Origin of the sequence: Paraprevotella xylaniphila YIT 11841 (assembly GCF_000205165.1) — a bacterium.
Taxonomy (GTDB): Bacteria; Bacteroidota; Bacteroidia; order Bacteroidales; family Bacteroidaceae; genus Paraprevotella; species Paraprevotella xylaniphila.
The window spans coordinates 1-57,671 of the sequence record NZ_GL883853.1 but is presented as its reverse complement, the minus strand read 5'-3'; the positions used below and the strand labels follow the sequence as shown (position 1 = coordinate 57,671).

The 57,671-nt window shown below is 50.6% G+C and carries 53 protein-coding genes (1 of these 53 running past the window's edge); 27 read left to right on the top strand and 26 right to left on the bottom strand.

The features are described from left to right. The 8 genes from hisA to HMPREF9442_RS08345 all read left to right on the top strand — a co-directional run. Positions 1-61, top strand: the end of a protein-coding gene (hisA, locus tag HMPREF9442_RS08380; protein ID WP_008627458.1) for a 1-(5-phosphoribosyl)-5-[(5-phosphoribosylamino)methylideneamino]imidazole-4-carboxamide isomerase. 671 nt of this gene lie to the left of the window's left edge; 61 of the gene's 732 nt are visible here — the last part of the coding sequence; the start codon falls outside the window, past its left edge; its stop codon occupies positions 59-61. A 2-nt stretch (positions 62-63) separates the two neighbouring features. Further along, positions 64-822, top strand: coding sequence for an imidazole glycerol phosphate synthase subunit HisF (gene hisF / locus HMPREF9442_RS08375; RefSeq protein ID WP_008627452.1), 759 nt, complete (start codon positions 64-66; stop codon positions 820-822). 23 nt (positions 823-845) lie between these two features. Beyond that, positions 846-1,466 carry a bifunctional phosphoribosyl-AMP cyclohydrolase/phosphoribosyl-ATP diphosphatase HisIE gene (gene hisIE / locus HMPREF9442_RS08370; RefSeq protein ID WP_261795444.1) on the top strand — a complete coding sequence of 207 codons (621 nt, stop codon included), beginning with the start codon at positions 846-848 and terminating at the stop codon, positions 1,464-1,466. Between the two features lie 19 nt (positions 1,467-1,485). After that, positions 1,486-2,223 carry a cell division ATP-binding protein FtsE gene (locus tag HMPREF9442_RS08365; protein ID WP_008627445.1) on the top strand — a complete coding sequence of 246 codons (738 nt, stop codon included), beginning with the start codon at positions 1,486-1,488 and terminating at the stop codon, positions 2,221-2,223. 15 nt (positions 2,224-2,238) lie between these two features. Continuing rightward, positions 2,239-3,558: an aspartate kinase gene (locus HMPREF9442_RS08360; protein WP_008627444.1), complete on the top strand. Its 1,320-nt coding sequence runs from the start codon at positions 2,239-2,241 to the stop codon at positions 3,556-3,558. A 9-nt stretch (positions 3,559-3,567) separates the two neighbouring features. Further along, positions 3,568-4,728, top strand: a complete 1,161-nt coding sequence (lysA, locus tag HMPREF9442_RS08355) for a diaminopimelate decarboxylase (RefSeq protein WP_008627443.1) — start codon at positions 3,568-3,570, stop codon at positions 4,726-4,728. Then, on the top strand, positions 4,728-5,909 hold the full coding sequence (locus HMPREF9442_RS08350; protein ID WP_008627442.1) for a glycosyltransferase: 1,182 nt from the start codon (positions 4,728-4,730) through the stop codon (positions 5,907-5,909). The genes lysA and HMPREF9442_RS08350 overlap by 1 nt, the downstream gene beginning before the upstream one ends. A 69-nt stretch (positions 5,910-5,978) precedes the next feature. After that, positions 5,979-7,334 (top strand): MATE family efflux transporter, encoded by a 1,356-nt coding sequence (locus HMPREF9442_RS08345; protein WP_008627440.1) that lies wholly within the window; start codon positions 5,979-5,981, stop codon positions 7,332-7,334. Positions 7,335-7,938: 604 nt separating this feature from the next. Here HMPREF9442_RS08345 and HMPREF9442_RS08340 read toward each other — a convergent pair. Genes HMPREF9442_RS08340 through HMPREF9442_RS08330 form a run of 3 tightly spaced genes read right to left on the bottom strand, consistent with a single transcriptional unit; the run spans position 7,939 to position 10,597 of the window. Next, positions 7,939-8,706: an MBL fold metallo-hydrolase gene (locus HMPREF9442_RS08340; RefSeq protein ID WP_008627434.1), complete on the bottom strand. Its 768-nt coding sequence runs from the start codon at positions 8,704-8,706 to the stop codon at positions 7,939-7,941. Beyond that, on the bottom strand, positions 8,703-9,743 hold the full coding sequence (murB, locus tag HMPREF9442_RS08335; protein ID WP_008627431.1) for a UDP-N-acetylmuramate dehydrogenase: 1,041 nt from the start codon (positions 9,741-9,743) through the stop codon (positions 8,703-8,705). The genes HMPREF9442_RS08340 and murB overlap by 4 nt, the downstream gene beginning before the upstream one ends. An 8-nt stretch (positions 9,744-9,751) precedes the next feature. Next, positions 9,752-10,597, bottom strand: a complete 846-nt coding sequence (locus tag HMPREF9442_RS08330) for a DUF4348 domain-containing protein (RefSeq protein WP_008627429.1) — start codon at positions 10,595-10,597, stop codon at positions 9,752-9,754. A 130-nt stretch (positions 10,598-10,727) separates the two neighbouring features. On the opposite strand from HMPREF9442_RS08330, the gene pheS reads away from it, so the two are divergent. The 4 genes from pheS (at position 10,728) to HMPREF9442_RS08310 (ending at position 13,995) form a co-directional block, all read left to right on the top strand. Then, the gene (pheS, locus tag HMPREF9442_RS08325) at positions 10,728-11,747 is read left to right on the top strand and encodes a phenylalanine--tRNA ligase subunit alpha (RefSeq protein ID WP_008627427.1); all 1,020 of its coding nucleotides are present in this window, start codon (positions 10,728-10,730) and stop codon (positions 11,745-11,747) included. 6 nt (positions 11,748-11,753) lie between these two features. After that, the gene (locus HMPREF9442_RS08320) at positions 11,754-12,950 is read left to right on the top strand and encodes an MFS transporter (RefSeq protein ID WP_008627425.1); all 1,197 of its coding nucleotides are present in this window, start codon (positions 11,754-11,756) and stop codon (positions 12,948-12,950) included. A gap of 284 nt (positions 12,951-13,234) precedes the next feature. Continuing rightward, a complete protein-coding gene (locus HMPREF9442_RS08315; RefSeq protein ID WP_008622266.1) occupies positions 13,235-13,417 on the top strand; it encodes a hypothetical protein in 183 nt (60 codons plus the stop codon). 203 nt (positions 13,418-13,620) lie between these two features. Continuing rightward, the gene (locus HMPREF9442_RS08310; RefSeq protein WP_008627423.1) at positions 13,621-13,995 is read left to right on the top strand and encodes a thioesterase family protein; all 375 of its coding nucleotides are present in this window, start codon (positions 13,621-13,623) and stop codon (positions 13,993-13,995) included. A gap of 114 nt (positions 13,996-14,109) precedes the next feature. On the opposite strand, the gene HMPREF9442_RS08305 is transcribed toward HMPREF9442_RS08310, so the two are convergent. The 6 genes from HMPREF9442_RS08305 to HMPREF9442_RS08275 form a co-directional block, all read right to left on the bottom strand. Beyond that, positions 14,110-14,682, bottom strand: coding sequence for a hypothetical protein (locus HMPREF9442_RS08305; RefSeq protein ID WP_008627421.1), 573 nt, complete (start codon positions 14,680-14,682; stop codon positions 14,110-14,112). A gap of 95 nt (positions 14,683-14,777) precedes the next feature. Then, positions 14,778-15,689 carry a dihydroorotate dehydrogenase gene (locus HMPREF9442_RS08300; RefSeq protein WP_008627419.1) on the bottom strand — a complete coding sequence of 304 codons (912 nt, stop codon included), beginning with the start codon at positions 15,687-15,689 and terminating at the stop codon, positions 14,778-14,780. After that, the gene (locus tag HMPREF9442_RS08295; RefSeq protein ID WP_040602840.1) at positions 15,677-16,453 is read right to left on the bottom strand and encodes a dihydroorotate dehydrogenase electron transfer subunit; all 777 of its coding nucleotides are present in this window, start codon (positions 16,451-16,453) and stop codon (positions 15,677-15,679) included. The genes HMPREF9442_RS08300 and HMPREF9442_RS08295 overlap by 13 nt, the downstream gene beginning before the upstream one ends. Before the next feature lie 254 nt (positions 16,454-16,707). Then, positions 16,708-17,205 (bottom strand): helix-turn-helix domain-containing protein, encoded by a 498-nt coding sequence (locus HMPREF9442_RS08290; RefSeq protein ID WP_008627414.1) that lies wholly within the window; start codon positions 17,203-17,205, stop codon positions 16,708-16,710. A 763-nt stretch (positions 17,206-17,968) separates the two neighbouring features. Continuing rightward, on the bottom strand, positions 17,969-18,988 hold the full coding sequence (holA, locus tag HMPREF9442_RS08280) for a DNA polymerase III subunit delta (protein WP_040602845.1): 1,020 nt from the start codon (positions 18,986-18,988) through the stop codon (positions 17,969-17,971). A gap of 24 nt (positions 18,989-19,012) precedes the next feature. Next, complete coding sequence (locus tag HMPREF9442_RS08275) at positions 19,013-19,789, bottom strand: AMP nucleosidase (RefSeq protein ID WP_008627401.1); 777 nt, start codon at positions 19,787-19,789, stop codon at positions 19,013-19,015. 70 nt (positions 19,790-19,859) lie between these two features. On the opposite strand from HMPREF9442_RS08275, the gene HMPREF9442_RS08270 reads away from it, so the two are divergent. Beyond that, positions 19,860-20,312 (top strand): type I restriction enzyme HsdR N-terminal domain-containing protein, encoded by a 453-nt coding sequence (locus HMPREF9442_RS08270; RefSeq protein WP_008627400.1) that lies wholly within the window; start codon positions 19,860-19,862, stop codon positions 20,310-20,312. 119 nt (positions 20,313-20,431) lie between these two features. Here HMPREF9442_RS08270 and HMPREF9442_RS08265 read toward each other — a convergent pair whose 3' ends face one another. The 6 genes from HMPREF9442_RS08265 to HMPREF9442_RS08240 all read right to left on the bottom strand — a co-directional run bounded on the left by HMPREF9442_RS08265 (position 20,432) and on the right by HMPREF9442_RS08240 (position 25,393). Next, on the bottom strand, positions 20,432-20,620 hold the full coding sequence (locus HMPREF9442_RS08265) for a hypothetical protein (protein ID WP_008627399.1): 189 nt from the start codon (positions 20,618-20,620) through the stop codon (positions 20,432-20,434). 91 nt (positions 20,621-20,711) lie between these two features. Continuing rightward, entirely contained in the window at positions 20,712-21,395 is a 684-nt protein-coding gene (locus HMPREF9442_RS08260) for a hypothetical protein (RefSeq protein ID WP_008627398.1), read from the bottom strand. Positions 21,396-22,235: 840 nt separating this feature from the next. Then, complete coding sequence (locus HMPREF9442_RS08255) at positions 22,236-23,063, bottom strand: zinc ribbon domain-containing protein (protein WP_008627390.1); 828 nt, start codon at positions 23,061-23,063, stop codon at positions 22,236-22,238. A gap of 8 nt (positions 23,064-23,071) precedes the next feature. Then, on the bottom strand, positions 23,072-23,881 hold the full coding sequence (locus tag HMPREF9442_RS08250) for a Nif3-like dinuclear metal center hexameric protein (RefSeq protein WP_040602844.1): 810 nt from the start codon (positions 23,879-23,881) through the stop codon (positions 23,072-23,074). Positions 23,882-23,952: 71 nt separating this feature from the next. Continuing rightward, entirely contained in the window at positions 23,953-24,753 is an 801-nt protein-coding gene (locus tag HMPREF9442_RS08245) for an ABC transporter permease (RefSeq protein WP_008627385.1), read from the bottom strand. A 10-nt stretch (positions 24,754-24,763) separates the two neighbouring features. Beyond that, positions 24,764-25,393 carry an ABC transporter ATP-binding protein gene (locus HMPREF9442_RS08240; RefSeq protein ID WP_008627383.1) on the bottom strand — a complete coding sequence of 210 codons (630 nt, stop codon included), beginning with the start codon at positions 25,391-25,393 and terminating at the stop codon, positions 24,764-24,766. A gap of 91 nt (positions 25,394-25,484) precedes the next feature. On the opposite strand from HMPREF9442_RS08240, the gene HMPREF9442_RS08235 reads away from it, so the two are divergent. The 5 genes from HMPREF9442_RS08235 (at position 25,485) to HMPREF9442_RS08215 (ending at position 32,475) form a co-directional block, all read left to right on the top strand. Next, the gene (locus tag HMPREF9442_RS08235) at positions 25,485-26,615 is read left to right on the top strand and encodes an agmatine deiminase family protein (RefSeq protein ID WP_008627381.1); all 1,131 of its coding nucleotides are present in this window, start codon (positions 25,485-25,487) and stop codon (positions 26,613-26,615) included. Between the two features lie 12 nt (positions 26,616-26,627). Further along, on the top strand, positions 26,628-27,512 hold the full coding sequence (locus HMPREF9442_RS08230; protein ID WP_008627379.1) for a carbon-nitrogen hydrolase: 885 nt from the start codon (positions 26,628-26,630) through the stop codon (positions 27,510-27,512). A gap of 32 nt (positions 27,513-27,544) precedes the next feature. Beyond that, positions 27,545-29,737 carry a glutamine synthetase III family protein gene (locus HMPREF9442_RS08225; RefSeq protein ID WP_008622232.1) on the top strand — a complete coding sequence of 731 codons (2,193 nt, stop codon included), beginning with the start codon at positions 27,545-27,547 and terminating at the stop codon, positions 29,735-29,737. Between the two features lie 87 nt (positions 29,738-29,824). Next, the gene (locus tag HMPREF9442_RS08220) at positions 29,825-31,546 is read left to right on the top strand and encodes a GIN domain-containing protein (RefSeq protein WP_008627378.1); all 1,722 of its coding nucleotides are present in this window, start codon (positions 29,825-29,827) and stop codon (positions 31,544-31,546) included. Between the two features lie 5 nt (positions 31,547-31,551). After that, positions 31,552-32,475, top strand: coding sequence for a head GIN domain-containing protein (locus HMPREF9442_RS08215; RefSeq protein ID WP_008627377.1), 924 nt, complete (start codon positions 31,552-31,554; stop codon positions 32,473-32,475). A gap of 87 nt (positions 32,476-32,562) precedes the next feature. On the opposite strand, the gene HMPREF9442_RS08210 is transcribed toward HMPREF9442_RS08215, so the two are convergent. The 7 genes from HMPREF9442_RS08210 to HMPREF9442_RS08175 all read right to left on the bottom strand — a co-directional run bounded on the left by HMPREF9442_RS08210 (position 32,563) and on the right by HMPREF9442_RS08175 (position 44,685). Continuing rightward, positions 32,563-33,480, bottom strand: a complete 918-nt coding sequence (locus HMPREF9442_RS08210) for a DMT family transporter (protein ID WP_008627376.1) — start codon at positions 33,478-33,480, stop codon at positions 32,563-32,565. A 10-nt stretch (positions 33,481-33,490) separates the two neighbouring features. After that, a complete protein-coding gene (locus tag HMPREF9442_RS08205; protein WP_008627375.1) occupies positions 33,491-34,021 on the bottom strand; it encodes a nitroreductase family protein in 531 nt (176 codons plus the stop codon). Between the two features lie 81 nt (positions 34,022-34,102). Then, a complete protein-coding gene (locus HMPREF9442_RS08200; protein ID WP_008627374.1) occupies positions 34,103-35,449 on the bottom strand; it encodes an MATE family efflux transporter in 1,347 nt (448 codons plus the stop codon). Between the two features lie 615 nt (positions 35,450-36,064). Next, positions 36,065-41,446, bottom strand: a complete 5,382-nt coding sequence (locus tag HMPREF9442_RS08195; RefSeq protein ID WP_008627368.1) for a T9SS type A sorting domain-containing protein — start codon at positions 41,444-41,446, stop codon at positions 36,065-36,067. Between the two features lie 606 nt (positions 41,447-42,052). Continuing rightward, a complete protein-coding gene (gene pncB / locus HMPREF9442_RS08185) occupies positions 42,053-43,258 on the bottom strand; it encodes a nicotinate phosphoribosyltransferase (RefSeq protein WP_008627364.1) in 1,206 nt (401 codons plus the stop codon). Between the two features lie 21 nt (positions 43,259-43,279). Then, positions 43,280-43,648, bottom strand: a complete 369-nt coding sequence (locus HMPREF9442_RS08180; RefSeq protein WP_008627362.1) for a hypothetical protein — start codon at positions 43,646-43,648, stop codon at positions 43,280-43,282. Positions 43,649-43,731: 83 nt separating this feature from the next. Then, the gene (locus tag HMPREF9442_RS08175; RefSeq protein WP_008627360.1) at positions 43,732-44,685 is read right to left on the bottom strand and encodes a LysR family transcriptional regulator; all 954 of its coding nucleotides are present in this window, start codon (positions 44,683-44,685) and stop codon (positions 43,732-43,734) included. A 288-nt stretch (positions 44,686-44,973) separates the two neighbouring features. Between HMPREF9442_RS08175 and atpD the strand changes: the two genes are divergently transcribed. From atpD to HMPREF9442_RS08135, 8 genes are all read left to right on the top strand, one after another. Continuing rightward, positions 44,974-46,497: a F0F1 ATP synthase subunit beta gene (gene atpD / locus HMPREF9442_RS08170; protein ID WP_008627359.1), complete on the top strand. Its 1,524-nt coding sequence runs from the start codon at positions 44,974-44,976 to the stop codon at positions 46,495-46,497. A 5-nt stretch (positions 46,498-46,502) separates the two neighbouring features. Next, complete coding sequence (gene atpC, locus HMPREF9442_RS08165) at positions 46,503-46,763, top strand: ATP synthase F1 subunit epsilon (RefSeq protein WP_008627358.1); 261 nt, start codon at positions 46,503-46,505, stop codon at positions 46,761-46,763. A gap of 86 nt (positions 46,764-46,849) precedes the next feature. Beyond that, the gene (gene atpB, locus HMPREF9442_RS08160) at positions 46,850-47,857 is read left to right on the top strand and encodes a F0F1 ATP synthase subunit A (RefSeq protein WP_008627357.1); all 1,008 of its coding nucleotides are present in this window, start codon (positions 46,850-46,852) and stop codon (positions 47,855-47,857) included. 47 nt (positions 47,858-47,904) lie between these two features. Next, the gene (atpE, locus tag HMPREF9442_RS08155) at positions 47,905-48,159 is read left to right on the top strand and encodes an ATP synthase F0 subunit C (protein WP_008622212.1); all 255 of its coding nucleotides are present in this window, start codon (positions 47,905-47,907) and stop codon (positions 48,157-48,159) included. A gap of 13 nt (positions 48,160-48,172) precedes the next feature. After that, positions 48,173-48,679, top strand: a complete 507-nt coding sequence (gene atpF, locus HMPREF9442_RS08150) for a F0F1 ATP synthase subunit B (protein ID WP_008627356.1) — start codon at positions 48,173-48,175, stop codon at positions 48,677-48,679. Then, the gene (locus tag HMPREF9442_RS08145; protein ID WP_008627355.1) at positions 48,679-49,239 is read left to right on the top strand and encodes a F0F1 ATP synthase subunit delta; all 561 of its coding nucleotides are present in this window, start codon (positions 48,679-48,681) and stop codon (positions 49,237-49,239) included. Before atpF ends, HMPREF9442_RS08145 begins: the two co-directional genes overlap by 1 nt. Positions 49,240-49,257: 18 nt before the next feature. Beyond that, the gene (gene atpA, locus HMPREF9442_RS08140; protein WP_008627354.1) at positions 49,258-50,844 is read left to right on the top strand and encodes a F0F1 ATP synthase subunit alpha; all 1,587 of its coding nucleotides are present in this window, start codon (positions 49,258-49,260) and stop codon (positions 50,842-50,844) included. Between the two features lie 6 nt (positions 50,845-50,850). Continuing rightward, a complete protein-coding gene (locus HMPREF9442_RS08135; RefSeq protein ID WP_008627353.1) occupies positions 50,851-51,720 on the top strand; it encodes a F0F1 ATP synthase subunit gamma in 870 nt (289 codons plus the stop codon). Between the two features lie 287 nt (positions 51,721-52,007). Here HMPREF9442_RS08135 and HMPREF9442_RS08130 read toward each other — a convergent pair whose 3' ends face one another. From HMPREF9442_RS08130 to HMPREF9442_RS08115, 4 genes are all read right to left on the bottom strand, one after another. Then, positions 52,008-52,448, bottom strand: coding sequence for a hypothetical protein (locus tag HMPREF9442_RS08130; RefSeq protein ID WP_253271065.1), 441 nt, complete (start codon positions 52,446-52,448; stop codon positions 52,008-52,010). A 207-nt stretch (positions 52,449-52,655) separates the two neighbouring features. Further along, complete coding sequence (locus HMPREF9442_RS08125; RefSeq protein WP_008627349.1) at positions 52,656-54,167, bottom strand: glycoside hydrolase family 30 protein; 1,512 nt, start codon at positions 54,165-54,167, stop codon at positions 52,656-52,658. A 128-nt stretch (positions 54,168-54,295) separates the two neighbouring features. Continuing rightward, positions 54,296-55,588 (bottom strand): L-cysteine desulfidase family protein, encoded by a 1,293-nt coding sequence (locus HMPREF9442_RS08120; RefSeq protein WP_008627347.1) that lies wholly within the window; start codon positions 55,586-55,588, stop codon positions 54,296-54,298. Positions 55,589-55,614: 26 nt separating this feature from the next. Beyond that, entirely contained in the window at positions 55,615-56,376 is a 762-nt protein-coding gene (locus tag HMPREF9442_RS08115) for a hypothetical protein (protein ID WP_008627345.1), read from the bottom strand. A gap of 140 nt (positions 56,377-56,516) precedes the next feature. Here HMPREF9442_RS08115 and HMPREF9442_RS08110 point away from each other — a divergent pair. Continuing rightward, positions 56,517-57,671 (top strand): C10 family peptidase (locus tag HMPREF9442_RS08110; protein WP_008627343.1); only part of this gene is annotated, 1,155 nt, incomplete at its 3' end.

Below are 57,671 nucleotides of genomic sequence, written 5' to 3'. Positions count from 1 at the left end.
CATCTACGAGGGCAGAATCTCATTAAACGAATTGGCCGAATGGGCTGAAAACAAAGGATAAGTATGGCATTGGCAAAACGTATCATCCCCTGTCTGGATGTCAAGAACGGACAGACGGTAAAGGGGACTAATTTCGTGAACCTGCGCCAAGCCGGAGACCCGGTGGAACTGGGCAAGGCTTACAGCGAACAGGGAGCGGACGAACTGGTATATTTGGACATTACGGCCAGCCACGAAGGCCGTAAGACATTCACGGAAATGGTGCAGCGCGTGGCGGCAGAAATATCCATCCCCTTCACCGTCGGCGGCGGTATCAACGAACTGGCCGATGTGGAACGGTTGCTGAATGCCGGAGCCGACAAAGTGAGTGTCAACTCGGCAGCCTTGCGTAACCCCGTACTTATCAACGAGATTACGGGGCATTTCGGGTCACAAGTCTGCGTGGTGGCCATTGATGCCAAAGAGACCGAAGAAGGTTGGTTCTGTTACCTGAACGGCGGACGCATACGCACAGGACGGAACCTGTTCGAATGGGCACGCGAAGCATGCGACCGGGGAGCCGGTGAAATCCTGTTTACGTCCATGGACCACGACGGAGTGAAAAACGGCTATGCCAACCAAGCTCTTTCACGTCTCGCAGAGGAGCTGAGCATCCCGGTTATCGCCTCGGGAGGAGCCGGAAGCAAAGAGCATTTCCGGGACACTTTCATCGAAGGGAAAAGCGATGCCGCACTGGCTGCCAGCGTCTTCCATTTCGGAGAGATTTCCATTCCGGAACTGAAAACATGGCTAAAGTCGGAAGGCATTAACGTTAGAATTTAAAAAAGACATATCAAACACCTATTATATATATGGAAATAGATTTCGACAAGATGGACGGCCTCGTACCGGCTGTCATCCAGGACGCCGAGACTAAAAACGTCTTGATGTTGGGATTCATGAACCGTGAAGCCTACGACAAGACATTGGAAACCGGAAAGGTAACATTCTTCAGCCGCAGTAAAAGCCGGCTATGGACCAAAGGTGAAACCAGTGGAAACTTTTTGCATGTCGTTTCCATCAAAAACGACTGCGACCATGATACGCTACTCGTCCGGGTACATCCCGAAGGCCCGGTGTGCCATACCGGTACCGATACTTGCTGGGGAGAGAAAAATGAAGCCAATCCCTTGACATTCCTTAGCGAGTTACAAGATTTTATCGAAACACGACATAAGGAAATGCCCGAAGGGTCATACACTACGAGTTTGTTTAAGGACGGTATCAACCGTATGGCGCAGAAAGTGGGCGAAGAAGCCTTGGAGGCCGTCATAGAGGCTGTTAACGGCACAGACGAACGCCTCATTTATGAAGGTTCGGACATGCTATACCATCTCATCGTCCTGCTTACCTCCAAAGGACTACGTATAGAGCAGATGGCCGCAGAATTACAGGCCCGCCACAAGCCAGGGTGGAAAAAACACTAACCTCCTAAAAGAAACATATATGCGCATCGAATATCAAAATGTGGATATAGTCCAAGAAGAACATGTCATTCTGAAAGGCGTGAATTTCCAGGCTGAAGCCGGAGAATTCATTTACCTGACCGGTAAAGTAGGTACCGGGAAAAGTTCCCTGCTGAAGACGTTCTATGGCGAACTGGATGTGCATACGGGAAGTGCGCGTGTGCTCGATCGCGAAATGACCAAAATCAAACGCAGGCACATCCCGGCACTACGCAAACGGCTAGGTATCGTATTTCAGGATTTCCAACTGCTCAACGACCGTACCGTACGGGCCAACCTGGATTTCGTACTCAAAGCTACCGGATGGAAAAAGAAGAAGGAACGGAACATGCGGATCCATGAAGTACTTGAACAAGTGGGCATGACGGCCAAAGCCGACCAAATGCCTTACCAGTTGTCGGGTGGAGAACAACAATGCGTGTGTATCGCAAGAGCCATCCTGAACCGCCCGGACATTATCCTTGCCGACGAAGCGACCGGAAATTTAGACAAAGAGAACGGACGTCGGGCCACCGCAATTTTGTACGACATCAGCAAAGCCGGTACCACCGTCGTGCTGAGCACGCACAACGAAGAACTGATATCCGAATTCCCGGGCGTAGTCTATCGTTGCGGAGAAGGACGTTTGCAGGAATGCACGGACACTTACACTCCCTTGTTGGCTCCTGATGCCATCGAATCGAAAAGTATTGAAGAAAATATAAATGAGAATAACTAAAACCCAATATTCGATATGAAAGTAATGAAGTTCGGCGGAACATCTGTGGGTTCCGCACAAAGGATGAAAGATGTATGTCGGTTGATTACGCAGGACGGCACGCCCAACATGATTGTGCTTTCCGCCATGTCCGGTACAACGAATACGTTAGTCGAAATATCCGATTACCTTTATAAGAAGAATCCGGAAGGTGCCAATAACGTCATCAACCAGTTGGAACAAAAATACCGCCAACATGTAGATGAATTGTATGCCACGGAAGAATACAAACAGAAAACATTGGACTTTTTGAAAGATGAGTTCGACTATTTGAGAAGTTTCACTAAAATCCTGTTCACTTCGTTCGAAGAAAAAGTCGTCCTGGCCCAAGGAGAAGTCATCAGTACCAACATGGTGACAAATTACCTAAAGGAATGTGGTGTAAAGACTATCCTGTTGTCGGCACTCGATTTTATGCGTACGGACAAAAATTCCGAACCGGATTTCAATTACATCAAAGAGAAAATCAACGAATTGTTGGCTGCCAACCCCGGATACCAGATTTACATCACACAAGGCTTCATCTGCCGTAACGCATACGGCGAGGTGGACAACTTGCAACGTGGCGGTTCGGACTATACGGCCTGCCTCATCGGGGCTGCGATAAAGAGTGAGGAAATCCAGATATGGACGGACATCGACGGCATGCACAACAACGACCCGCGCATCGTAGACAAAACGAAGCCCGTACGTCAACTTCATTTCGAAGAAGCGGCGGAACTGGCTTATTTCGGAGCCAAAATCCTGCATCCGACCTGCATCCAACCGGCTAAATTCGCCGGAGTACCCGTACGCTTGCTGAACACCATGGATCCATCGGCTCCCGGAACGATAATCAACAACGAGTTTCAGGAAGGAAAAATCAAAGCCGTTGCTGCCAAAGACAACATCATCTCCATACAAATACACTCTAGCCGTATGTTGTTGGCCTACGGCTTCTTACGCAAAGTGTTCGAAATCTTCGAAAGCTACAAAACGAGCATCGACATGGTAAGCACCTCGGAAGTAGGTGTGTCTGTTACGATCGACAACAAGTCGTATTTGAAAGACATTGTGGCCGACCTGATGAAATACGGAACGGTGACCGTCAAAGAGAATATGTGTATCATTTGTGTAGTAGGCGACCTTTCGCGAGACAACGTCGGTTTTGAAAGCCAGGCTGCAAAAGCGTTGAAAGACATCCCCGTACAAATGATTTCATACGGTGGAAGCAACCATAACATCTCATTCCTGATTAACGAAGAAGACAAGAAAAGTGCGCTTCAGGCACTCAGCGACACGTTGTTCAACAATTAATATGAGGATATGAAAGGTTCATTTCCGATAGAAAAATTCAATACGGTAAGAACTCCGTTTTATTATTATGACACGGAGTTGCTCCGCAAAACACTGGATACCATCAAGTCAGAAACAGGCAAAAACGATAATTATCATGTACATTATGCCGTAAAAGCCAATGCCAACCGCAAACTGCTGCGCATCATCTGTGCGGCAGGATTCGGAGCCGACTGCGTAAGCGGCGGAGAAATCAAGGCCTGTCTGGATGCCGGATTCCCGGCGGATAAAATCGTGTTTGCCGGCGTAGGAAAAAGCGATTGGGAAATCAATGTAGGACTGGATGCCGGTATCGCATACTTCAACGTGGAAAGCTTACCGGAACTGGAAGTCATCAACCAGTTGGCCGGCGAAAAAGACAAAATCGCCCGCGTCTCATTCCGCATCAATCCAGACGTAGGGGCGCATACCCATGCCAATATCACGACCGGACTGGCCGAAAACAAATTCGGCATAGCCATGGCCGACATGGAAAAGGTCATAGAAATCGCTGCATCGTTAAAACATGTGGAGTTCGTCGGGCTGCATTTCCATATCGGTTCACAGATACTTGAAATGGGAGATTTCGTGGCATTGTGCAACCGCGTCAACGAACTGCAAGACCGGCTGGAACGCCACCACATTACGGTGAAGAACATCAACGTGGGTGGCGGATTGGGCATCGACTACCAACATCCGAACGAAGTGCCGGTTCCCCATTTTGCAGACTATTTCCAAACCTACCGCAAGCATCTGCATCTGCGACCGGACCAACAGCTCCATTTCGAACTGGGGCGGGCCGTCGTGGGCCAGTGTGGCAGCCTGATTACACGTGTACTCTATGTCAAACAAGCCACATACAAGCAGTTTGCCATCGTGGACGCAGGCATGACAGACCTCATCCGCCCTGCCCTCTATCAGGCTTTCCATTCCATTGAGAACCTGAGCAGCGACGAGCGCAAGGAAACCTACGACGTTGTAGGCCCTATCTGCGAGTCGAGCGATGTATTTGTCAAGGCATTCGACCTCAACCGTTGCCATCGCGGCGACCTTTTGGCTCTGCGTTCAGCCGGGGCTTACGGTGAGATCATGGCTTCAAGATATAACTGCCGCGAATTGCCGGCCGGATATACTACTGAAGATTTCGTATAATGTATCCACTCATAACTTTCCTTTTGGAAAATGCTGCCTACGCCGGTTTCGCACTGACGTGGGCAGCACATTTCTGTACCGCCCGTTCCTATAAGCGGACGGCACGCATGGTAGAACAGCAAGAAACGGAGGCGCAATCCTCGGACAGTCGCCCGAAAGAGGCCATTTCCGTCGTCATCGCCACGCACAACCAAGCCGACGCGTTACGCAGCAACCTTCCCCGGATACTGGAACAGGAATATGAGCGTTTCGAAGTTATCGTCGTGAATGACGCATCGACCGACGACACGGAAGACGTACTGAAAACCCTGGAACTGAAATACGCCAACCTGCATCATACCTTCACCCCGTCCGGTGCACGCCATATCAGCCATAAACGCCTGTCGCTGACCATCGGTATCAAGGCCGCACAATACGAATGGCTGCTGCTGACCGAACCGGACAGCCGTCCGTGTTCTCCTCATTGGCTCTCCATTATGGCCGGACATTTCCACGACGGCATACAAATCGTATTGGGATATGCCAACTATATGCCGGACAAGCGCTTGCTTTCCCGTAAAACTATTTTCTTCAACCTCTTCCACCAGATGCAATACTTGCCTTGGGCCACACGACATAAGGCCTACCGTTGTAATCCGGCCAATATAGCCTATCGCAAAAGCCTGTTCATGGCTCATAAAGGATTTGCCGACGACATCAACCTTATCGGTGGGGTGACGGAATTGTTGGTCAACCGCCACAGCTGTGTCGGAAATACCGCCGTTTCCCTACATCCGGACAGCAAAGTGGAGTGTGAGGACATGACATCCGGAAAACAATGGAGACTCAAGCGCACTTTCTATATGGAAACCCGGAGACATTTCAAGAAAACATGGCGTTATCGACTGACGTTCAACTTGAAACAAGCCGTCGTACCTTTATTCTATTGTGCCACGGCCCTGTCCCTCGGATGGAGCGTATGGCAGCATCAATGGGCGGCCACGGCCATCATATCCCTATTGTTTATCCTCCTCTGCGTATGGAAAACCGTATGGTTCAACCGTTCGGCACGTGCGTTGGGAGAACGCCCCTACCACCTGTCTTTCCTTTGGTACGAAATGCGTCTGTTCGGATGGCACGCCTGTTCGTGGATGGACTACCGGACCGCTCCACGCACACGGTTCTACCGCAAGGCTTTCTGAAACAGAGCGGAAGAATCGTTTGCACATAAGCCTGATAAATCGTAACTTTGCGGCCTAAAATCACGACTTATGCAAGCATCCGATCAGGCTATCACGTACGGCAGGCACATTCGTGCCTTGGCCACATTAGGCATCCCCATCATTGTAGGGCAGTTAGGTACCATCATACAAGGACTGGCCGACACCATCATGGTGGGTCGTTTCAGTGCACACTCATTGGCCGCCGCAGGCTTCGTCAACAACATCATGGTGTTGGTGTTGATTTTTGCCTTAGGTTATTCTTACGCCATCACTCCGGTCATAGGTCCAATGCACGCCCGGGGGGAATTCGAAAATGCCGGCAAGGCATTGAAAGCCGGACTTCAAGTCAACGGCGCACTGGGCATGGTACTGTTCCTGCTGATGGGGACGCTCTACTTTTTCTTGGGGCACATGGGACAACCCGAAGAGCTTCTCCCCGAAATCCGGCCGTACTACATCGTCGTCGCGCTTTCCATACCCATCCAATCCCTTTTCAATGCTTTCAAGCAATTCTTCGACAGTATCGGCAACACCCGTACACCGATGTGGATTATGATCAGTGCAAACTTGTTCAACATCGTGGGAAACTACCTGCTGATTTACGGTATAGGCCCTTTCCCACAACTCGGACTATTAGGCGCCGGCATCTCTACCACCCTGTCACGCATCCTTATGCTGATGGTCATTTACGGTATATTCACTTCAAACGAAAAGTATAAAAAATATCATTCCGGCTTCCAAGCCAAAGGCGAAACCACCGACATGCGCCGTCTGCTGCATAAACTGGGCCGGCCGCTCGGACTGCAAATGGGCATGGAGACAGCTTCGTTTTCTTTGTGCGCCGTGATGCAAGGTTGGATTGGTGCCGCTCCCCTCGCCGCCCATCAAATCATGACGAGCGTCGGTTCCACCTGCTTCATGGTATATTATGGCATCGGGGCGGCCGTAGCCATACGGGTCAGCCATTTCCATGGGGTAAACGACACCAGGAACGTGCGCCGCAGTTCCCTCACCGGCTACCTGATGATTCTGGCCACCGGACTGGCACTGGCCATCACCATCAGCACTTTCATCACAGACATCTGCGCTTTCTTCACCGACGACACGGACATCCGGCATATTGTCGTCAGCCTGGTCATCCCGTTCGTATTATACCAATTCGGTGACGGCCTGCAAATCAATTTCGCCAATTCACTAAGAGGCATTGCCGACGTACGCCCGCTCATGCGTTACGCTTTCCTGTGCTACATTGTCATTTCCCTGCCGCTGAGCTATCTATTGGGCTTTACGTTCCATGGAGGGCCGGCTGGAATATGGATGGCTTTCCCTGTGGCATTGACGTTGGCCGGGGCACTCTTCTGCCGCCGTTTCCTCCGTAAAACACGCACGATGGCCGCCGGGTGAAAAACTACTGCATCGGACAAAATATCCCCCGATGGAACGGCATTTCGTAATATCTGCCAAAATGGCAGTCTGAACCCTTACAAGAATCCCGTATTTCCACCCTTTCGGCTCACCGGACGGAAATACGGGATTCTCATGAATGGAGACTTTGACATAAAGAAAGCATTCTACGCTTCTTTCGGACAAACCGGCACGACACCAAAGCCCCTATCCTCATGACAGAAGGCAAGCGGTCAGTAAAAAGCAAAAATCACTTTCCTCGGGTCAGGAAATCCTGTATGGAAAAAAGAAGCAAATAGAAAAAACAAAACTGAAAAACGAGGCTTTCCTTCCCGTCACAGCCCGTTTTTATGCCATTTGAGGTTCCTCCGAAAATCAATCTGCGCCAAACGAAAAATCGCTTTCAGGCGAACGATTTTTCGTTTGGCGCAGAAAAACGGAGATACTTACGCTGAAAAACAGCATAAAAACCGTATAAAAATCCATTTTGAAGCATTTTTTCTTCCCAGAACAACCTTTTTCCCGTTCTTTTAGCACCTAAAAACAATAAAAGTCTGCCATTTTGGCAGACTTTGAACATCCTTTTATAAAATCCTGTCGCCAATCATTCCCCTTCCACCTCCACCACCAAGCCGTCGTAAGCCATCCGTACGCCCTCGGGCAGGCTAGCATCCTCCACGGCATGCAAGTCGATATGGTGCCCCATGTGGATGAGGTAAGTGCGCGGCACACGTAAGCGGCGGGCAAACGCACAAGCCTCCTCTATCGTCTGGTGGGAATAATGAGGCTCGTGGCGAAGACCGTTCAGGACGAGCAACTCCAGCCCTTGAAGGTAATCCAACTCGCAGTCCGCTATCGTTTTCATGTCCGTAATGTAAGCCATGCGCCCCACACGGTAGCCCAATATGGGCAACCGGGCGTGCATCACTTCTATGGGAGTGACCTGCAATTCCCCCACCCGGAACGCTTCGTGCGGACGGACGGCATGAAGCCGGAGCTGGGGCACGCCGGGATATTTATGCTCCACAAAACAATAAGGCAGGCTCTGGCGCAACTGCCCGCCCGTACGCTCCGACGCATAAAGCTGCACGTCGCCGAACACGCCGAAAGGGCGCAGGTCGTCTATCCCTCCCACATGGTCGTAATGTTCGTGGGTAAGCAACACGGCGTCTATACGACGGAAATCCAACGGCAGGATTTGTTGGCGGAAGTCCGGGCCACAGTCCAACAGGATTCTCGTCTGCTCCGTCTCCACCAATACGGAAGTCCGCAAACGTTTGTCACGGGCATCCGTACTGCGGCACACCTTGCACGAGCAACCGATTTGCGGCACTCCCGTACTCGTCCCCGTACCCAAAAACGTGATTTTCATGCGCACCCTCCTATAATATTTACTTCCGGGGTGATGGATATGCCGAAGCGGGACAGCACGTCCGCACGGATGGCTTCGCACAACGCCAGTATGTCGCGCCCCGTCGCGCCGCCCTTGTTCACCAACACCAATGCCTGCCGGTCGTGCACCGCCGCCCGTCCGAGCGACCGCCCTTTCCAACCGCACCGCTCGATGAGCCATCCGGCCGATATCTTCACCCGTTCCGCGTCCACCTCATAGCGGGGCACGTCGGGGTAATCCCCTTTTATCGCCTCATAGACCTCACGCGAAACCACGGGATTCATGAAAAAGCTGCCTGCATTCCCCTGCACTTTCGGGTCTGGAAGCTTGGCCTTGCGTATGGCAATCACTACGCGGCGCAAATCCTGTGCCGTGACCTCCTCAGGACGAATGCCCCCGGCACTCAAAGCCTCACGTATCCCCCCGTAATCCAGATTCGGGCGGAACGTGGACGACAACCGGAAATGCACATGCGTCACCGCGTAACGTCCGCGCCACTCTTCCTTAAAAATACTTTTCCGATAAGCATAACCGCATTCCGAAACATCGAACACCCGGACTTCGCCGTCCCGTAAGCCGACGGCCTCCACCGCCGTAATTACATCTTTGGCTTCCGCACCGTATGCCCCGATGTTCTGCACGGCAGAGGCACCCACTTCGCCCGGTATGAACGAAAGGTTCTCCAGGCCGTAGAACCCGTGCTCCACGCAGTAGGCCACCAAATCGTCCCACACGATGGCCGCCCCCACACGAAGCCGTATCCCGTCCGGCCGTTCCTCACACTCGATTCCACCGATGGCGGAATGCAGCACCACGCCCTTGAAATCGGACAGGAACAAAAGGTTGCTCCCGCCGCCGATATGCAACACCGGCACGTCGGGACTGTCCGCCCGGAGACGGCGAACGACTTGCCGCAAGTCTTCTACGCTGTCGTATGCGACAAAACGGTCTGCATGCGCTTCGATGCCGAACGTGTTATGGGAAAGTAACGGATAATTATATTCTATTCTTGCCATAAAGCGGTTTAATTTTCGTACGAAACCAGTTTCCACTCCCCGTCTTTCTTCCTGAAATCGAGGATGTCCATCAGCCCGTTGGAGATTCCGGCCTTCACCAGAATCATCCCGTCCGGATTGTCATACGTCTGGCCGTAACGGATATTGGTAATGACCCCGTCCGGCAACTGGGGCTTGAAGGCATCCCACTGGTCGTGGTCCAACGTGCCTTCTATCGTATTGAAATCATCATCGGGGTCTGTCGTGACATAGCGCAAAGGATTCGACACGCTTCTTTGCTGAAAGGCGGCATCCGACACAAATCTCCTGTAGAAATCCATGAACTTATCCAAGGGTTCGGCAGCCGTGAAATCACGTATGCTCTCCTGCGTCAACCGCCATTCCCCTTTCAGCCGTTGGAAACGGCATGTCTTGACCCACCGTTTTTCCAAATGGATTTGTTCCACGTCCACTTTGTCCAAATCCGTGCGCTTTTCCAAATCCATCTGTTCCTCGTCGTTATAAAACACGGTATAATAATCCTGATCCATGAAAAGCGATTCATATTTCCATTGTTCCTCCGTGAGCCATACCGTGTCTCCCCGCACAACCGAAAGCAATGGAAATTCGACACGTTCGAGCCGGACTTTTTTAAGACGGGCGAACTCAAAAATAAAATCATCAAAAAGTTCATCAGCCCTTTTGGGCAATTCCTCGTCTAACGAGGCAGAAGAAGCATTGAATGAATCCGACGGACCGAACGAGGACTCAAAAACCGAGTCGGCTGCATAGTCCACTTCCGAAGCAGCCTTTTTCCCGTTGCACGCCGCCAACACAGCCGCCAACGCCATGCACCATACTACATTTTCCCTCATACTAACACAGGATAAAATCCTCTCTAAAATCATGCAAAAGTACACTTTTTATTTTCAACAACGGCAAGTTTTTGGGGATAATTGATTACCTTTGCAAAGTTTTTTAAAGCGAACAATATCTTAGAAGATTATGATAGCAAAAATCCAAGAACTTCTGGAAGAAGTCGAGAAGCTGCAAGCCTCAAATCTTGAAGAAGTAGAAGCGTTGCGCATCAAATACTTGAGCAAGAAAGGAAGCCTGAACGCCCTGATGGCGGACTTCCGGAATGTCCCTGCCGAAATGAAGAAAGAGGTGGGAATGAAACTGAACGACCTGAAGGCCAAAGCCCAGGAAAAAATTGCGGCTTTGAAGGAGGCTGTGGACACGCAAGACTGCGGCACCGACGAATTGGACCTGACCCGCACGGCCTATCCCGTATCGTTGGGCACGCGCCATCCGCTCACCATCGTGAAGAATGAGATTGTAGATATCTTTTCGCGCCTTGGCTTCACACTGGCCGAAGGACCTGAAATCGAGGACGACTGGCACGTGTATTCGTCGATGAACTTCGCCGACGACCATCCTGCCCGGGACATGCAAGACACCTTCTTCGTAGAGGCCCGTCCGGACATCGTGCTCCGTTCGCATACATCCTCGGTACAGGCCCGCGTCATGGAAAGCCAACAACCACCCATCCGTGTGATTTGCCCGGGACGCGTGTACCGTAATGAGGCCATTTCAGCCCGTGCACATTGCTTCTTCCACCAAGTCGAAGGACTATATATTGATAAAAACGTGTCGTTCACCGATTTGAAACAAGTCTTGTTGCTCTTCGCGCAGGAAATGTTCGGCAAAGACACGAAAATACGTCTCCGCCCGTCTTATTTCCCTTTCACGGAACCTTCTGCCGAAATGGACATCAGTTGCAACATTTGCGGCGGAAAGGGCTGTTCTTTCTGCAAGCACACCGGATGGGTGGAAATTCTCGGATGCGGCATGGTAGACCCGGCCGTGCTCGAAGCCAACGGCATAGACAGCAGCGTCTATACTGGATATGCTTTCGGCATGGGCATCGAACGTATCACCAATCTGAAATACCAGGTGAAGGATTTGCGCATGTTCTCGGAAAACGACACCCGTTTCCTGGAAGAGTTCAAGTCCGCCAATTAAAAGCACGTGGAAGACAGGTTAGTCACACGCAGCTTCATCTGTATACTTGCAGCCAATTTCCTACTTTATTTCGGATTTTGGCTGCTTGTTCCTGTCTTGCCTTTCTACCTGAAGGAAACTTTCTCTTGCGGCGAGGCGGCCGTCGGTACCATCCTGAGTTGTTACACCGTATCGGCCTTGTGCACGCGCCCCTTCATGGGATACCTGTACGACGGGTTTGCCCGAAAGCCCATCTACATCATGGCCTATCTGCTGTTTACGGCCATTTTTGCCGGTTATGTCCTGACAAGCTTCTTGACCGTATTCATTCTCTTGCGTGCCGTCCACGGCGTGGCATTCGGCACGGTTACCGTAGGCGGCAACACGCTAGTCATCGACATCACGCCTTCCAACCGCCGGGGAGAAGCCCTCGGGTATTACGGACTCACCAACAACGTGGCCATGAGCATCGGACCGATGACGGGCCTGTTCCTGCATGATTCCCATTTAAGCTATGAACATATCTTCAGCATCGGACTGCTTACCTGTGTCCTCGGCTTCCTGGCAGCCGTTTCCGTCAAGACACCGAAGAAGATCCCGGTCAAACGTCCGCCGGTTTCGCTCGACCGCTTCATCCTGCTGAAAGGCATTCCCGCCGGCATCGCCTTGCTCCTGCTTTCCATTCCCTATGGGGCGACCACCAATTATGTGGCTGTTTATGCCCGCGAAATAGGGCTTCAGGTACCCACCGGTTTCTTTTTCACCCTCATGGCTGTAGGAATGGGTATCAGCCGTATCTTCGCCGGAAAGTTCGTGGACCGCGGATACATCACCCAGACTATTTCGTATGGTTTCTATGTAGTCATTGCGGCATTCTTCCTGCTCTCCTGCTGCTCTACGGTCATTGCCTACAGCGAAGCATGGTGTTCTTTCATATTCTACCTCGTACCCTTCATGTTGGGCATCGGGTTCGGTGTGATGTTCCCGGCCTACAACACGCTGTATGTCAACCTCGCCCCCAACAACCAACGGGGAACCGCCACCAGTACTTATCTGACTTCATGGGACATAGGCATCGGTCTGGGCATCTCCACGGGCGGTTACATCGCACAGCAATATGCCTTCGATGCCGTCTATCTGTTCGGCAGCATACTTTGCGTAGCTTCCATGCTGTTTTTCAACCTTTACGTCAGCCCCCATTACCATCGCAATAAAGTACGTTGAAACCGTTTTTTCCCTATTTTCATGCCATTTTGTCAGCAATCACTGTCATTCCTGTCGTCTTTGTAACCATAAAGCAACAAACGGGATATAATTTCTTGATATACGTCAATTATTTCCTCTTATTCTTCAAATATAGGAGGCAAACTCTTGACCTTCGGCCTTTTTGGTTATAACTTTGCAGTGTCATAAGAAGAAAAAAGGTTATTATTAAGATTAAAAGAACTCTCTGAGGTAGAGGTTTTGAAAGGTAAAAAAGATTGTTTAATTAAAAAGGTAAAAAGATTATGATGACAATGGGTATTATGCTGTTTGCCGTAATACTTATGGCAGCAGTACTTTTGGTACTTTTCGCTGTAGTAATGTTGGCGGGTATGCACAAAGAATCCAAGTTAAACCGGGACTTCTTTATGTCCAGCACGTCCATGCAATTCGGCAAGGGCGGTTTCCAAACCGGAACGGCTTGCTAAGTGCGACTAAAAAAGAAAATGTAGAAAAAGCAAATCTCGATTAAAAGTAAAGAAACGGGTTACAGGCGGATGAGGAAACAGGTTCTTCATTCGCCTGTAATCGGTTTTATCGCTCCCGTCCTTCCACTTTTCCGCAACAACACACCCCGGATTTTATTTTAAATTCGTATTTTTGCCCTGTCATTATCAAACAGCAAAAACAAATGGAAATAGGATTGACACACACCAGTACACTCACCGTCGAAAACAAACATCTGGCTATCCAGGCAGGTAGCGGAGACTTGGAAGTCCTGGCCACGCCCGTTATGATGGCCTTAATGGAGAATGCGGCCATGCTGGCTGTAAAAGAGGCTTTGGACGAAGGCATGACAACCGTAGGAGGACATATCAGTTCCTCTCACCTCAAACCTACGGCTTTGGGTAAGACCATTACGGCCACGGCCGTACTAACCGGAATTGAAGGACGCAAACTGACTTTCAAGGTCGTGGCAGAGGATGAGACAGGAACCATCGGAGAAGGGGAACATCTTCGCTTTATAGTAGACCGCAAGAAATTCATGGCCAAATTGCAAGGATAAGGAAAACGTTCCGAACCGTACGGACGGATGATACACACGTTTCCCTTGAAATAAAATAAAAGCGCGGAAGCCTCTCCCCAGACTTCCACGCTTTGCTTTCTGAACAAATTAAAATCACTTGTTGCCTTGCATGAGAGAATCTACATTTACAGTTCTCACACATTTCGGAACCTTCTTATAGACTTGCACGCTGTCACTCCGGACATCGGCACCGTTACCGTAAGAATATCCCGCACTCCAATATCCATAGTCATTCCAATAACGCTCATAGTTACGTAACGTGAACCATGTGGAAGAATACACCCCATCCATATAACCCTTGAAATAATCGGGGGACAAACTGTAATCACGGATGTTGCAATCAAGTTCCGGATTATCAAAGCGAAGATAGATAATGCCGTCTCTTACCATCCAGGTAAAGTAGTGCTCTACGATTTCCACCCGGCCACGCCAACCGTGATAGTAATCCGTTTCGTAACCATATCCCCGGGTATAGCCTCCATAATCCTGGGGAATAAATTCCAAGTCGGAACCAATAGCCGGTTGACCGTCCACCATCATTCCCAAATCCCCGAACCAACGCCCCGAAAGCATGTATCCCCGGTAATCGTCATCTTCCTCGCACCCGCTAGACACTGCTATCAAGCAGCAGACCATAAGGAATTTGCAATATTTGAACCATCTCATAATTATGCTTGTTTAAATGTTTATAATGCAAATATACATATAAGTCTCTTTATTATGCAAAGAAAAACCCGACGGAAAGATAGGGAAAATCCTATTTACTCTCCTAAAGCACCGATAATTTCACGCACACTGCGGCAACCGTGCCGTTCCAAATATTCGTCTATCCCTCGGGCCACCTTTACCGTCACGGCCGGATCTATGAAATTAGCTGTTCCGATTTCTATGGCCGAAGCCCCCGCCAAAAGAAATTCTATGGCATCACGCGCGTTCATGATTCCCCCTAAACCTACCACGGGTATCTTCACCGCTTTGGCTACTTGCCATACCATACGTAATGCCACGGGCTTCACAGCCGGACCGCTCAGCCCCCCTGTGGCTATGGACAATACCGGGCGACGTTTTTCGATGTCGATAGCCATTCCCATCAACGTATTGATAAGGCTCACGGCATCCGCTCCGGCGTCTTCCACACTACGGGCTATGTCTGCCACATTCGTCACATTCGGAGACAGTTTGACAATCAAAGTCTTGTCATACGCCTTACGTACAGCTTTTACCACAGCCGAAGCTCCTTCGGCTGTCACGCCGAAAGCCATCCCCCCTTGCTTCACGTTCGGACAGGATATGTTCAGTTCTATGGCCGGAATGCGCTCCAGTTCGTTAATCCGTGCGGCACACTCCGCATAGTCTTCGCAACACGAGCCGGAGACATTCACAATCATATTCGTACGGATGTCTTTAATTTGGGGATAAATATGCCCGCAAAAGTAATCCACACCCTTGTTTTGCAGCCCCACACAGTTCAACATCCCTTGAGGTGTCTCTGCCATGCGAGGATAAGGATTGCCTTCACGGGGTTTCAATGTCGTACCTTTCACAATGATTCCGCCGATATCTTCCAAGTTCACAAAGTCTGCGAACTCAAGACCGTACCCGAAAGTGCCGGAAGCGGTCATTACGGGATTTTTCAACTGTAATTTCCCTATATTTACACTTAAATCTGCCATAACAATCTATTCGTATTGAAAACGGGTCCCTCTTTACACACGCACAAATGCCCTTCCGTAGTATTCTCCACGCAACACAAGCAGGCCCCCACTCCACAAGCCATCATATTCTCCAACGAAACTTCACACGGTATGCCTTTTGACCGTGCATATCGCGCTACGGCCACCATCATCGGTTTGGGACCGCAGGTGGCTATACGGTCAAAATGTTCACGTTGCAGCACGGAATGCTGCGTTACAAAACCTTTCTCCCCCTCGGAAGCGTCCTCGGTCGTGATATACACATCCCCCAATGCCCTGAACATGTCCAACTGCATCAAGTCTCCCGCCGAACGGCCGCCCAATAAGAAAGTTGGCCGACAGCCAAGCTTCACCATCTCTTTTCCCAGGAAAAGCAATGGAGCCGTACCGACACCGCCTCCTACCAACAGCACTTTCTCATCACCGGACGAAGGCATCGTAAAACCTTTCCCTAAGGGCATGACCACATTGAGTTTGTCTCCTACTTCCATAGCTCCTAAGTTACGGGTACCGTCTCCTATTTCATGAATCAGGAACCAAACCTCATTTTTCTCTTCATCCACGTAATTGATAGAAATAGGACGCCGTAAAAAGGTCGTTTCCGAGCCCTCAACCTTCAACTCGGCAAATTGACCGGGGCACATTTCCGGCAGAGGTTGCTCGTGCGTAAGCTTCAACAACGCATATCCTGCCCGTAAATGCTCATTAGCCGTCAGCGTCAAATCCAAAATATATTTTTTCATCTTATAAAATAGGTATATTCCAAATGGTATATCAAACTCCTGCAAAGATAGTGAAAGGTGAGTGCAGAGACAAATGAAAACGAAGTTTTCTCATTCGGCCATGCCGAACCGAATCCCATCTTCACGATAGCAAAGATAACGCAAGGTGAGTGTGGGAACAAATGAAAAACAAGGATAGAATTACCCATTTTACCCTAAAAGCAGAAGTCAAAACAAAGAAACAATCGTATCATTGTCCTGATTCTTCTTACAAATCAGCTAAAAACTTCAAAAGTTCCATCATCAAAGAAAATTCTTATCTCCGTAATCTTACGCTGAGGTTTGTCTACATACTTTACTACCTCACGCACCACGGGAATTTGCCGATTCTGGTCGTCCACGTCTTTAATGTCTTCCATTCTAGCCCATGCGGCATATTGCTCTGGATCCGAAATATCGAAAAGCATAGGCTCCCCACTCGCATCTATGGGAGCTTTCTCCGCACCGCTTTTAATCGTACTTTCCCCTCCGTTGACACTATCTTTAGTTTCATCCGAAACAGTTGCATACATGTCACCTTCTCCAAACATCAACCAATTTATATTGATATCCGGAAAACGACGATGAATCGCACTCACATGATTGTTCGTTGGGTTGGTTTTACCATTGAAGATATTTGACAGGGATGCGGGAGACACCTCAATAGCTTTGGCAAACTCTTGTTGGGTCATGTTTTCCCTTCTCATGATTTGCAATATTCGTTCTTTCATCATTTTTTCTATTGCCCTTTGTTTTCCTCTCTACAAAGGAGTTTTTTACGTTTACAAAGGTAAAAACAAAAAATGGAACGCACAATAAACATAAACCACAAAATTAAATTCACCTCTATAAATATTCAGGAACATGTATTTTTATGTTTGTAAACAAGAAGGACTCTGGGTTTATATTCATAAACATAAATAGATTTATATTCTTATATCTAATTTATATGGTTTATTCAACGAATTTAGCTAAAAAACTGGCTTCCGCGCATTTATTCTTCATCATACATTCACACTTTGCCGTTTTGCATATTATTATTGCAAAAACATGAAGTACCCCATAAGAAAATATGATGATAAACTAATACAAATATATGGTTTTCAACAAAATAACATAGTTAACATTGCAAGGAATAAATATTCATTCATAAAACAAAATCGAATGTATCAGAAAAGTAAATTCAGCTGTTTACAAAGCGACAATCATGGTTTACATTCTTAAACCTCATGAATTTATTTCAAAACATAAATATCATTTGTTTCATATATAAACTGTAATCCAAAACATAAATGCAAAATAAACATAATGTAAATTACCGGAAAATGAAAAAAGGCTCTTTTTTTCAATACTAAAAAATTCCGACCCGATGGCAAGGACGGGCCGGAATTTTAAAATCTCAGGAAGCAAAAAACGAGCTAACCTCCTATAATCAAATACTATAACTTACTTTTTAACAGTTTCGACAAGGCTTCAAATAAATTAAAAACAGCCGTTTTAATGCAAAATGAAGTAGGCTAATTCCTTCAAAAGATCGCCGGGAGTGGCGATTGTATTACCCAAACCTTTCGATTTAGCGTCCGTTTCACGTAGTTTCCCAATTATCTGCATCACTTTCACACCCGAATACTTTTGCATGGCAGGAAGTATGTTCCGAGCCACTTGCCAACGCGGTTGCTCTATCCAATCGGCAATCGCCTCCTCCGTACGTTGCGGTGCATAGTAAGCCACCATCAAATTGCTGAAAAAACCGAACATGACGGAAAGCGTAAGCTGCAAAGAAAAATTCTTAGGGTTATCGTTAAAATATTTCACGATACGATTTACTTTAAGTACGTCCTTGGCTACCAACGCAGATACCAATTCAAAGTTGTTAAAATCCTTGCTTATGCCGACATGTTGCTCCACAAAGGCAGCACCGATACGCGTCTCCCCTGCCGGCAAAGCCAACATCAGTTTGTCCAACTCGCCCGAAAGGCGCGACAGGTCACTCCCCACAGACTCACAGACCATCATCACGGCATTCTGTTCCATCGTCACCCCCTTACGGCGCAAGTAGGTCGTGACAAATCCTGGGAGTTGGCTATCATACAATTTTTTGGACTCAAACAAGACCCCAACCTTCTGTATATCCGCCGCCAACTTTTTCCTTTTATCCAAAACGCCATGTTTATGGCAAAAAATCAGCACCGTAGAGGGCTGCGGATGCTCCAGGTAAAAGGAAAGACGCTCTTTTCCGGGCAAGCTCTGTGCTTCGCGCACCAAAACCACCTGCCGTTCCGCCATCATCGGGAAACGTTTGGCTGCATTGATTACCTCGTCTACCGTCACATCCGTACCATAACATACCGTGAGATTAAAATCCTTCTCTTCCTCCTTTAACGCCGTGCCTACGATAAACTCGCTCACCTTGTCTATATAATAAGCCTCCTCGCCCATCAAATAATAAACGGGCGCGAAATTGCCCGCCCTTACGGAACGTACGATTTCATCATACGTCACCCCTTCTTTCTTCACTGCCATCTGCTTTTCTCTTTTGGATTACCAATCATATTTCAGGTGTTTCACAGTTTTCCGTTCACCTATTATCAGTTTCAACGCCTCTATTCCTATCGTGACATGCTCCGGCGCAAAGTTATGCGTCACTTCCCGGTCGCTCTCTGCCGTTTTTACCCCTTCGGGCATCATCGGATTGTCCGATACGAGCAGCAAAGCCCCGGTCGGGATGTGGTTGGCGAAACCGCACGTGAACAGCGTAGCCGTCTCCATATCCACGGCCATGGCACGGGTGTCTTTCAGATACGCCTTGAACTTTTCATCATGCTCCCATATCCTACGGTTCGTAGTGTACACCGTGCCCGTCCAATAATCGCGATGGGCATCCCGTATGGCAGTCGACACCGCACGTTGGAGCATGAAAGCCGGCAACGCAGGCACCTCGGGCGGATAATAATCGTTCGATGTCCCCTCTCCGCGGATTCCCGCCAAAGGAAGAATCAAGTCTCCCAGTTTCGTTTTAGAAGAGATTCCCCCGCATTTGCCCAAGAACAGGCAGGCTTTCGGCTCTATGGCACTCAGCAAATCCATAATGATGGCCGCATTCGGGCTTCCCATCCCAAAGTTGATGATGGTGATATTCTCCGCCGTGGCCATCCGCATGTTCGCCCCGTAACCGGGCTGAGGAAGCTTAAACTGTTCACAGAATATATCCACGTAATTATTGAAATTGGTCAGCAAGACATATTCCCCGAAGTCGGACAAGGGGTGTTGTGTATAGCGTGGCAACCAATTTTCCACGATTTCCGCTTTCGTTTTCATTGTTTTTGCGTATTTTTGTTCTGGCTTTACCCCACAAAAGACAGAGGGGTATTCCTTGCAAAGTTAGCAAATGATTACGTTAAACCTTCCACAATATCCCATAAAAGTGACAAAGCGGGACGGCCGGACGGTCGTCTTCGATGAATTGCGCCGCAAATATGTGGCTCTCACCCCGGAAGAATGGGTCAGGCAACATTTCGTGCATTACCTTGTCGCCCACAAACATTACCCGCCGGGCTTGGTGGCCAATGAAATCTCGCTCACGTTGAACGGCACGGCCAAGCGTTGCGACACGGTGGTCTACGACCGGCAGGCCCGTCCGCGCGTCATCGTGGAATACAAAGCCCCGCACATCGAAATCACCCAAAAGGTTTTTGCCCAGGTTTCGCGTTACAATATGGTGTTGCGCGTAGACTATCTCATTGTCTCCAACGGCCTGCAACATTATTGTTGCAGGATGGATTACGACACGAACTCCTGCAAGTTCCTGCCGGACATACCTGAATATGGGGAGATTTTATAAGGGCTTTCCCTCACGATAGGAAACATAAAAAATTTCCTCCCACCTTGTTTGCTTCTTTGGATGGCAAAACAAGGAAGAAGGAATTCATTGCGGCACAATCACCAAAATGCGCCCGAGGTTTACAAAGTGGATTGTGAAAAGTCCAGTTCGTATATGACCTTGCCGGAGTTGTCGCAGCTGAACTTGCCCACAGCTATAAGTTCAGGAAAATCCTTCGTCCAAAACGGGACTTCCACTTGTCTGCCTTCCGGCACATCCAATGTAGCCAGAAGCTTTTCGGCTTCCTCGCGGCACAACGTTTCCAACATCTCCACGCTATCCGTTTACCTTGCCACAATGGACAGTCATTTCCTTTTCCAAATTCATTCCTTTCATAAAATTCTCTTTTTAAATCGGTTATTATAAATCTTCACCATCTGCATGGTTGTACTCATTATCATAGAATATCACAATACGGTATTCCACCCCTTCTCCATCAATCATAAACCAAACCATTTTTTTTGACCAATAGTTCTCCCCCAGATACCCAACAAACAGATCAGTCAGGTCATCTAAGCTTTTGGCAGACAAACTATCCAAATCCTTTTCGTGAAGCCCTGTCGCAGACAACATTTCTTGCCTCTCTTCCTCAGACAACGCACTGATTGTTTTGGGCGACTGAAAATAGGCCGACTCATACCTTTTATTATTCACTAACATCTCATAACCTATATTCTCTTCTTCGGACAATAGCGGATTATCATTTAAAGAACAATATTTCTCATTCTTGGCGAATTGTCGACACAAATCGTTATAACGGATTTTTATATTTGTTTCATCCATGGTCCACTTGTCCCTTACCGCAATTCTCCAGACCTTATTATTATCCGTCACAATCGAGAGTTCTACCTCTTGCCCATTAAACTCCCCTTCCAACCAATCATAAGTGCTATTATACTTAAATCCTTTGGCCTTCAACTTTTGTACCATTTCCGTTTTCGTCCCGTCCACAGGAATACCGAGAAACTGCGTCACGTCCTTCTGTGCGAAAGCGTACACGCCCAACATCAAAAACATCAAGAAAGAAAAATACCTCATTTTCATGATTCCCACATTTTAACCCTCCGCCCGACTCCCCTGACGGAATCCATAAAAAGCCTGATTGTGTGCATATACGAAAAAAGCGTGGGAGCCTGTACCTGTTGCCCGTTCCGCTACTCAAGGCTCTCGCATTGCCCATCACTGTCCGAACGAGCAACGCAGAAGCCCACGCCGATATGTTTATATATACGTCCCCTCTATCCATGCAAAACACATATGGATACAATCGGGGCTGATATAAAACACCCACAGGGCATCTACCGTTGCTTTGTCTTCGACAGTGATTAGAACTTGCGAGATTCTGAGTAGCCAAAGAATCAAAGCGTCAAGTAAACGCCTTCTTTATATATGCCATCCCATGCCATCCCACCTCCGACGAGGCTTCCGCATGGGCACGTATGGAAAATATACGGAAAATAATCCAACAATTCGGGATTTTCTTCTACAAAAATTCAGCTTTACGTATAAAGCACTATATTACAACTATTTATAAATAATAAAAGAACACAAAATCATTCTCCGCAAAACGGAAAATCAATCTCAGGCAAACGATTTTTCATTCTCCTGAGATTGATTTTTTATTCTGCGGAGAGTAAATTTACATGCTTCCGAGGCTTGGATTCCGGACGGAAAAACACGGTTTTTATTTTACAATCAGAGAAATCCTCCTTATCCGGGCTGCGGGAAGAGCGACACGGGACATCCCTTACAAAAAGACTGAAAACGGCATGAGGATGTGGAAAAACGAAAAGGAGAATGCCCAATAGGGAAAAACGCGCCTGCGACACGGTTGTCGCAGGCGCGTTTGCAAATCTTTCCCGAATACCCCAAAAAGCGGTATGCTTACTCCTCTGCCGCAGCGGCAGCCCGACGGCGACGCTTCGGCTTTTCTTCCACCGCCTTGTTTTCGATTTCCACTCCGGCCAATTCCGGGTCTATCATGATACGGCCGCAGTATTCGCATACGATAATCTTCTTGCGCATACGAATATCCAACTGGCGTTGGGGGGGGATTTTATTGAAACAGCCACCGCAAGCATCGCGCTGCACGTAAACGATACCCAATCCGTTGCGGCTGTTCTTACGGATACGCTTGAATGCCAACAACAAACGGGGTTCTATGGTAGCCTCCAATTCTTTGGCTCTTTCGCGCAACTTCTCTTCCTCCGACCGTGTTTCGGAAATAATGTCGTCCAACTCTGACTTTTTCACATCCAAATCCGCACGCCGGTCGTCCATCAGCTCCGTGCAATGGGCGATTTCCCCGTTCTTGTGTTCAATGGCATCGCAAGCCTCGCGGATACGCTTCTCATTCAGCTCCACGTCCAAGGTTTGATATTCTATTTCCTTGGTCAAGGAGTCATATTCACGATTGTTGCGCACGTTATCCAACTGCTGCGTGTACTTTTCGATAGCCGCCTTGCAAGTTTCTATATTGGCTTTGCGTGCCGCAATGTCCGCATTCAGATCCCCTATCTCTCCATGTATTTTTTCAATACGGGTAGACAAGCCTTCAATCTCGTCCTCCAAGTCCTGTACTTCCAACGGTAGCTCTCCGCGCAACGTCTTGATTTTGTCGATTTCGGAAAGCATGGTCTGCAACTGGTACAGGTTTTTCAACTTTTCTTCAATCGACAGGTCCGTCGCATCTTTCTTCATGTCTTTTGCCATAATGCTTATTACAAATATTTTATGGGATTCGTGTCCACCGCCGTCATGTAAAGCGGCAGTTCGGGACAAATCTCACCTATGATGGAATAAAAAATTTCTTTCGTATATTGCTCGCTCTGGTAATGCCCCATGACGGCAATCTGCAACTCCTGATCGTGGCCGAAGTACTGATGGTAGTGCATCTCCCCTGTCAGGAAAGCATCGGCTTTCTGATTGAGCGCCTCTTCAAGCATGAAATCGCCCGCCCCTCCGCAAAGCACGACTTTGCGCACCGGACGCTGCAACAGTTCATTGTGCATCAGGCACTCGATATGGAATACGGACTTGATGCGTTGGAGGAATTTCAGGGAATCCTCCGGTTGGGGCAAGACGCCGATGACCCCGCTCCCCGCCATGACGGTGTACTCATGCCCGCCGTCCTTCACCTTCACGGGATGTGGCTGAAGGAGCCTCACCTGTTCCAGTTCCAACTTCTCGGCGATTTTGAAGTTCACGCCATCCTCGGCATTGTCCAAGTTCGTATGCGCCGAATATATCGTCACGTCGTTTTGGATGGCCTTCCGTACGCACCGTTCCACGTAGTTGCGGTCGGACACAGTCTTCAGCCCGTGGAACAACAACGGATGGTGGGACACAACGAGATTGCAACCCAAAGAAACGGCTTCGTCTATTACCTCCTCGGTCACGTCAAGACACAATAAAGCCCCTGATGCTTCCACCTCTGTCAATCCTACTTGCAGACCGGCATTGTCATAGCTCTCCTGCAAGGGCAAAGGCGCGAATCTTTCAAGGGCAAAAACTACTTCCTTAATTTTCACGTCATAGAAAATTTCTGCAAAGATAGGGATAAGACGGGAGGTTTCCAAGGAAACCTAGCGGATTTTATCATTTATTTAATATTCCGGCCTTTCCTGAATATCGGCTTCAGCCGCCCGAACTCATCGAACGTACGGCGCACGGAAAGCGAAATCGTAATGACCAACGAAAGCATGGAAGCCACGACCGTGATAACGCTTATCATCAACTGGTATTTGATGGCTACTTCGGGCATCGAACCGCCGAGTATCTGGCCTATCATCGTCCCCGGGAAAGACACGATGCCCAACACGGCCATGTTGGCGATGCACGGGGAAAAGGATTTGATGACGGCCGAACGGAGGAAAGGCAACGTGGCCTCGAAGCGGGTCGCCCCGTTGCCCAACAGGTAATAATACATATTCTGTTCGCGCTGCAGCTCGCTGTAATAGACATTCACAGCCATGATATTCACCGTCAGCATATTGCCGAACAGCACACCGGCCACAGGAATGAAGAAGCGTGCGGCAAACACATCTGCGGCACGCACTACGAAGGCTAAGAAATACAACGACACCAACAAGGCCGTAACCAGAAAGCCTGTGAAAACCGGCAGAAGCAGCACCTCGCGACGCAAGGCCGTGCGGCTGACAGCCGTATGGGAAGCGATGATGGCCATGACCGCCATCCACAACACGTTGACCCATTCGTTGTCCCATTGGAACAATAAACGCAAGTACACCCCGATAAGCAACAACTGCACGGTCATCCTCACCGTCCCCAACAAAGCCGACGAAAGCAGCCCCGTGCGGAAACGCCACAAAAAATAAAAAGGCACCAACATCAGCAACATGCCGACGGCCAATCCTGTATAAGTCAAATCCTCCGTTCCCATCACAGCCCGTTCAAAGTTTTACCACCTGGTCGCAGGCTTCCAGAAAAGCCCGGTTATGCGACACGCTCAATACGGCCGTTCCTCCGGCCGTCAGACGGCGGAAAAGAGCCGACACCCTCCCCACGCTGTCCTCGTCGAGCGCGGAAGTCGGCTCATCGGCCAACAAAAGGCGTTTGTCCAACATGGCGGCCATGGACAGAATGATACGTTGCCGCTGTCCGCCAGACAACTGGACCACCTTACGATGGAACAAGTCCCGCTCCAGTCCCAATAACTTCCAAAAACGTAACAGCTTTTCTTCCGAAAAATCCTTGTCCCGGTTCGCTTTCAGGTGAAAAGGAAGGTGCAACATTTCTTCTACCGACTCAGCCGGAAGGAACAGTTCCTGAGGCACATAGGCCGTGCGTTTCCGGATACGCTCCACCGTACGCTCTGTCAACTCCTCCCCGCCGACAGACACCCGCCCTGACTCCAACGGCAGGAACCCCAACGCCGCACGCAGCAGCGAAGTCTTGCCGCAACCGGACTCACCGGTCACGCAAACCCACTTGCCTGCCCGTACCTCCAGACTGAAATCCCGGAAGAGCAAACGCCCCCCAAGCCGCAACGTAGCCGATTCTATTTTCAACATCTCGTCCATTCCATGCACAAAGTTAATAAAAATAAAGCCATTATTTCCGGAAGATTCGTATCTTTGTCCCGTAAATTTACACGAATTACAGGATTTATCTATGGGATTGCAATACAAAGTCCGTAGCAACAGCACAATGGAACGTTGGTACGAAATACGTTTTGACGAAGTAAACGGCCCGGAAGAGACGGAAATCCGGGGCACTTTCCTGCCTCCGGAATGGTTTCCGCAAAGCGGCGTACAGCTCACATGGCCGCATGCCGGAACGGACTGGTGCTACATGTTGGAAGAGGTGACCGCCTGTTACGTGCGGATGGCCTACGAAATCGCCTCGCGCGAACCTTTATTAATAGTGACACCCGAACGCCCCCAAGTAGAGGCTCTCCTGAAAGAGAAACTTCCAGCACAGGCTTTCGCGCAAATACGTTGGGCCGATTGCCACACCGACGACACGTGGGCACGCGACCATGGGTTCATCACCCTGGTGGGCGAGACCGGACCGCAGCTTCTGGATTTCTGTTTCAACGGATGGGGAAAGAAGTTTGCCGCCGACCAGGACAACCGCATCAACGGGAAGCTGATGGAACAAGGCGTATTCAATGGAACGTACACGGACCATCTGGACTTCGTACTCGAAGGCGGTTCCATCGAAAGCGACGGCCACGGCACGCTCCTGACCACTTCGGAATGCCTGCTCTCGGCCAACCGTAACGACCGTCTGAACCGCGCCGACATCGAAGAACGGCTCAAAGCGTTCCTGCACGTCGAGAGAATCCTATGGCTCGACCACGGCTACTTGTCCGGCGATGACACGGACAGCCATATAGATACTTTAGCCCGTTTCTGCCCCGACCAGACCATCGCTTACGTGAAATGCGAAGACCGTAAGGACGAACACTACGAGGCACTCGCACGCATGGAAGAACAGCTTCGCACGTTCCGCACGCTTCAGGGCACCCCCTACCGGCTCGTCGCCCTACCCATGCCGGAAGCCATCTTCGACGAAGACGGGCAACGACTTCCGGCCACATACGCCAATTTCCTGGTGGTCAACGGAGCCGTACTGATGCCGACTTACCATCAGCCCGCCTTGGACGAACAAGCCCGGAAAGCCTTGCAAAAAGCCTTTCCTCAGCATGAAGTGGTCGGTATCGACTGCCGCCCGCTCATCCGGCAGCACGGTTCGCTGCATTGCTGCACGATGCAATTTCCCGTACCCGTACTCAAATAAAAGAACACCCTCATGAAAAAGATAAAAGTAGGACTGGTGCAACAGTCCAATACCGCAGACACCAAAGCCAACCTTTACAAGTTGGCACAAAACATAGAAGACGTATGCAAGCGCGGCGCACAGCTCGTCGTTCTTCAGGAGTTACACAACTCGCTTTATTTCTGCCAGACGGAAGATACGCGGAATTTCGATTTGGCCGAGCCGGTTCCCGGCCCGTCCACAGGATTCTTCGGCGAATTGGCCCGGCAATTCGGTATCGTGCTGGTCACGTCCTTATTCGAACGGCGCTCAGCCGGCCTGTACCATAACACGGCGGTGGTGTTCGACACCGACGGTTCCATCGCAGGAACCTACCGCAAGATGCACATCCCCGACGATCCGGCTTATTACGAGAAATTTTATTTCACCCCGGGCGACTTAGGTTTCCACCCGATATCGACATCGTTGTGCAAGTTAGGCGTGCAAGTGTGTTGGGACCAGTGGTATCCCGAAGGTGCGCGTCTCATGGCACTGCAAGGCGCAGAACTCCTGATCTACCCTACGGCCATCGGATACGAAAGCAGCGATGCCCCCGAAGAGCAGGAACGCCAACGCGAGGCCTGGACCACGGTACAACGGGGCCATGCCGTTGCCAACGGCCTGCCGGTCATCGCAGTGAACCGTGTGGGACTTGAGCCGGACCCGTCCGGGCAAACCCGTGGCATACAATTCTGGGGAAGCAGTTTCGTAGTCGGCCCGCAGGGCGAGATGTTGGCACGTGCCAGTCGCGACGCGGAAGAAAACATGGTGGTGGAAATTGATTTGGAACGCTCGGAAAACGTGCGCCGCTGGTGGCCTTTCCTGCGCGACCGCCGCATCGAAGAGTTCGCTCCGCTCACCCGCCGTTTTATTGATTAAACATTTAAATAACCCATAATACAAAAAGGTATATGTCATCCTCACTTAGATTTGAAGTTGTAGGCGAAGCTTTTAAGAAGAAAGCCGTAGAAGTTCCGGCCCCGGCCGAAAGACCGTCCGAATTCTTCGGCAAATATGTATTCACCCGCCAGAAGATGTTCAAATATCTCCCGGCCGACGTATATAAAAAGATGTGCGACGTGATAGACAACGGTGCGTCGCTCGACCTGCAAACGGCCGATGTCGTGGCTGCCGGCATGAAGAAATGGGCCATGGAGTTGGGTGTGACCCACTGTACACACTGGTTCCAACCGCTCACCGAAGGCACGGCCGAAAAACATGATGCTTTTGTGGAACACGACGGCAAAGGCGGCATGGTGGAAGAATTTTCCGGCAAGCAGCTCATCCAGCAGGAAACCGATGCCTCTTCGTTCCCCAACGGGGGAATCCGCTCCACGTTCGAAGCGCGCGGCTATTCTGCCTGGGACACCGCTTCGCCTGTCTTCGTCCTCGGCGATACCCTGATGATTCCCACTATTTTCATTTCTTATACCGGCGAGGCGCTCGACTACAAGGCACCCCTGAAAAAGGCCATCCATGCCGTAGACAAAGCGGCCACCGACGTATGCCGCTACTTCTATCCGGACGTGAAAAAAGTCATTTCCAATTTGGGTTGGGAACAGGAATATTTCTTGGTGGACGAAGGACTTTACGCCACCCGACCCGACTTACTCATGACCGGGCGCACGCTGATGGGGCACGAATCGGCCAAAAACCAACAAATGGATGACCATTACTTCGGTTCTATCCCCGAACGGGTGGCCGAATTCATGAAAGACCTGGAAATACAGGCATTGGAACTGGGCATCCCTTGCAAGACACGCCACAATGAAGTGGCTCCAAACCAATTCGAATTGGCCCCCATCTATGAAGAGACCAACCTGGCAGTGGACCACAACATGTTGCTCATGTCACTGATGAAGAAAATAGCCCGTAAACATGGATTCCGCTGTTTGCTCCACGAAAAGCCGTTCGCCGGCATCAACGGGTCAGGCAAACACAACAACTGGTCACTGGCTACCGATACCGGAATCCTGCTGCACGGGCCGGGCAAAACGCCGACCGACAATCTGCGTTTCGTCACCTTTATCGTGGAAACGCTCATGGCAGTCTATCGCCATAATGGGTTGCTCAAAGCCTCCATCATGAGTGCCACCAACGCTCATCGCCTGGGAGGCCATGAGGCTCCGCCGACCATCATTTCTTCGTTCCTCGGTCAGCAACTGAGCGACATACTCGAACATTTGGAACATTCTACGGACGACGAACTGATAGACGTGGCCAGCAAACACGGCATGAAGCTCGACATCCCGCAAATTCCGGAACTGCTGTTCGACAATACCGACCGCAACCGTACGTCTCCCTTCGCTTTCACAGGCAACCGGTTCGAGTTCCGTGCCATCGGTTCACAAGCCAACTGTGCCGCTGCCATGATAGCCCTGAACGCGGCTATGGCCGAAGCCCTTATCGACTTCAAGACGCGGGTGGACGCTTTGATAGCAAACGGCGTAGACAAGACCAAAGCCATCCTGCAAGTGGTACGCGAGGACATCAAGACGTGCAAGCCCATCCATTTCGACGGTAACGGCTATTCCGAAGAATGGCAGGAAGAAGCCCGACGCCGCGGACTGGATACGGAACGCAGTTGCCCGCTTATCTTCGACCGCTATCTGGACGAAAGCAGCGTGAAGATGTTCGAGACGACCCATGTGTTCACACGCAATGAAATCGAGGCACGCAACGAAATCAAATGGGAAACCTACACCAAAAAGGTACAAGTGGAAGCACGCATCTTCGGCGACATGTGCATGAATCACATCATTCCCGTGGCCACACGCTACCAAAGTGCCTTGATAGACAACGTGCACAAAGTACAAGAGGTTTTCCCTGCCGAGACCGCAGCCCGGCTGAATGCCAAGAACTTGGAACTGATAGAAAAGATTTCGGAACACACGAGCTTCATCGCAGAAAACGCAGACCGGTTGGTGGAAAACCGGAAGGTGGCCAACCGCATTGAAAACGTACGTGAGAAAGCCATTGCCTACCACGACACAGTGGCTCCCATGTTGGAAAGCATACGCTACCACGTGGACAAACTCGAACTCATCGTGGACGACGAGATGTGGCCGCTTCCGAAATACCGCGAACTGTTGTTCATCCGATAACCATACGACATGGAGTATTCCTTTCCGGACCATCCGGATCCGGCAAGAATACTCCTTGTTTATTTATAAACCTCAACCCTACACCCAATGAAAAGCTCTTTGTTTAAAATTACCGCAGGACTCTATCTGCTCCTACTCACAGCCTGTTTCGGCGACCGCGACGGCAAGTACCCCGTCTTCCCGGAACAGCCGACGCAAAAAGCGTACCAAGGATTCAAATGGGAAATCGTATCCGGTGCGGGACTGCAATTCTGGGCACAACGCGACAGCCAGACTTGTGTCGTCACGGACGGACTGCTCGAAGGGGCAGTCGTCAAACATACAGGCCGCTCCCGCTCCGACGGCCGTCCCGTCATCAAAATCTTCCATATCGAAGACGGCGACATCGACGACGTGTTGGACCAGTTGGAAGAAAGCCCGGGATGGAACAGCGAAGAAACCTGCAAGTTCAAGGAAGTGGATTGTGACCGCAAGGGAGTGACCCGCTACATCCTCCTGCCCACCGGCGACTATCTCGCTCGAATCGAAGCTGGCTTTGAAGCCCAAGAAGCCATCCCCTCCACTTGTAACGGTTGGGGCACGGGCAACAGCGGACGGAGGTATTTTGAAATCCACGACAGCCACCCGGACAAAGCCATCTTCGTGGAAATAGGACAAGAGCAGCCTCTCTTCGATCCGGAAAGTATCGTCCTCACGGATATTCCCCTACAAACAGTCCGGGGAGAATTGGTCATAGGACACGAAGTACGCACTTTCACCTCTTGCGGTGACACAATGGTGTATTGGATCAAGGACTTGACCGAGAAACTCCTGCCCACTTACGACAACGCCACCCAAGGAACCCGGAACGGCTACCCGGCCTATGCCGAACTGCAAATCCGGAATATGGGAAAAAGCAATGAGGGTTTTGCCGCCGGATACGCCGGTGTGTACGAAGTGACGGAGGTCAGGGAAGTCAAGACCGTGGCACTCACGGCAGGAAAGAATTACGATAGCCGGAAAATTTCGGTGGACAGCCTGAACACTCTTGTCACGTCGGCTTCCCTCGACATCATCTATACCCCCACTCCCGGCGAAAAAGACATAGAACTCAATGCGCCGGAGAACGTATTGCCATTTCTGGAAGTCTACGTCAACAAGAATGGAACGCTCTTTGTCAACATGAAACATTTCGCCGACATCTCTTCGGATACCCCGTTCAGCATCGAACTGAAAGCTCCTCCCATGGACACGTTCCACAATAAAGGAACCGGTACACTTATCCTGAAAGACGGGGCATATAGTGACGGTGACGTACACATCACAGCCAATGGTCCGGTAATATGCGGCCCCATCACTTGCAGGGATTTATACATCTCCGCCACGTCCGACAAGAGTTTCCATGCCGACCAACAATTCACCTGCCGCGACGTGATGCTGCATGCAAAAGCAAATGCCTCCATCGACCTGACCGGCGGCATCACTTGCCGCCTCCTGCATGCGCAAGCCGAAGGGGGAAGCAGCATCAACGCCAAGGAGATCACGGCTACCGACGTTGCGGCACAATCCTCTTCCTTCGGAACCGTCATCCTCACGGGCAGCTGCACAAAGGCCGCACTGGCCAATGCGTCGCGCGGAAGCATCGAAGCCGAAGGGCTGCAAGCCATGGATGCCACAGCCTCTGTGACAGGCGAAGGGACGGTCAGTTGCCATGCCACTCGCAAGATAGAGGGGGAAGTGAACGGCACGGGCAGCATATCATACAAGGGACGTCCGCGCATCATTTGCAAGACACCTTCGGGAAGAGACCACATTAATCCTATAAAATAAAAAGTATGAAAAAACAAATTTTTCTTCTTCTCGTCTCAGCCATTGCCTACTGTAGCTGCACAAAGAGCCCTGCCCAATCCCTTTGTGACGGGGAAACCGGGGCAAGCCCCAAAGACATACAGACACAGAAAGTGACCGTCGGCGACTTCAACGCCATATCAGCCACGTCGTCTGTCGATGTGGTTTATATCCCATCTGACGATGAAACGTCCGTGGAAATCCGTGCGAGCAAGGGCGTCCTGCCTTACATCAGTGTGCAAGTGGATGCCCACGGGACATTGGTCGTAGGCATGAAAAAGCCCAAAGACCCCACAAAAACCAAAGGGATAAAGGAAGTGCATGTCAAGGCACGCCCGGTCGGTAGCTTGTCTGCCTCCAGTTCCGGGGACATTCTCGTAAAGGACGGCCTGCACGTAAAGGGTACCCTCCGTCTCACGGCAGGCAGCAGCGGCGACATCTCGTGCCAGGACATCAGCTGCAAAGACCTGCACGCCACATCCAACAGCAGCGGTGACATATCAGGCAAGTCCGTTTCCTGCGGCCTCCTCACTGCGGCCTCCAACAGCAGCGGCGACATCTATTTCGGTGGTTCAAAATGCCAACAGGCCGACTTGCAATGCAACAGTAGCGGGGATTTGCACATCAAAGGGTTGGAGTGCACGCATTTGATAGCCACAGCCACCTCCAGCGGAGACCTTCGTCTGCAGGGTAAATGTGAACAAGCCAAATATACAGCCTCGAGCAGCGGTGACATCGATGCCGGCAATATGGAAGCCCGGCATGTGGATGCCAACGCCTCTTCGGCAGGCGACATTTCGTGCCATGCCACAGAATCACTGGATGCCCACACAAGCGGCGGAGGGAGCATCGCCTATTCGGGGAATCCCGTGCAAGTATCCGCTTCAGGCAAAGACATACAAAAACGTTAATCCCCCTCCCCCAAAGGGCAAAGGGACTGTTACCGGCCAATACCGGGACAGTCCCTTTGCTGTTTTCCATACAAGCCGACAAGAGCTTTATCCAACCGTCCGCTTATGCCATACGGCCTTGAACCGCAACCATCCGCGCGGCCCGACTACAATCAGCGTCACGGCAAAAAGTATCAGCAAGATGCCAACCACATTGCCGCCCGTAAGCCTCTCGTGGAATACCATGACACCTACGAACAATGCCGTAAGCGGCTCCAACGCTCCGAGAATGGCAGCCGGCGTGGCACCGATGTTCCGGATGGCTTTCGCAATGGTCACCATGGATATCAGAGACGGGAACAAAGCCAGTCCCAACGCATTCATCCATTGCGTCCCTTCCGTAAGCCACTGCAAATCCATCCCTCCGCGCAGACGGACGATATAGACCAACGAACCGAACAAAATGGCATAAAACGTAAGCTTCAGCCCCGGCATCTCTTTTAAGGAAGAACGGTTCACGCCAACGATATACAGCGCGTAGGTCAACGAGGACATCAGCACCAGGCACACGCCCGTCATGCTTAGCGTAGCTCCTCCCTCGCCTTTATAAAGCATGGAAATACCTACAAAAGCCGTGGCAATGGATGCTATTTTCACCACGCTCAGCTTTTCCTTGAAGAATACCGCCATAATCACCGCCACCAGTACGGGATACATGAACAGGATGGTAGAAGCGATGCCCGCATCCATATAGTTGAAACTCTGGAATAGGAACAGCGACGAGAAAGAGAACAGCAATCCCATGACCGCCACCGGAAGGATTTCACTCCGTTTCAGGGCAAACGATTGTCCGCTCATCTTCATCATCACGGCCAAGAACAGCAAGGCAAACACATAACGATAGAACAACACGGAATCCACCCTGATGCCCGAAGCATAAAGCGGAAGGGCAAACAACGGATTCAGCCCGTAGCTTACCGATGCTATGACACCGTAAGCATAGCCTTTCACCTTTTTATTATCCATGATCCCAGTACTAATATTGGTTCCAACTGCTCATTTCCTCCAACGACTTGCGCGCTTTCTTGCGGGTCTCCCCCGCCGGATAGCCTAGCGAGATGAGCAGAGGTACGCGCTTTCCTTTGATGCCAAGCAGCTTTTTCACTTTCTTTTCGTCGAACCAACCCATGATGCAAGTCCCTAAGCCAAGTTCGGCCGCTTGCAAACAAAAATGCTCCACTGCGATACCCACGTCGAGCAAAGAGTATTCCTTGTCTTTGATGACACTACCAATACGAGCCGTCAAGTTCATTTTCTCCAACACCACAGCTACGATGACGGGCACCTCACGGGCAAATCCGTTCATCCCCATCCCCGCAGCCGCCGCTCCCATTTGCGGCAACAACGCCGCATCGTCCACGACAACAAATTTCCACGGTTGTGAATTACAAGCCGAAGGGGCAAGACGTGCAGCTTCCAGACATTTCATCACCAGTTCACGGCTGACAGGACGCGATTCGTATTTCCGGTCACTTTGCCGTTTCTGTATCAGTTCAGACAAATTCATGCTTACATTTTTTATTTACGCTGCAAAATTAGATATTTTACGGGAAATACGTTTTCCCCTCATCTGTTTTTAACAGCTTTCTTACACACAAACCGGCATAATTTCCTTTTTTCCCTTGTATCTCATATACCCGATACATATCATCAGCGAAACCAACGTGGACAACGGAGGAGCAAACCCCATGAGAAACAAAGAAGAAGAACTCGCCAGACTAAACGCATACGACAACGGAATGCGAAACAAGAAAGTGGAAATCACGCTGTGTACCATGGGGAACACGGAATTGCCCTGCCCGCTGAAATAGGCATTGATGCAAAACACGAAACTCACCATGATGCAATCTATGCTGTATCCCCGCAGATAGCCGGAAGCCATCTGCATGACTGCCGCGTCTTTCGTGAAGATGCCCGTCAGCGTATCCGGCAAGAACTGGCAATAGACGCACACGGAAACGCCGAAGACCAAGGCCATGGCGATGCCCGAGCGCAAGCAATACCGCATACGCCCCCTCAGCCCGGCACCGTAATTTTGGGCTGTCATGGCCGCCACAGCCGACGCTATGGCCATCGGCGGCAACATGGCAAAGACAATCAGCTTTTCAACGACACCCAAAGCCGCCGAAGCCACCACGCCCATCCCGTTGACAATGACCGTAATCAGCAGGAAAGAGAGGTTGACCAACAAGTCCTGCAAGGCGATGGGTGCCCCGAGCAACACCATTCGCCGGCATAACGCCCTCACCGGACGGATGTCGCGCCGTGTGAACTCGAAATGAAATCCCTTGCGGTACAAGAAGCCGAGTGCAGTCGCGAAACTGACACCCTGCGCCGTGACCGTGGCCGCAGCAGCCCCGGCCGCACGCATGCCGCACGCCCCCACAAGGATGAAATCCAACACGATGTTCAACACACAAGCCAACGCCACGAAATAGAGCGGCGTGCGCGAATCTCCCAACCCACGCAAAATACCGCACACGACATTATAGCCTATAATAAAAGGAATGCCCATCGAACAAATCCCAAGATAGGCTTCCGTGTCGCGCATGGCCTCGGCGGGCGTGTGCATCCAAACGGCTATCTGCCCGTACAGTGCCACCATAAGGGCGGTCAGTACGACAGCCACCACGGCAAAGAGCCAGATGCCCGTCCCCACGATGGAAGCCGTCTTACGGTCATCCTTCGCCCCCGTGGCAATGCCTATCAACACCGTTATCCCCGTCGTAAGCCCGAGAATGACGCCCGTCACAGTCTGCATCACCTGACTTCCGATGGCCACGGCGGCCACGCTCGCGGCATCGTCGTACCGCCCCACCACAAACAAGTCGGCTCCCCCATAGAGCGCCTGAAGCACGTTGGCCAATAAAAACGGGACTGCAAAATGTAGCAGAACCTTTGGCACGCTTCCCTGTGTCAAATCCAATTCTTTCATTTCTACGTCTTTTTTATTTTACCACACATAAAATGCCGGATAAGTGATTGGTTTTACCCAGTCATCTTATCCGGCATTTCATTGTTGCCCTCCGATGAGGATTACAAAACATTACGAATATTATTTCGGCTGCAAAGGTAGGACTTATTTTTCATCCGGCCAAAAGAAAAATGCCATTATGGCATTTTTTCGATAAATATGACATCATGCACATCCCGTTTTCCGAACTCTGCAAACGCGATGTATCGCCTTTCCTTTCGGAAGAAAAGAACAGCCCATTTTATTCTGCCACTACATAAACTTCTATAAAACAATAAAATAAATCAGCACTCCCAAAGCAGGCGTTCCACCTTCAGCACTTCATTTCCACGTGCTCATCTTATCGTTTTTTCACCTTCAAGAGAAACGAAAATCATTTGGCGCAGAACGGAAAATCGTTCGGCTGAGATTGAAAAATCATTTGGCGCAGAAAAATCCGCAGATGAAAGCCAACCTTTTTAGAAGTACACTATATTTACAAACCCACCTTCTTGGTATCTAAAAAGCACCAAACGCCCCGGACATTACGGCCACAACCGAATGCCCGGGGCGTTTCCTTATGATGTACGTTCCGGCCTACTTGAAGAAACGGAACGTTTGCCTGCCTTCACCGGTAACAACCTGAAGCAGATAGGTGCCGGAAGCCAGACGCGCCAAAGAGATTCGGCCCGAACACCCCTCGCGCCGGTATTCCGTGAAAAGCACGCGCCCGGAGGAATCCACGATGCTTAAACCGCATTCGCTGTCCTCAGGCAGACCTTCAATCCACAGGTCGTCACCGACGCGACGCACCGACATCTGTCCGGCATTCACTCCCTCTACTCCATCGCCGGAGAAACCTTCCTTACGGAGAGTCAACTCGCCGTACACGGAAGCGTCCTCCAAAGAAGTGGCACGCACCACGATGTCGCCGTTACCCGTTTCGGTCGGGGTCAGGACGCCGTCTTCATCCAAAGTGGCCAGACCGGCTCCCTGTACCACGCTCCATGCTACGAGCTGGGAGGCATTCTCAGGTTGCACGGATGCCTGCAAGTGCAACCGTCCGGTAAGGGGAGTCAACTGCGTAGTGCCTTCCACAGTAGTCACCGTGACCGACTGCGGCAGGATACCGAAGTCTTTTTTCACGACGGTCACACGGGCCTCGATGTTCGTTCCGTCTACGGTCGTGGCGCATACCACGATGTCGCCGTTCTCCTTTCCTTGGGCCGTCAACACACCGTTTTGAGTCAGCGAAGCCAGTTCGCCACCTTCCGTAATCTGCCAGTTCACCGTACGGATGTCCGCCATGGCCGGCAAGATTTCGGCCTGCAAATGCAACGTGGGCTGCAAAGGTGTCAGCACGAGTTCCTTCTCTATGGCCAGCACGTTCAACTGTTCGGCAGGTACCACCGTCCATGCCCCGTCCGTGCATACCACATTGGAGCGGCCGCTTCCGGACGACCTGCCATCAGATGTCCTCGCCATCGGTTGCCATTCGTCGGAATAAGTCTCGTCATACTCCAAGGCGTAGAAATACGTCCCGTCCCCGGCGTTCAGGTCGGTGTAGGCCGTATGGGCACCCGACACCTCGGCCAACAGTTCCAGACGGTCGGCGGACGTTCCGCGCAAGACGCGGTAACTGTTCACAATGCCACCCTCGTAGGCGTTCCATATCAGGTTGACGGCATCGCCCACTCCCTTGTTCAGCATCAGGTGCGTACCGCTATGCACACGGCTAGCCGGACTTTCCACACCGAACGTCGTGCCCAACTTGATGCAATAGCGGTCGGACGAGACAGAAGGATTGGAGGATGTGTCTACGAACTCTCCCGCCCCGGGAGCCACCTGTGCGATGCAGTCGAACGCATTGTAGCGTCCGCTCTCCTTATATATATTCACGGTGGTGACGAAATCCGGCATGCCGGGCATGTCCCACGTCACTTTGTTCTTGCCGGTAGCCGCATCGATGCCTACCAGACGGATAACGGGCACAGGTACTTCGCCCACGATGCGGATGTGCTTTTCTTCCGATTCCACCACGCCGCACACAGAGTCGCGCACCGACAAGCGGAAGGAATAATCACCGGCATCGGGGAACACCGCCTTGGCTTCCCGGCTCCCCACGCGGAGCAGCATCTCGACACGTTCGTCCGACAGCACGACATCTATGTCCTCGCGGGAAGCCTGTGCAAAGGCTTCGGGAAGCGTGAAGGTAATCTCCGTCCCGGCCAGTCCTTCGGTGGGGAAGTCGAACGAAAGGTCGATGTCGCGCACCATCACGTTCTTGGTGGCTGTTTCGCCATCTGCCGTGCGGACAGTCACGGTCTTCAGCCCCGGCTCGTCCCATGACACCTCAAACCGTTTCCCTTCCTGACCGAGAAGCGTCCCGCCGTCCCAGTCCCACTCGGCGGTTTGCAAAGCGGCATCGGGCACATTATACGTCAAAGCCACGGCCTTGCGCGGTGCCGTCACCGTGGGTCCGGCGATGAACTGTTCGCTCACCGTAAAGGTATAGGTCTCCGACATGGGCGAATGGGCATCCCACAGGTCTATGGCCTGCACCTGCACCTCGTATTCCTGTCCGGCCTCGAACCGCTCGATGGGAATCATCTTGCGCGTGGCCTTCTGGTAGTATACGCCGGGGATGACCGCCGTCTTGTCGTTTCCGCCGTTCAGCGGCGAGATGATATAGGCCCCCTCGCCCTCTGCGCCTTTCTTCTTCACGCTCACATTGTAGCGCATCTGCATGGCCGGGGTCTCCTTGTCGTAGGCATCATCCCATTCCAATAGTATGCCGAGGCCTTCCTGGGTGGCCCGCACGTGGGCAGGAGACTCGGGAGAAGTGTTCGGGATGCCGGTGCGGAGCAACGTTACCCCGTCATTCCCTGCATGATAAAAATCAGGAACACCGTCATGGTTCACGTCGGCCATGCCATCCACAAATCCCAACTCCTGATTGTGCAGCACTTCTATCCGTCCCGAGCGGTCGCGCTCCATATAAAGTATGGCATATTCCTTCTTGCTCACGTTTTGTTCGTAGAAATCATAGTACACCAAGATGTCCGGGCAGCCGTTGTTGTCGAAATCGGCTATTTTGACCACTTCTACAGTATAACGGCTACTGTGAGCGTTTTCAAATACAAATTTGACCGGAGTGCCGAACGTGTAATCCTTATTGCCGAAGCAAATGCCTATCACATCCTTGTCTACTCCGTCATTACCGTAAGTCACTACCTTGTCCGGCACGCCGTCGCCGTCCATGTCTTCGAAAGCAACCACTGTACCTTCACTTTCAGGGGAATAACGTACGTCGAATTCCAAACCGCCGTTGTTCAGGGCAAAGGCATCTTTCCATTTCCCATCTACCCTGCCACGTGTGGAGAAGATGTCGAGCAAGCCGTCACGATTGACATCGTATAAAAATTCTATCTGTATCCAATTCCCGTCTCCGTCATCCAAGGTCATTTTCTCAAAATTGGTGTTGTCGCCCTTGTTGACATAAAACTCGGACGGTGCGTAAAACCCGACCGTAGCATCCACCAGCTCGGGAAAACCGTCATTGTCCAAATCCGCAAAGCCGTGCTCGACCAACAACGGATTGGCATCGAGGGCCTCAAAGTCGCGGCCTCCGCGATGAAGAATCAGGTTGCCCTTATTGTTCCGTACCGCAAAATCGGCATCCCCATCCATGTCAAAGTCCAAAACGGGGGCTTGGCCTCCCATACCGGCACGAGACTCCACCGTAAGGTTTGAATTGAAAATGGTCCCCAGTTTTTCAAACCTTCCGTATCCGTCATTTACGTAAAAGCCGTTTTGGTCCAAGACATCCAATATGCCGTCTCCGTCCATATCCCAGAACAAAACCGGCCAAGTCATCCCCAATGCCTCGTGGGAAACCTGCTGCCATGAGACACGCTGCACCGTCACGACCTTTTCGCGTACATCCTCCGTGCCATCCGCCGGATTCGTCACCGTCAGGCGGAGATGCTTCTCGCCGGGCACGTCGAACGTCAGCCATACCTGTGCGCTGTCAGCCGAAGCCTTTATGGCTTTGCCTCCATCGAAATCCCAAGCGTAATCCAACCCGGCGGCGCGGGAAGCTGCCGTCAGTACCAAAGTGTCTGCCGCTGCCGGTTCATCATCCGACACCGTGAACGCTGCCTGCACGAGGTCGTGCTCGTACGCCACCTCGTCCGACCACGCCGAGCCTTTACCCATCGGGTCCACCGTCTGTATGGCTATATAATATGTGCCGTGCTTCCAACGGCTCACGTCCAATGTGGCATCTAAGTTCGCCCCCATGTTGCCGGGACGGAAATCGCGTCGGCTGCCGTCGGCATTCGCTCCCGAGAAATAAATGTCGTCCATGCCGGGCGTACTGCCGATACGGAGGGCATAGGTCAAATCCACGGTAGAAGTCTCCTTGTCCTTGCCCGGCTTCCAGGCAACCTTCAGTTTGCCGCTCTTGCGGTCGAGGTTTACCGACGGGGCGGACATGCGTTGCGGGGCTTCGTTGGCCGGGATGCCCTGCAAGAGGGGCAAGTCGCGGTAAGTCCAATAACCGACAGCCGTCCGGAATTCCGGATGACACACCGTATCAGCCATCAGTTCCACCCTGCCGTCGTTGTCAAAGTCCGCCATCACGATTCCCACCGTGCTCATATCTGCAGACGTGCTGTTCGACTCCGTCCGCGTAAACCAACTTTCCACCAATGCCTCTTGAGGCTCCCCGATGCCCGTCATCCGGTCGAGACGGAAAAGGTACAATGCCTTGTATGCTACATTGTAGGGATGATAGGCCGTGTCGTCGTCTTCATTTTGGATACCGGCCAACAATTCCATACGACCGTCATTATCATAATCCAAGCACCGCCCGAACGTCCAATGCCCTTTGTAACTGTTTTCGTGGATTTCAAAACTCCCGTTCCCTTTGTTTTCCGCAAAGACAAGGAACGAGAAGCCGAACTGTTCATTATAATTAAACGTGAGCAGAATGTCCAAGTCACCGTCCTTGTCGAAGTCGTAGCAATGGATGTCCGTCACGTCCAAATCCTTCACCAAGGTCTGTTCCTCGAAACGGTCGCCGCCCAAGTAGGTACGGGTGTACACCCGCTTGCCTTCCGTATCATTATAGATGTAGTCGGGAATGCCATCGCCGTTCAAGTCCTTCACGGTCAGCTCGCCCGGTTGCCGGGAGGCCACGAAGCGGTTGTCGCCCATGTTATAGAAAATCGTGCGCGGCCCCACCAAATCCATATAGCCGTCGCGGTTCACGTCGATGGCCTGCGTGAATTTGTAGCTTTCGTCCGTCACATGGCCGCCACCCACAAACATGCCGTCACGCAACGATGGCAGGCCGCCGGTGTCGAACTTCCCGTCAGCCTCTTCTGCCTTACGGGCCACTAACGAATCGGCCTGCACACGCGAAAGGGTATCGATGCGCGTGGCGGTAAACGTCCCGTCGGGATTTTGATAGAGAATATCCCAGTCCGTAGCGTTGAACGCGAACAAGTCCGGAAGCCCGTCGTGGTTCACGTCCAACGGATAGGCAGAATAAGCCCGATTCATCAGACGGTAAGCTCCGTCTGTTTCGCTTAAGGCAATATGTATAGGTGAGGCATCATAGAACACGAAACCTGAAAAGTCGGGAAAGCCATCATTATTCGCATGCAGCAACATCCCGTACATACCATTGCCTTGGCTTGACAAATCCGGAACTCCTATCGGTACATAGCTCCCGTAGCAACCGGGGGCTTTCCAGTGATAACGTTTCACAAGTACAGTTGTACCGTAAGACAGTTTTCCCAAATCATAATATTCTTTTACCCCGTCGCCATCGGCATCATAGAATGAAGACAAGTTGGGAGTTCCCAATGAAGCTATCGGAACAGGTTCCTCCGTAACAGAAGACACTACCTGTGCCGATACAACAAGGAACGAAGCCGTCCCCATGGTCACCAATAATAGTCGTTTCATCATAAAGTCTCTTTAAAACAACAAACTGCCAACCGACCTCCCTCCGTTGACTTTAAATGATACTCATGATAAAGAATACTACAACAAAAAAAGCGTGGAGATCTGTACCCGTCACCCGTCCCACGCTTCGAGGCTCTCGCATTGCCCATTGTAGTAGAACGAGCAACGCAGAACCCACGCCGATGAGTTTATATAATCCCCCTTTAGGATTTGCCTCCTTCCTTTTGCCCATAGGGGCAAAAGGACAAAACAATCCCTTAGGGATATTTATAAAAACATCCCATGGGCATCTACCGTTGCATAGTTCATAACTACAATTTTGAATTTGCGAGATTCGAAGCGTCAAGAACCAGCGCATGATAAACGCCTTCTTATATATAGCGGTTCCCCTTTCCCTACCCGTCCACTCCCATTCCCACCTGCCGCAAAGGACAGATGTTCCTGTTCGTATCGGCGCAGGTCGCCTTGCTTGGATCGGCCTACCGGTCGCTACCGGACATCACGGCACAGCAAGAATCACCGGGAACCCAATGCAAAGTTAATCTTTTCTAAGAACCAATCCCATAAAGAACGGACAAAATTTTGAAGTTTTTATCGTCCGGACTCCCTTCATCCTTTCATATTCAACGCTTCCATGAAACGGCGAATCACTTCGGGCTTGCCTGTATGCTTGCCGTCGTCTTCGCTCAACTTACAAGTATCGTTGTAGAAAGTCCATGACTCCGTGATTTTCACGGCCACCAGTTTGATAACGATGTTCATGGGCTTCACGCCCTCGAAGTCGTTTGTGAAGTGCGTGCCAATCCCGAAAGAAGGTTGGCAATACTCCCGGGCGTAACGTTGTATCTCTATCGCACGGTCCGTGTCGAGCGCATTACTGAATATGACCTGCTTCGTACGGGGGTCGATGCCCAACGAACGGTATTTCTCCACAATCCTTTGCAGTTCCGCACGGTTGTCGCCGCTGTCCACGCGAAGACCTTTGAACAAGTTGGCAAAGTCCTCCGAAAAATTCAGGCTGAAGATGTCCCAACCGAAACTGTCGTAGAGGTACGTGCCCAAAGCTCCACGGAACGTGTTGCGCCAAGAGTTCATGGCAATATGGTTGGCCATCTGGGGGCCGTACATTCCTCCTATGGCACAGACAAACTCGTGTGCCATCGTGCCGACAGGAACCAGGTCATACTTCATCGCCAGGTAGATATTGCTGGTCCCGACAAACTTCCCGCTCCATTCCCGGCTTTGGTAACAGTCTCTCATCGCCCGAACCACCGTCTCTTCCGCCTCGAACGAGACGCGGCGGCGCGTCCCGAAGTCGCTGAACACGCAACCGGCTTCCAACAGGCGGACGGCTTTCCGGTACGTCTTCCGGTAATAATCCTCATAATCGAAACGGCTGTCTTCGCCCGTCATCCTGTAATAAAGCTCGGAAATGATGGCCAGCACTTTCACTTCCAACAGGATGGTATCGGCCCAACTCCCTTCGAACTCCACGTACAGATGCCCCTCGGCATCCTGCCGGACTTTCACCCATTCGCGACAGAAACGGTAGCCTTTCAAATAGGTGTAGAACCAACCGGGAATGTAGCTGCACCGCCGTTTCATGAACGCAATTTCCTCGTCCGTGATGACCACGTCCTCCAACAGGATGATTTGTTCCTGCAATTTGTCGGCAAAGCCCGGCGGATAGACGGTATGGTCCCGGTCGGTAAACCGGTACTTCACCTGAGCACGGGGAAAATTGTCGATGACCGCACAGCACATGGTGAACTTATACAGGTCATCATCTGTAAAATGATTGATAATTCGTTCCATACAAAGTCTGTTTGTTTGATTTCACTTTCCGCGAAGTTCCCACCGGTTTCCTGTCCGATACAACTTGCAGGTCTTGCCCTGCCAAACGCCCCCCTTACGGTCGAGTATCTCGTTCCGAAACGGAGACGGACGGAAAACCTCCACCCGGCTGCTGTCTGCCGCAAACACGGCGTACGACGCTAAAGAGGGTTGCAAAGACGGGTCGTCCACACGCACTCCGTCCTCAAAGATGCGGATACAGTCCCGGCGAAGTTCACTCCACGTATAACCGGCCGCCGTAAGACAACCATGTTCATCCTTATTTCCCCCGATAAGTTGGGGAGCTTGCACAGACCTGCAAGCTGAAAAACAGGCCCATGCGCCCACGATAATCCAAATGTTTTTTCTCATATCCTATTTTATCCATTACAAAGTCCAAACTAAAATCCAACCACTTCCGCTATTTCGCCCATACCTTATATATATACGGTGCATCATGCTTCTTCTTCGGCAGATTTCCCTTCAAACAAATCCGAGTCTTTTCCTCCGGCAATTCTACGCTCTTGTATTTTTTGCGTCTCCATCCGCAACACTTCCAGAAATTTCTCCGTCAACAAAGAATGCCTTTTACCTTTAAGGGAAAGAAGGCTGATGTGCATCATCTCTGTCTTCTCCTTAATCGGCACGGCTTTCAAGTCCGGGCTGCTTACCGTCATGTCCTGAGGCAAAATGGAAATCCAATGCCCCGTGCGCAGCATTTCAAGCAATAGCGGCGTGCTGTTGACTTCTATCTGAGGTTTTACCTTCACCCTGTACTGGGCCAGCATGCGGTCTATGACCTTCCGGGTGTACAGCTCTTTGTCCAAGAAGATAACGGGGAACTCGTTCAAGTCCGACAAGGAAAAATGTTTCCGGATGGCCACCGGATGGCTTTCATGGACAATGACACACAAAGGCATGCAGGCGTATTCCTTGGATTCCGTAAGCGCAGACACATCCTGCGGGTTGTAACTCAACGCGAAATCAAGTTTGTTGGAATTGATCAGCTCCACCAGTTCCAACACCGAATGGGAATAGACAATAGAAAGCTCGGCTTTTGGAAAAGCCTTCGTAAACTTCAACACGCAAATATTCAGCAAAGGGAAAAGGCTGTATATTACGCCAATCTTTATCTTTCCCGTATAGACATGCTGCATTTCCTTCAAATGCTGTATGCCATACGCCACCTCCTCTATCGCCTTACGGGAACAGTCCAAAAAATCCCGTCCGGCATCCGTCAGATAGATTTTCTTCCCGATGCGGTCGAACAGTGTCACGCCGAGTTCCTCTTCCAGTTGCTTGATGCTTAGCGACAAGGTGCTCTGCGTGATAAAAAGCTCTTTGGAGGCTTCTGTGAATGAAAGCACGTCTGCCAATTTGACGAAATATTTCAGCGGAGTCAATTCCATAAGAAAAATCAATAGAAATCATGAATATTATTAATTCTACAAATTTACGAAAAAGAGAAATTACCCTTAACTTTGAAACAAGAAAAATGGAAATGTCTCCGGGTTAAACTATTATAAACGAAGCGAAAGAAAGACACGGTTGACATTAAATAATGTATAAGAATGTTGAGAAACCCAAGCGGTTCGACACGTTCCACGAAAGCAAACGACAAAACAATCGGTTCGACAGGTAAAAAGAACACGAAACAAATAAAACGATTATATATAATTAAGGTATAAATATCATTTATGGCAGAGGTATTAGGACACATATCGCAAATTATCGGCCCGGTGGTGGACGTTCATTTCGAACACAGCGAAAAAGAACAGAACGCCAACCTTCCGAGCATACACGACGCCCTGAAAATCCAACGTCCGGGCGGCAAGACATTGATTGTCGAGGTACAGCAACACATCGGAGAAGACACGGTGCGTACCATCGCCATGGACAGCACGGACGGACTGCAACGTGGCATGAAAGTGGTCTCCACAGGAAAACCCATCACCATGCCGGTGGGCGCACAGATTCGCGGAAGGGTCATGAACGTCGTAGGCGACGCCATCGACGGCATGCCGGCCTTGGACGAGAGCGGTGCGTCCCCCATCCACCGGGACCCTCCCAAGTTTGAAGACCTTTCCACCACTCAGGAAGTGCTTTTCACGGGCATCAAAGTGATAGACCTGTTGGAACCCTATCTGAAAGGAGGGAAAATCGGACTGTTCGGCGGGGCGGGCGTAGGAAAAACGGTATTAATCAAGGAACTCATCAACAACATCGCCAAAAAGCACAACGGATTTTCCGTGTTCGCCGGTGTGGGAGAACGTACGCGTGAAGGTAACGACCTGCTGCGAGAAATGATTGAGTCCGGTGTCATCAAGTACGGCGACGAATTCCTGAAAAGCATGGAAGCCGGACACTGGGACCTCTCGAAAGTGGACATGAACGAAGTGGAAAAATCACAAGTGGCCATGGTGTTCGGACAAATGAACGAACCGCCGGGCGCACGTTCTTCCGTAGCGCTTTCCGGTCTGACCTTGGCCGAGTCTTTCCGTGACAACAATAAGGGAGACGGACCGCGGGACATCCTGTTCTTCATCGACAATATCTTCCGTTTCACCCAGGCCGGTTCCGAAGTGTCCGCCCTGTTGGGGCGCATGCCCTCGGCCGTGGGCTATCAGCCGACACTGGCTTCCGAAATGGGACAGATGCAAGAACGAATCACGTCCACGAAGAACGGCTCCATCACTTCTGTACAAGCTGTGTACGTGCCTGCCGACGACTTGACCGACCCAGCCCCGGCCACGACATTCACGCATCTGGATGCCACGACCGTACTGAGCCGTAAAATCACGGAGTTGGGCATTTATCCTGCGGTGGATCCCTTGGAATCCACATCCCGTATCCTTGACCCGCTCATCGTGGGACAGGAACACTACGAAACGGCACAGCGCGTCAAGCAAATCCTGCAACGGAACAAGGAGCTGCAAGACATCATTTCCATCCTCGGCATGGACGAGCTTTCGGATGAAGACCGCCTGACGGTGAACCGTGCTCGACGGGTACAACGTTTCCTGTCGCAACCCTTTGCCGTGGCCGAACAGTTTACGGGCGTGCCGGGCGTCATGGTATCCATCGAGGACACCATCAAAGGATTCAAGATGATATTGGACGGAGAGGTGGACGACCTTCCCGAACAGGCATTCCTCAACGTGGGTACCATTGAAGACGCCATTGCCAAAGGAAAAGAATTGTTGAGCGCAGCCCAAAATTAAATCGTATGGAAGAGGATAAAATTCATTTGCTCATCGTGTCTCCGGAAAAGACTTTGTTCGAAGGTCTGGTGAAGTACGTAAGACTTCCCGGCAGTGCCGGACAGTTCGCCGTTTTCTACAACCACGCTCCCCTGATTTCGTCCCTCGACGCAGGAGAAGTCGTTTACCGAAGCGGAAAAGACAAAAACCGCGTGAACATTTCAGGTGGTTTTGTAGAAGTGAATGACAACACAGTCTCCGTCTGCGTAACGGAAGCGACGGCCTGACCGCTCCCTTATCCGGACACATAAAAAGAGAAGTCTAAGGAATGAAGCTACTAAAATATATATGCTGTATAGGCCTATGCCTGTTGATGTTCATGCCCCGGCAAGCGCAAGCTGAGGAAAACGAGGAAATAGATGTGTACGAAATCGTATTCGGCCATATCGAAGACGCATACGAATGGCATATCACGGACATCGGAGACGCCTCCATACGCATCCCCCTGCCCGTGATTGTGAAAAGCTCTTCCGGTTGGCATGTGTTTTCATCCGCCCGTCTGAGAAACCAGGCCCGATACGAAGGATTATACATCGCACCGGACGGTGAATACAAAAACAAAATCGTGGAAAAGAATGCCACGGGAGAAGAAATCCGCCCGTTCGACATCTCTATCACCAAGAATGTGTTGGCACTGTTCATCAACAGCGTCATATTGGTGGCCATCATGTTGGGATGTGCGCGTTGGTATAAACGTCACGAAGTGAGCGAAGGGGCACCTAAAGGAGGTGTGGGCATGATAGAGGCTTTGGTGGTCATGATAAACGATGAAGTCATCAAAGGATGTATCGGGGAAGACTACCGGAGATACGCCCCCTATTTGCTGACCGCATTCTTTTTCGTTCTGGTTAACAACCTGATGGGTATTCTTCCAATCTTTCCGGGAGGAGCTAACGTCACGGGAAACATTGCCATTACATTGGTATTGGCATTATGCACCTTTCTCTTCACCAACATCTACGGAACAAAAGCCTATTGGAAGGATATTTTTTGGCCGAAAGTCCCCTTATGGTTGAAAGTCCCCGTGCCTCTCATGCCGATGATCGAGCTATTCGGAATTTTCACCAAACCATTTGCATTGATGATCCGTCTGTTTGCCAACATCATGGCCGGGCACGCAGCCATCCTAAGTTTGGTAGCCATCATCTTCATCACGGTGAAGGCCGGTCCGGTCATCAACGGTTCCATGACAGTCATATCCGTATTGTTCGGCATCTTCATGGACCTGTTGGAACTTCTCGTAGCCTTCATCCAGGCGTATGTATTCACCATGTTGTCGGCTGTGTTCATCGGCCTGTCACGTATTAAAGAAGAGAATTAAAAAGAACTATTAGAAAATCAAGTATAACCCTTAAAAACAGAAACATTATGTTATTATCCATTTTATTACAAGCTATCGGAGGTATAGGTCTTACCAAGTTGGGTGCAGCGATTGGCGCTGGTATTGCCGTTTTGGGCGCAGGCATAGGTATCGGACGCATCGGCGGGTCGGCCATGGACGCCATCGCACGACAGCCGTCGGAATCCAACAACGTGCGTATGAACATGATCATCGCGGCAGCTTTGATAGAAGGTGTAGCCCTCATCGCCATTGTCGTTTGTCTTTTGACATTGTTCCTCTAAACCGTTGTTGCTTATGGGACTGCTAACCCCGGATCCGGGTACATTGTTCTGGATGGTGATTATATTCGGAATCGTATTCTTCATCTTGGCTAAATACGCATTTCCTGTCATCACCGGAATGGTGGACAAACGGAAACAATACATAGACAGTTCGCTGGAGGCTGCCCGCCAGGCCAACGAGCAGTTGCAGCAGGTGAAAGCCGAAAGCGAAGCACTGCTGGCACGGGCGCACGAAGAGCAGACCGCCATACTGAAAGAAGCTTCCGCCACGCGCGACCGCATCATCGCAGAAGCGCGCGAACGGGCACGCACCGAAGCTCGGAAAGCCCTGGACGAGACCCGCCACCAGATTGCTGCGGAAAAAGAAAGTGCCATCAACGACATACGTCGGCAAGTGGCAATACTGTCCGTAGATGTAGCTGAAAAGGTGTTGCGTAAAAAACTGTCTGATGATAAGGAACAGCTTGAATTAGTGAACAGACTGTTGGACGAAGTTAAATCAAACAACGACATTGAATAATGGATATAGGAATTATTGCAAGACGTTATGCCCGCGCATTGCTGCTCTTCGCGTGTGAGAACGGACACGAGACCTTGGTGTACGAACAGGCTCAACAGCTCCTGTTCCAATACAACGAGCTTCCGGAGTTCCGCCACACGATAGAGAATCCGATGGTGAGCCGTACAGAGAAAATAAAGCTCCTGCACAATGCTACCGCCGGAGCTGACACATGCGAAGAGCTGACCAAATTTTTCTATCTGCTACTTGAAAAAAGGCGCGAAAAGCTGTTGGCTTTCATCCTGCATTCTTTCTTATTCTTATATCGGAAAAAGAAAAAAATACGTCAGGGAAAACTTGTCACGGCTATGCCGCTACCGGAGGAAACCCTCAACGAACTGAAAACGCTCATCCTGAAACGCTATCGGGGACGCACGGTGGAATTCAAAACCAAAGTAGACCCCGGTATCATCGGCGGTGGCATTCTGGAAATCGGCTATTGGCGAATCGATGCCAGCATAGCCGGACAGTTGAAACGCGTGAAGAAACAGTTCATCGAGAAAAACAGAAGAATAGTATAATGAAAAGGAAACAAGAATATGCCAGATAAGATAAGACCCAGCGAGGTTTCGGAGGTATTGCTCCAACAGCTCAAAGGAATCAACACGTCTATCCAGTTCGACGAAGTGGGTGCCGTGTTGCAGGTCAGCGACGGCGTGGCACGTATTTATGGGTTGCTCCATGCCGAGGCCAATGAATTATTGGAATTTGAAAACGGAGTGATGGGCGTAGTGATGAACCTGGAAGAGGACAACGTGGGTGCCGTCCTCTTAGGAGCCACAGACCTCATCAAAGAGGGCATGATCGTGAAACGTACGGGACGAATTGCGTCCATACGGGTCAGCGAGAACATGCTGGGACGTGTCATCGACCCGTTGGGCGTTCCTTTGGACGGAAGAGGTACCGTAGGAGGAGAACTTTTCGAAATGCCGTTGGAACGCAAAGCTCCCGGGGTCATTTACCGCCAACCGGTATCGGAACCCTTGCAGACAGGCATCAAGGCCATCGATGCCATGATTCCTATCGGACGGGGACAACGTGAATTGATCATCGGCGACCGCCAAACGGGAAAGACCGCGATAGCCATCGACACCATCATCAACCAACGCTCCGCCTACGAGGCGGGCAAACCGGTGTACTGCATCTATGTGGCCATCGGGCAGAAAGGCTCCACCGTGGCCAACATCGTCAACACGCTGCGTGAAAAAGGTGCCATGGACTACACGGTGGTCGTTGCCGCCACGGCTGCCGACCCGGCCGCATTGCAATACTTCGCACCGTTTGCCGGGGCAGCCATCGGGGAATATTTCCGCGACACCGGCCGCCATGCCTTAGTCGTATTCGACGACCTTTCCAAACAGGCCGTAGCCTACCGCGAAGTTTCGCTCATCCTGCGCCGCCCGTCGGGCCGCGAAGCTTACCCCGGCGACATCTTCTACCTGCACTCCCGCCTGTTGGAACGTGCAGCCAAAATCATCAACCAACAGGAAGTGGCCGAGCAGATGAACGACCTGCCGGAAAGCCTGAAAGGAAAAGTGAAATGCGGAGGTTCGCTCACGGCACTCCCCATCATCGAGACACAGGCAGGCGACGTATCCGCCTACATCCCTACGAATGTGATTTCCATCACCGACGGACAGATATTCCTCGAAACGGACTTGTTCAACCAAGGCTTCCGTCCGGCCATCAATGTAGGTATCTCCGTATCCCGTGTGGGCGGCAGCGCGCAAATCAAGAGCATGAAGAAAGTGGCCAGTACACTGAAAATCGACCAGGCGCAATACCGTGAACTGGAAGCTTTCTCCAAGTTCAGCAACGACATGGATTCCGTGACCGTCATGACCATCGACCGCGGACGAAAGAACAACCAACTGTTGATACAGCCCCAGTACTCCCCAATGCCGGTAGGCGAACAAGTCGCTATCCTCTATTGCGGTACGCACGGACTGATGCGCGATATACGTATTGACCAGGTCATTGCCTTCCAGCATGAATTTCTGGAAAGCCTGCGCACGTCGCACCGTCAGGATGTGTTGGAGGTTTTAGAAGGTGGAGTCATCAACGAACAAGTGACCAAAGTCATCGAAGATGTGGCTCAGTCCACTCTTCTGTTATTTAAAAACTGATAGACCATGGCATCATTAAAAGAAGTAAAGGGCAGAATACTCTCGGCCAATAATACGCTGAAGATTACGTCGGCCATGAAAATGGTGGCTTCCGCCAAGCTGCACAAGGCACAAGAAGTCATCGAAGGCATGTTGCCCTACGAACGGCAGATGTCGGCCATCATGACCCACTTCTTGCAAACCGGCGGTAAGGCAGAATCGCCCTTTGCCACTCAACGGGAGGCAAAGCGCATCGCACTGGTCATATTCTCGTCCAACAGCAGTTTATGCGGCGGATTCAACTCCAACGTCATACGCGCTTACCATCAGTGGTTGGACGGACACGCGCAAATGGCAAAGGAAAACCTCGTCATCTATCCCATAGGGAGAAAGATTGCGGACGCAGTGAAAAAATCGGGCTTTACCCCGGCCGGAGATTACACGCACATGGCCGACAAGCCTAATTATACGGAATGTGAGAAACTGGCTGCGGAACTATGCGAACGTTTTTTGTCGGGCGACATAGACCGGGTAGAGCTTATTTACCATCACTTTAAATCTGCCGGTTCGCAGGAACTCGTCAACACGGTATATTTACCGATAGATTTGTCTGCCATGACCGAGGCTCCGGACGATAACCATCAGCCGGACTACCTGATAGAACCTTCGGAAGAGGTTTTATTGGCCAAACTGATTCCGGAGGTGTTGAAACTGAAAGTCTATACCACGCTTTTAGACTCCAACGCATCCGAACATGCCACACGAAGCATGGCCATGCAGATAGCCACGGACAATGCCAACAACTTGATACAGGACCTAACCGTCGTGTACAACAAAGGACGCCAACAAGCCATCACCAACGAACTGTTGGACATCATGGGCGGCACCATGGCATGACACATCACGCTCCGCAACTTTTAAAAACAGACCGGGCATACCAAGAGAAATTCCTCTGTATGCCCGATCATTTTTTCCAGATTCCTCTATCGCCCTCGCCTGTGTTTCCTACTCTTATGTTACAGACCTAAAAAAGACATTCGGAAGGCTATTTGCAACAACCTGATAATTAACGTTATAAAAATCTGCGCCAAAAGATTTTTCATTCTCAGCCGAATGATTTTTCAATCTCCTGAGATTGATTTTCCGTTCTGCGACAAACGGTTTTACAGCCTCCTGCCTGCTTTTCAGCGACGCGGCGCAGGATGCTGTCTTTGTCCCTGAAAACGCGGACGACTTCCCATGTCCGGACGTTCATAAAGCTGTTGCACCTGTCTCATCGTCAACACTTTCTTAAACTTGTCATAGTAGCTTTTCTGCACGTCCAACCGTCTCTCCTGAGCCGAAAAACGAGCCTTTATGTTCTCATCTATATCTTTATCCGATTGTGCCGCCTGACTTCCCATTTTCTTTCCGGGTATGCGGCATTCCGCCAACTTTTGCATGTATTCCTCGTAAAGGGGAATGAATTTTGCCGATGTTTCGTCGTCCAACATCAGTTTCCCGGCCATCCTTTTGGCCATCTGTCCGGGATCCGTCCGCATACGCGGCGCGTTTCCGCCCTCTTGGGCTGACAATGTGCTTCCGGCCAACAAAGCAAAACATGCGGCCACCATCCATTTTCTCATAGTTGTTTCCTTTTTAATTAAACCATTCTTTTTTGTTTCACAGAAGTATGACCCGTTTCCGGGCTTAAGGTTTACTCCTGAAAACTTTTCCCCTACTGGATATAACAAGTTTTAACAAGACCTACACTGTACGGCATACGCAAAGGGCCGGTTCCGTCCCCTTGCGAAACCGGCCCTTTTTACGGGGAAACCCTTATGCAAACCGTATCATTTCATCACAAATGTATTATAAGAATGCGCCGCCAATTCAGCAGACAAGCTCTTCTCTCCTATCTTGACGACCAAAGGAGAAGCCTCGTCCTTGAAATTTCCGGCAACTACCACATACTTACCCTCCGGTGTCTGGCATACCAATACCGGCATCCTGTCTTCACCCTGTGCCTTGTAAGCCACCACACGTGTGCCTTTCGAGATAAAATTACTGTAATGCTTCACGGCAAAATACTCAGGTGTATAAGTAAACTTGCGGGTTTTGGAATCCACGCGAATGAGCGCGTTCTGCTTCCATCCCCACGGGCTCTCGCCATTGTCGGCCAAGATGAAATTCCAGAAAGTGTATTCGTTGCACCCGTTGCCTAAGTAATGGTTCATCAGTTCAAAGGTATGTTCGCCTGCCCCCCAGTCGAAGCTGCCCCATCCGCATTCGCTTTCCGAACATATATAGTTCCACCCGGGATGTTCCTTGCGTAGCACGGGGAGCGACTCGCGGCCTTCCCATTGGAATGCCATGCCGCTAACGTATTCCTGCAACTTCGTGTCGGAAGCAATCTTCTGCACATAGTCCACACGGTTAGTGTTGAACGTCCCGAGATAAAGCTTCACCTCCGGATGTTTTTGTCTGAGCGTGGGACCCAGATAGTCACGATTGAACCGCACCGTTCCCTCGGCCGTCCATGCACAACCAGGGTAAGGCGTGTAGCTGTATGCCTCGTTCTGATATATCACCATGTCGATATTCACCCCCTGTTCCTTGTAAGCGTCGATAAACTTACAGAAATAATTGGCGTACGCCTGCAAGTAACGCGGATCTTGTATAAAGTAGTCCGTGGTGGCCAACTGGCGTGGGAACTTATCCCCTCTCTTGCCGACCAGTTTCATTTCGTCGGGATCCACCTTATCGTTCACATTACCGTAAAGGATGTAGTTCATCTTTTCGGGCATGTTATTGAACTTGCTGCCTAGCACAGGATAATCACCATTGATTTTCATCCAACTGGGAGGGCACCATGGAGATATCCAGAACGTCAAATCAGGGTTATACTTCTGTGCCGCACGTATGAAGGGAATTATTGTCTGCTTGTCTCGGTCGATGTTGAAATAACGCAGTTCTAAATCCCCTTCCACCTCGTCGCAGCTATACCAGGACCGGGCATAGTCGTTGGCGTTCATGGAAATGCGGCCACGGGAAAAACGCAAATCGCCATCCGGTGAAAATACCTTCTTCAAGATTTCATCCTGCTCATCACGGGTCAATATCCCCAATGCGTCCCAGTCCAATTCGTTAAACGTGGCAGCCCATGCCTTGAACTCCACGATGGGCTTCTCATCTTCGTCCACCGTCACCAAGGGATTCTCGGCCTTCTTGGCCATCTTCACGACAGAGGTTTGCCACATGTTGTCTTCCGTGCTCGAGTACCACGTAAACGACTGTGCCAATGTTCCGGCAGACCACGCCGCCAGACAACCGCATGCAAAAAGCATTTTGATTTTTTGTTTCATAATAGTTAAAAATTGGGTTAATGAATAACGGTTACAAATCTAAAACTTCTGTCGGAATAAACATCTGATATAAATCAGAAAAAACGGGCTTTCGCCCGTTTTCTTCTTAAAAAGACTTAAATCCAAATTCAGTTCTTATGTGTCATAATCTCCAAAACCTTACGGTCGGTTTCGTTCATGGCTTCAGCCCCGATACTGGTCAAGTTGTGTATGCTCTTATCCACATCATCGTCGATAATGCCTTCCACACTGCTCACACACTTCTGTTGCATGGCCAACATGGCTGACAATACAGCCGTAGAAACCCCGCTCGTCAATTTCAATGCGCAACTCGGTTTGGCTCCATCGCAAATCATCCCGGTAAGGTTCGCTATCATATTCTTTACGGCGTATGAGACTTGCTCGTACTTTCCTCCCATCAGATAGGTGATGCCACAGCTCGATCCCGTGGAAGCCACCACGCATCCGCACAATGCCGACAGGACCCCCAGACTTTGCTTGATATAAATGGCTGTCAGATGGCTCAGCATAAGCGCGCGGATAAGTTCTTCGTCCGTATTGTGGTTCTCTTCGGCAAAAACCACGACCGGCATCGTAGCGCAAATCCCCTGGTTGCCGCTTCCAGAATTGCTCATCACCGGAATCATAGCCCCAGCCATGCGGGCATCGCACGCACATGAGGTGCTCGACAGGATATGAGAGAATATCGTATCCCCCATAATACCACGCCCCAAAGGACGGCTCAGCGTCTTGCCCAACTCATGTCCGTAGCACCCTTTCAAGGCCTGTTGGGAGGCAGATTCGTTCAAGCGGCGTGCTTCCCGGATAAATTCGATTTCTTCCAACGGTGCCTCTACGGAAAAATCGTACACTTTACGCAAGTTGAGTTCGCATTCGTCTTCTCCGGATTCCTCTCCTTGAGGCATACGGTTGTCCAACAGCACTTGCCCGTCTTTCTCCACATAAACGAAATGCGTGTGCTGACCGGCGATGACAGCCGTAACCCTATGGCCGGACTCACCATCCACTATGGCTTCGACATAAAGCTTTTCCGAAATGCCTTCTTTCAATGATATTTTGACACGCCGCTCCGCGATATATTGTTTTCCTTGTTCTACGTCGGCCGGCGTTACGTCTTTCAGCACCTCAAGTCCGTATGCAGACTTACCTGCCACTACGCCTAAAGCTATGGCTATGGGAAGTCCCACCATACCCGTACCGGGAATTCCCACCCCCATGGCATTTTTCAGTATATTCGCGCTGAGAAAGACGCCGGCAGCGACCGGCCTTTCTCCAAGCACCTCTGCCGCGCGGGCCACACAAAGAGATACGCATATAGGTTCTGTGCATCCCATTGCCGGCACCACCTGTTGCTTCACCAACCGGATGATGCGTTCCCGCTCCGTTTTTTCAATTTTCATATTTTATTCTTTTTCCGGCCCAAAGGTCATTCGTCTGCCAGTTCTTCATCTACATCCTTGATGTCCGCCTCAGGGGTATAGCTTCCGTAAAAAGTGTCATCTCCTGCCGTATCGCCCTCTTCTTCCGACTCCGAATCAGTTTCTGTGTCTTCGTCCACAATACGGCGGTTGCCGTCTTCGTCATATTCCGGTTCGGGCACAAAACGCAACTTCTCTACCGGTTCGCGCTTTTTGGCAAAAATAGCCTCTACCCATGTCCCTTTCGCAATCTCCAGTACTTCATACCCATCAGCAACCTTACGTTCCAACGTACCGCCCGCTGCATGAATGCGTGAAGCAGGCAAGGTTGTCGTACTAATGTCGAAAGCCGACTCTATAATGTCTTTTATCGTCAAAGATATGGAATCCCAACCACCGCCGAAATTACCTTCTATCAACTTCAGCAGGTCGGATGCCGTAATATGTTTAATGTTCTCATACGAGAGATCCGTAATCCGGCGGATCTCTTTCTTACGTATGGCCACGGCTCCTTTGCGTTTGTCCACACTGGGCAGAATGACATAATCTCCATTATTATACCTCATGACATCCCGGTCATCTTTCGGGTCGAAATGATACACGTCAAAAGCCAACCGGATGACGTTCAGCACTTTTTCCTCAGATGAAGAAAAACCTTCTTCCTTAATATCCTTTTGCCACAATTCCAAAAGCTCTTGGGCTTCCGTTCCCCATACATTACTGGCGTTCAAATCGAGAACCGACTCCAAATAGTAATTCTTCTTCTGCATATCCTTTCCTCTTTAATTTTTTGGCAAAAGTAATAAAATAAATACGTTCTACCACAAGTATTTTAAGAAAACGACGGGAATGTCCATAAAAAAAGTTACCTTTGGTCGTATTAATCTAATATCAATAAAAATAGAAACCTATGATGAAACCCTTATTGACAGTTTTGACGCTTCTCACGTCATCCACATGTATATGGGCCGACCCCATCGACCCGGAAAAAGCCAGGGAAATAGCCCAGGCATACATGTGTGGCAACCAGATTCCCGAAACCGTGGAAACCCTCGTGAACAAACGCAACAGTACCGACGGGTACGCGCCCCTCTATATTTTCAACAGGGGAAACCACCAAGGCTTTGTCATCATATCCGGAGACGACTGTATGCCTTACGTCTTAGGATACACCGAACAAGGAGATTTCGACCCGCAAACTCTCCCGCCCGCCATGCTCGACTGGTTGGAAGGATACAGCCAGATGATAGAAGCGGCACAAGCCCAAGGTTTAGGTCTGAGAGCGCAAGCACGGGCCAATGACAAAGAGAACATCGCTCCATTAGTCAGTGCACACTGGTCGCAAGGGGCACCTTACAACAACTTGTGCCCATTCCGTAAAGACGGAGGAGGCCGCGCGCTGACCGGATGTGTGGCCACGGCTGCCGCGCAAGTGGCATATTACTGGAGAAAAGAGCTGCCCGACCGTTCGCAGTATGACACACCGACTTACGGTTACGGCGATGCCCCCGTCACCGAATCGTTCCCGAAAGGGACTCCCTTGCAATGGGAACTGATGCAGGACAACTACGGAGGAAACACGCCCGAGGACATGAACACGGCCGTGGCTACGCTGATGGCCATCACGGGAACCTCCACCTGGCTCACCTACGGTTCGTCCACATCGGGACAAATCCGTGATTTGGTCAATACCTTCTCCGGACAATTCCTCATGGACAGCCGATGTACATACAAATCCGGCATCAGCCAGTCGGAATGGGAAGATATGGTGTACGACGACCTGGCAAAAGGTTGGCCCATCGTGTACAGCGGAGTATCCCCGACATCAGGCGGACATGCCGTAGTGGTAGACGGATACCGCGCCTCGGACAACCTTTTCCATTTTAATTTCGGATGGGGAGGACAAGGAGACGGGTATTACACTGTGGACGACTTGACGGGTATGAACGGATTCAACGGGCAGCAAGGCATGACCCATGCCATACATCCGCGTGCCTATTCTCTGGAAGGAGAAATCCGGACAAGCAAAATGTACACCCGCATGAAAAACGCCATCGAGGTGGAA

Excerpts from the sequence above, each read along its gene's own strand:
- HMPREF9442_RS08345 (WP_008627440.1), top strand. The coding sequence starts at position 5,979 with ATGCAAGCATCCGATCAGGCTATCACGTACGGCAGGCACATTCGTGCC.
- HMPREF9442_RS08340 (WP_008627434.1), bottom strand. The coding sequence starts at position 8,706 with ATGAAAATCACGTTTTTGGGTACGGGGACGAGTACGGGAGTGCCGCAA.
- HMPREF9442_RS08210 (WP_008627376.1), bottom strand. The coding sequence starts at position 33,480 with ATGGATAATAAAAAGGTGAAAGGCTATGCTTACGGTGTCATAGCATCG.
- HMPREF9442_RS08205 (WP_008627375.1), bottom strand. The coding sequence starts at position 34,021 with ATGAATTTGTCTGAACTGATACAGAAACGGCAAAGTGACCGGAAATAC.
- HMPREF9442_RS08255 (WP_008627390.1), bottom strand. The coding sequence starts at position 23,063 with ATGGCAAAAGACATGAAGAAAGATGCGACGGACCTGTCGATTGAAGAA.
- atpC (WP_008627358.1), top strand. The coding sequence starts at position 46,503 with ATGGAAGAGGATAAAATTCATTTGCTCATCGTGTCTCCGGAAAAGACT.
- HMPREF9442_RS08125 (WP_008627349.1), bottom strand. The coding sequence starts at position 54,167 with ATGAAACAAAAAATCAAAATGCTTTTTGCATGCGGTTGTCTGGCGGCG.
- HMPREF9442_RS08120 (WP_008627347.1), bottom strand. The coding sequence starts at position 55,588 with ATGAAAATTGAAAAAACGGAGCGGGAACGCATCATCCGGTTGGTGAAG.
- HMPREF9442_RS08135 (WP_008627353.1), top strand. The coding sequence starts at position 50,851 with ATGGCATCATTAAAAGAAGTAAAGGGCAGAATACTCTCGGCCAATAAT.
- HMPREF9442_RS08180 (WP_008627362.1), bottom strand. The coding sequence starts at position 43,648 with ATGAGAAAAAACATTTGGATTATCGTGGGCGCATGGGCCTGTTTTTCA.
- HMPREF9442_RS08315 (WP_008622266.1), top strand. The coding sequence starts at position 13,235 with ATGATGACAATGGGTATTATGCTGTTTGCCGTAATACTTATGGCAGCA.
- HMPREF9442_RS08350 (WP_008627442.1), top strand. The coding sequence starts at position 4,728 with ATGTATCCACTCATAACTTTCCTTTTGGAAAATGCTGCCTACGCCGGT.
- HMPREF9442_RS08230 (WP_008627379.1), top strand. The coding sequence starts at position 26,628 with ATGAAAAAGATAAAAGTAGGACTGGTGCAACAGTCCAATACCGCAGAC.
- HMPREF9442_RS08365 (WP_008627445.1), top strand. The coding sequence starts at position 1,486 with ATGCGCATCGAATATCAAAATGTGGATATAGTCCAAGAAGAACATGTC.
- HMPREF9442_RS08245 (WP_008627385.1), bottom strand. The coding sequence starts at position 24,753 with ATGGGAACGGAGGATTTGACTTATACAGGATTGGCCGTCGGCATGTTG.
- HMPREF9442_RS08330 (WP_008627429.1), bottom strand. The coding sequence starts at position 10,597 with ATGAGGGAAAATGTAGTATGGTGCATGGCGTTGGCGGCTGTGTTGGCG.
- atpB (WP_008627357.1), top strand. The coding sequence starts at position 46,850 with ATGTTCATGCCCCGGCAAGCGCAAGCTGAGGAAAACGAGGAAATAGAT.
- HMPREF9442_RS08305 (WP_008627421.1), bottom strand. The coding sequence starts at position 14,682 with ATGAGATGGTTCAAATATTGCAAATTCCTTATGGTCTGCTGCTTGATA.
- HMPREF9442_RS08130 (WP_253271065.1), bottom strand. The coding sequence starts at position 52,448 with ATGAGAAAATGGATGGTGGCCGCATGTTTTGCTTTGTTGGCCGGAAGC.
- pncB (WP_008627364.1), bottom strand. The coding sequence starts at position 43,258 with ATGGAACGAATTATCAATCATTTTACAGATGATGACCTGTATAAGTTC.
- atpE (WP_008622212.1), top strand. The coding sequence starts at position 47,905 with ATGTTATTATCCATTTTATTACAAGCTATCGGAGGTATAGGTCTTACC.
- atpA (WP_008627354.1), top strand. The coding sequence starts at position 49,258 with ATGCCAGATAAGATAAGACCCAGCGAGGTTTCGGAGGTATTGCTCCAA.
- HMPREF9442_RS08200 (WP_008627374.1), bottom strand. The coding sequence starts at position 35,449 with ATGAAAGAATTGGATTTGACACAGGGAAGCGTGCCAAAGGTTCTGCTA.
- HMPREF9442_RS08360 (WP_008627444.1), top strand. The coding sequence starts at position 2,239 with ATGAAAGTAATGAAGTTCGGCGGAACATCTGTGGGTTCCGCACAAAGG.
- HMPREF9442_RS08300 (WP_008627419.1), bottom strand. The coding sequence starts at position 15,689 with ATGGCAGATTTAAGTGTAAATATAGGGAAATTACAGTTGAAAAATCCC.
- hisF (WP_008627452.1), top strand. The coding sequence starts at position 64 with ATGGCATTGGCAAAACGTATCATCCCCTGTCTGGATGTCAAGAACGGA.
- HMPREF9442_RS08290 (WP_008627414.1), bottom strand. The coding sequence starts at position 17,205 with ATGATGAAAGAACGAATATTGCAAATCATGAGAAGGGAAAACATGACC.
- HMPREF9442_RS08260 (WP_008627398.1), bottom strand. The coding sequence starts at position 21,395 with ATGAAAATGAGGTATTTTTCTTTCTTGATGTTTTTGATGTTGGGCGTG.
- atpD (WP_008627359.1), top strand. The coding sequence starts at position 44,974 with ATGGCAGAGGTATTAGGACACATATCGCAAATTATCGGCCCGGTGGTG.
- HMPREF9442_RS08215 (WP_008627377.1), top strand. The coding sequence starts at position 31,552 with ATGAAAAAACAAATTTTTCTTCTTCTCGTCTCAGCCATTGCCTACTGT.
- HMPREF9442_RS08295 (WP_040602840.1), bottom strand. The coding sequence starts at position 16,453 with ATGAAAAAATATATTTTGGATTTGACGCTGACGGCTAATGAGCATTTA.
- HMPREF9442_RS08225 (WP_008622232.1), top strand. The coding sequence starts at position 27,545 with ATGTCATCCTCACTTAGATTTGAAGTTGTAGGCGAAGCTTTTAAGAAG.
- HMPREF9442_RS08275 (WP_008627401.1), bottom strand. The coding sequence starts at position 19,789 with ATGAAAACGAAAGCGGAAATCGTGGAAAATTGGTTGCCACGCTATACA.
- HMPREF9442_RS08265 (WP_008627399.1), bottom strand. The coding sequence starts at position 20,620 with ATGTTGGAAACGTTGTGCCGCGAGGAAGCCGAAAAGCTTCTGGCTACA.
- HMPREF9442_RS08175 (WP_008627360.1), bottom strand. The coding sequence starts at position 44,685 with ATGGAATTGACTCCGCTGAAATATTTCGTCAAATTGGCAGACGTGCTT.
- HMPREF9442_RS08195 (WP_008627368.1), bottom strand. The coding sequence starts at position 41,446 with ATGATGAAACGACTATTATTGGTGACCATGGGGACGGCTTCGTTCCTT.
- HMPREF9442_RS08240 (WP_008627383.1), bottom strand. The coding sequence starts at position 25,393 with ATGGACGAGATGTTGAAAATAGAATCGGCTACGTTGCGGCTTGGGGGG.
- HMPREF9442_RS08220 (WP_008627378.1), top strand. The coding sequence starts at position 29,825 with ATGAAAAGCTCTTTGTTTAAAATTACCGCAGGACTCTATCTGCTCCTA.
- HMPREF9442_RS08115 (WP_008627345.1), bottom strand. The coding sequence starts at position 56,376 with ATGCAGAAGAAGAATTACTATTTGGAGTCGGTTCTCGATTTGAACGCC.
- pheS (WP_008627427.1), top strand. The coding sequence starts at position 10,728 with ATGATAGCAAAAATCCAAGAACTTCTGGAAGAAGTCGAGAAGCTGCAA.
- HMPREF9442_RS08235 (WP_008627381.1), top strand. The coding sequence starts at position 25,485 with ATGGGATTGCAATACAAAGTCCGTAGCAACAGCACAATGGAACGTTGG.
- lysA (WP_008627443.1), top strand. The coding sequence starts at position 3,568 with ATGAAAGGTTCATTTCCGATAGAAAAATTCAATACGGTAAGAACTCCG.
- murB (WP_008627431.1), bottom strand. The coding sequence starts at position 9,743 with ATGGCAAGAATAGAATATAATTATCCGTTACTTTCCCATAACACGTTC.
- HMPREF9442_RS08270 (WP_008627400.1), top strand. The coding sequence starts at position 19,860 with ATGATTACGTTAAACCTTCCACAATATCCCATAAAAGTGACAAAGCGG.
- atpF (WP_008627356.1), top strand. The coding sequence starts at position 48,173 with ATGGGACTGCTAACCCCGGATCCGGGTACATTGTTCTGGATGGTGATT.
- HMPREF9442_RS08145 (WP_008627355.1), top strand. The coding sequence starts at position 48,679 with ATGGATATAGGAATTATTGCAAGACGTTATGCCCGCGCATTGCTGCTC.
- HMPREF9442_RS08310 (WP_008627423.1), top strand. The coding sequence starts at position 13,621 with ATGGAAATAGGATTGACACACACCAGTACACTCACCGTCGAAAACAAA.